Source organism: Nonomuraea solani, assembly GCF_900108335.1.
Taxonomy (GTDB): domain Bacteria; phylum Actinomycetota; class Actinomycetes; order Streptosporangiales; family Streptosporangiaceae; genus Nonomuraea; species Nonomuraea solani.
Genome location: NZ_FNVT01000004.1, coordinates 221,474 through 277,929 on the forward strand (window position 1 = coordinate 221,474; position 56,456 = coordinate 277,929).

56 protein-coding genes and 1 tRNA gene (2 of these 57 running past the window's edge) are annotated in these 56,456 nt (G+C 68.3%); 22 read left to right on the forward strand and 35 right to left on the reverse strand.

Going from position 1 to position 56,456, the window contains the following annotated elements; all coding sequences use genetic code 11:
• The 4 genes from C4V41_RS16600 to serB form a co-directional block, all read left to right on the forward strand.
• On the forward strand, positions 1-577 hold the 3' portion of the coding sequence (locus C4V41_RS16600; protein ID WP_103957323.1) for an SDR family oxidoreductase. 80 nt of this gene lie to the left of the window's left edge; only the last 577 of its 657 coding nucleotides appear in the window; the start codon falls outside the window, past its left edge; its stop codon occupies positions 575-577.
• Positions 574-1,584, forward strand: a complete 1,011-nt coding sequence (locus tag C4V41_RS16605; protein ID WP_103956789.1) for an S-adenosylmethionine:tRNA ribosyltransferase-isomerase — start codon at positions 574-576, stop codon at positions 1,582-1,584. Before C4V41_RS16600 ends, C4V41_RS16605 begins: the two co-directional genes overlap by 4 nt.
• Before the next feature lie 101 nt (positions 1,585-1,685).
• Complete coding sequence (locus C4V41_RS16610; RefSeq protein ID WP_146103679.1) at positions 1,686-2,237, forward strand: DUF11 domain-containing protein; 552 nt, start codon at positions 1,686-1,688, stop codon at positions 2,235-2,237.
• Positions 2,238-2,316: 79 nt separating this feature from the next.
• A complete protein-coding gene (gene serB, locus C4V41_RS16615) occupies positions 2,317-3,534 on the forward strand; it encodes a phosphoserine phosphatase SerB (protein WP_103956791.1) in 1,218 nt (405 codons plus the stop codon).
• 21 nt (positions 3,535-3,555) lie between these two features.
• Here serB and C4V41_RS16620 read toward each other — a convergent pair whose 3' ends face one another.
• The 4 genes from C4V41_RS16620 to C4V41_RS16635 all read right to left on the reverse strand — a co-directional run bounded on the left by C4V41_RS16620 (position 3,556) and on the right by C4V41_RS16635 (position 8,931).
• Positions 3,556-4,023, reverse strand: a complete 468-nt coding sequence (locus C4V41_RS16620; RefSeq protein ID WP_235030167.1) for a SixA phosphatase family protein — start codon at positions 4,021-4,023, stop codon at positions 3,556-3,558.
• A 206-nt stretch (positions 4,024-4,229) separates the two neighbouring features.
• On the reverse strand, positions 4,230-6,551 hold the full coding sequence (locus C4V41_RS16625) for a sodium-translocating pyrophosphatase (RefSeq protein WP_103956793.1): 2,322 nt from the start codon (positions 6,549-6,551) through the stop codon (positions 4,230-4,232).
• Between the two features lie 1,608 nt (positions 6,552-8,159).
• Complete coding sequence (locus C4V41_RS16630) at positions 8,160-8,579, reverse strand: ATP-binding protein (protein ID WP_103956794.1); 420 nt, start codon at positions 8,577-8,579, stop codon at positions 8,160-8,162.
• Between the two features lies 1 nt (position 8,580).
• Entirely contained in the window at positions 8,581-8,931 is a 351-nt protein-coding gene (locus C4V41_RS16635; protein ID WP_043629845.1) for an STAS domain-containing protein, read from the reverse strand.
• A 409-nt stretch (positions 8,932-9,340) separates the two neighbouring features.
• Between C4V41_RS16635 and C4V41_RS16640 the strand changes: the two genes are divergently transcribed.
• Complete coding sequence (locus C4V41_RS16640; protein ID WP_235030168.1) at positions 9,341-11,899, forward strand: DEAD/DEAH box helicase; 2,559 nt, start codon at positions 9,341-9,343, stop codon at positions 11,897-11,899.
• Between the two features lie 159 nt (positions 11,900-12,058).
• On the opposite strand, the gene C4V41_RS60710 is transcribed toward C4V41_RS16640, so the two are convergent.
• From C4V41_RS60710 to C4V41_RS62970, 11 genes are all read right to left on the reverse strand, one after another.
• The gene (locus tag C4V41_RS60710; RefSeq protein ID WP_146103680.1) at positions 12,059-14,221 is read right to left on the reverse strand and encodes a fibronectin type III domain-containing protein; all 2,163 of its coding nucleotides are present in this window, start codon (positions 14,219-14,221) and stop codon (positions 12,059-12,061) included.
• A gap of 1,045 nt (positions 14,222-15,266) precedes the next feature.
• Positions 15,267-15,635: an Rv3654c family TadE-like protein gene (locus C4V41_RS16645; protein WP_160150302.1), complete on the reverse strand. Its 369-nt coding sequence runs from the start codon at positions 15,633-15,635 to the stop codon at positions 15,267-15,269.
• Positions 15,636-15,705: 70 nt separating this feature from the next.
• Positions 15,706-16,086 carry a TadE family type IV pilus minor pilin gene (locus C4V41_RS64215; RefSeq protein WP_103956796.1) on the reverse strand — a complete coding sequence of 127 codons (381 nt, stop codon included), beginning with the start codon at positions 16,084-16,086 and terminating at the stop codon, positions 15,706-15,708.
• Positions 16,083-16,598, reverse strand: a complete 516-nt coding sequence (locus C4V41_RS65850) for a DUF4244 domain-containing protein (protein ID WP_327537457.1) — start codon at positions 16,596-16,598, stop codon at positions 16,083-16,085. The genes C4V41_RS64215 and C4V41_RS65850 overlap by 4 nt, the downstream gene beginning before the upstream one ends.
• Positions 16,599-17,221: 623 nt before the next feature.
• Positions 17,222-17,482, reverse strand: coding sequence for a Mu transposase domain-containing protein (locus tag C4V41_RS62955; RefSeq protein ID WP_407670013.1), 261 nt, complete (start codon positions 17,480-17,482; stop codon positions 17,222-17,224).
• Between the two features lie 54 nt (positions 17,483-17,536).
• Positions 17,537-18,277 carry a phosphotransferase family protein gene (locus C4V41_RS16665; RefSeq protein WP_103956797.1) on the reverse strand — a complete coding sequence of 247 codons (741 nt, stop codon included), beginning with the start codon at positions 18,275-18,277 and terminating at the stop codon, positions 17,537-17,539.
• Positions 18,258-20,657 carry a tyrosine-type recombinase/integrase gene (locus C4V41_RS16670; RefSeq protein ID WP_200824026.1) on the reverse strand — a complete coding sequence of 800 codons (2,400 nt, stop codon included), beginning with the start codon at positions 20,655-20,657 and terminating at the stop codon, positions 18,258-18,260. The genes C4V41_RS16665 and C4V41_RS16670 overlap by 20 nt, the downstream gene beginning before the upstream one ends.
• 119 nt (positions 20,658-20,776) lie before the next feature.
• Positions 20,777-21,997 (reverse strand): tyrosine-type recombinase/integrase, encoded by a 1,221-nt coding sequence (locus tag C4V41_RS16675; RefSeq protein ID WP_103956799.1) that lies wholly within the window; start codon positions 21,995-21,997, stop codon positions 20,777-20,779.
• A gap of 16 nt (positions 21,998-22,013) precedes the next feature.
• Positions 22,014-22,241, reverse strand: coding sequence for a hypothetical protein (locus C4V41_RS62960; RefSeq protein WP_200824027.1), 228 nt, complete (start codon positions 22,239-22,241; stop codon positions 22,014-22,016).
• A gap of 2 nt (positions 22,242-22,243) precedes the next feature.
• Positions 22,244-22,615: a transposase gene (locus tag C4V41_RS62965; RefSeq protein ID WP_200824028.1), complete on the reverse strand. Its 372-nt coding sequence runs from the start codon at positions 22,613-22,615 to the stop codon at positions 22,244-22,246.
• Positions 22,612-23,079, reverse strand: a complete 468-nt coding sequence (locus C4V41_RS62970) for a hypothetical protein (RefSeq protein WP_200824029.1) — start codon at positions 23,077-23,079, stop codon at positions 22,612-22,614. The genes C4V41_RS62965 and C4V41_RS62970 overlap by 4 nt, the downstream gene beginning before the upstream one ends.
• Positions 23,080-23,293: 214 nt before the next feature.
• Between C4V41_RS62970 and C4V41_RS16685 the strand changes: the two genes are divergently transcribed.
• Entirely contained in the window at positions 23,294-24,067 is a 774-nt protein-coding gene (locus tag C4V41_RS16685) for a class I SAM-dependent methyltransferase (protein WP_200824030.1), read from the forward strand.
• A 74-nt stretch (positions 24,068-24,141) separates the two neighbouring features.
• On the opposite strand, the gene C4V41_RS16690 is transcribed toward C4V41_RS16685, so the two are convergent.
• From C4V41_RS16690 to C4V41_RS16715, 6 genes are all read right to left on the reverse strand, one after another.
• Positions 24,142-24,465, reverse strand: coding sequence for a hypothetical protein (locus C4V41_RS16690; protein WP_103956800.1), 324 nt, complete (start codon positions 24,463-24,465; stop codon positions 24,142-24,144).
• 346 nt (positions 24,466-24,811) lie between these two features.
• Positions 24,812-25,690, reverse strand: a complete 879-nt coding sequence (locus C4V41_RS65855) for a type II secretion system F family protein (RefSeq protein ID WP_327537458.1) — start codon at positions 25,688-25,690, stop codon at positions 24,812-24,814.
• A gap of 118 nt (positions 25,691-25,808) precedes the next feature.
• Entirely contained in the window at positions 25,809-26,516 is a 708-nt protein-coding gene (locus tag C4V41_RS16700) for a type II secretion system F family protein (protein ID WP_103956801.1), read from the reverse strand.
• Between the two features lie 235 nt (positions 26,517-26,751).
• On the reverse strand, positions 26,752-27,936 hold the full coding sequence (locus C4V41_RS16705; protein WP_103956802.1) for a TadA family conjugal transfer-associated ATPase: 1,185 nt from the start codon (positions 27,934-27,936) through the stop codon (positions 26,752-26,754).
• Positions 27,933-28,976, reverse strand: a complete 1,044-nt coding sequence (gene ssd / locus C4V41_RS16710; RefSeq protein ID WP_103956803.1) for a septum site-determining protein Ssd — start codon at positions 28,974-28,976, stop codon at positions 27,933-27,935. Before ssd ends, C4V41_RS16705 begins: the two co-directional genes overlap by 4 nt.
• Positions 28,977-30,176: 1,200 nt before the next feature.
• Positions 30,177-31,043 (reverse strand): Fic family protein, encoded by an 867-nt coding sequence (locus C4V41_RS16715; protein WP_103956804.1) that lies wholly within the window; start codon positions 31,041-31,043, stop codon positions 30,177-30,179.
• Between the two features lie 399 nt (positions 31,044-31,442).
• Here C4V41_RS16715 and acs point away from each other — a divergent pair, with 399 nt between their 5' ends.
• The 5 genes from acs (at position 31,443) to C4V41_RS16740 (ending at position 36,555) form a co-directional block, all read left to right on the forward strand.
• Entirely contained in the window at positions 31,443-33,416 is a 1,974-nt protein-coding gene (acs, locus tag C4V41_RS16720; protein ID WP_103956805.1) for an acetate--CoA ligase, read from the forward strand.
• 123 nt (positions 33,417-33,539) lie between these two features.
• Entirely contained in the window at positions 33,540-34,733 is a 1,194-nt protein-coding gene (nhaA, locus tag C4V41_RS16725) for a Na+/H+ antiporter NhaA (RefSeq protein WP_235030169.1), read from the forward strand.
• Between the two features lie 31 nt (positions 34,734-34,764).
• Positions 34,765-35,205, forward strand: coding sequence for a phage holin family protein (locus tag C4V41_RS16730; protein ID WP_103956806.1), 441 nt, complete (start codon positions 34,765-34,767; stop codon positions 35,203-35,205).
• Positions 35,195-36,115: an alpha/beta fold hydrolase gene (locus C4V41_RS16735; RefSeq protein ID WP_103956807.1), complete on the forward strand. Its 921-nt coding sequence runs from the start codon at positions 35,195-35,197 to the stop codon at positions 36,113-36,115. The genes C4V41_RS16730 and C4V41_RS16735 overlap by 11 nt, the downstream gene beginning before the upstream one ends.
• On the forward strand, positions 36,112-36,555 hold the full coding sequence (locus C4V41_RS16740) for a DUF309 domain-containing protein (protein ID WP_103956808.1): 444 nt from the start codon (positions 36,112-36,114) through the stop codon (positions 36,553-36,555). Before C4V41_RS16735 ends, C4V41_RS16740 begins: the two co-directional genes overlap by 4 nt.
• On the opposite strand, the gene C4V41_RS16745 is transcribed toward C4V41_RS16740, so the two are convergent.
• Positions 36,552-37,742, reverse strand: coding sequence for a MarP family serine protease (locus C4V41_RS16745; protein ID WP_103956809.1), 1,191 nt, complete (start codon positions 37,740-37,742; stop codon positions 36,552-36,554). The two genes, C4V41_RS16740 and C4V41_RS16745, sit on opposite strands and share 4 nt — an antisense overlap.
• Positions 37,743-37,812: 70 nt before the next feature.
• Between C4V41_RS16745 and C4V41_RS16750 the strand changes: the two genes are divergently transcribed.
• Positions 37,813-38,337, forward strand: a complete 525-nt coding sequence (locus C4V41_RS16750; RefSeq protein ID WP_235030170.1) for a HEAT repeat domain-containing protein — start codon at positions 37,813-37,815, stop codon at positions 38,335-38,337.
• On the opposite strand, the gene C4V41_RS16755 is transcribed toward C4V41_RS16750, so the two are convergent.
• Both C4V41_RS16755 and nth read right to left on the reverse strand, forming a co-directional pair.
• A complete protein-coding gene (locus C4V41_RS16755; RefSeq protein ID WP_103956810.1) occupies positions 38,334-38,978 on the reverse strand; it encodes an NUDIX hydrolase in 645 nt (214 codons plus the stop codon). The genes C4V41_RS16750 and C4V41_RS16755 overlap by 4 nt on opposite strands.
• Positions 38,979-39,018: 40 nt before the next feature.
• On the reverse strand, positions 39,019-39,768 hold the full coding sequence (gene nth / locus C4V41_RS16760) for an endonuclease III (RefSeq protein ID WP_103956811.1): 750 nt from the start codon (positions 39,766-39,768) through the stop codon (positions 39,019-39,021).
• A gap of 83 nt (positions 39,769-39,851) precedes the next feature.
• Here nth and C4V41_RS16765 point away from each other — a divergent pair, with 83 nt between their 5' ends.
• Together C4V41_RS16765 and C4V41_RS16770 are read left to right on the forward strand one after the other, a co-directional pair.
• On the forward strand, positions 39,852-40,316 hold the full coding sequence (locus C4V41_RS16765) for a hypothetical protein (RefSeq protein ID WP_103956812.1): 465 nt from the start codon (positions 39,852-39,854) through the stop codon (positions 40,314-40,316).
• Positions 40,317-40,468: 152 nt separating this feature from the next.
• On the forward strand, positions 40,469-41,149 hold the full coding sequence (locus C4V41_RS16770) for a Crp/Fnr family transcriptional regulator (protein WP_103956813.1): 681 nt from the start codon (positions 40,469-40,471) through the stop codon (positions 41,147-41,149).
• Here the strand turns inward: C4V41_RS16770 and C4V41_RS16775 are convergent.
• From C4V41_RS16775 to C4V41_RS62980, 4 genes are read right to left on the reverse strand one after another with little or no spacing between them, the layout of a single operon-like run.
• On the reverse strand, positions 41,131-41,922 hold the full coding sequence (locus tag C4V41_RS16775; protein WP_103956814.1) for an MBL fold metallo-hydrolase: 792 nt from the start codon (positions 41,920-41,922) through the stop codon (positions 41,131-41,133). The genes C4V41_RS16770 and C4V41_RS16775 overlap by 19 nt on opposite strands.
• Positions 41,919-42,713: an NUDIX hydrolase gene (locus tag C4V41_RS16780; RefSeq protein WP_103957330.1), complete on the reverse strand. Its 795-nt coding sequence runs from the start codon at positions 42,711-42,713 to the stop codon at positions 41,919-41,921. Before C4V41_RS16780 ends, C4V41_RS16775 begins: the two co-directional genes overlap by 4 nt.
• 54 nt (positions 42,714-42,767) lie before the next feature.
• The gene (locus tag C4V41_RS16785) at positions 42,768-43,226 is read right to left on the reverse strand and encodes a RidA family protein (protein WP_200824032.1); all 459 of its coding nucleotides are present in this window, start codon (positions 43,224-43,226) and stop codon (positions 42,768-42,770) included.
• The gene (locus C4V41_RS62980) at positions 43,223-43,378 is read right to left on the reverse strand and encodes a DUF4177 domain-containing protein (protein WP_148438127.1); all 156 of its coding nucleotides are present in this window, start codon (positions 43,376-43,378) and stop codon (positions 43,223-43,225) included. Before C4V41_RS62980 ends, C4V41_RS16785 begins: the two co-directional genes overlap by 4 nt.
• A 127-nt stretch (positions 43,379-43,505) precedes the next feature.
• Here C4V41_RS62980 and C4V41_RS16790 point away from each other — a divergent pair, with 127 nt between their 5' ends.
• Together C4V41_RS16790 and C4V41_RS16795 are read left to right on the forward strand one after the other, a co-directional pair.
• Positions 43,506-44,498, forward strand: coding sequence for an ArsA-related P-loop ATPase (locus tag C4V41_RS16790; protein WP_103956816.1), 993 nt, complete (start codon positions 43,506-43,508; stop codon positions 44,496-44,498).
• Complete coding sequence (locus tag C4V41_RS16795) at positions 44,495-45,622, forward strand: ArsA family ATPase (protein WP_103956817.1); 1,128 nt, start codon at positions 44,495-44,497, stop codon at positions 45,620-45,622. The genes C4V41_RS16790 and C4V41_RS16795 overlap by 4 nt, the downstream gene beginning before the upstream one ends.
• A gap of 48 nt (positions 45,623-45,670) precedes the next feature.
• Here C4V41_RS16795 and C4V41_RS16800 read toward each other — a convergent pair whose 3' ends face one another.
• Positions 45,671-45,967 carry a WhiB family transcriptional regulator gene (locus C4V41_RS16800; RefSeq protein ID WP_090771382.1) on the reverse strand — a complete coding sequence of 99 codons (297 nt, stop codon included), beginning with the start codon at positions 45,965-45,967 and terminating at the stop codon, positions 45,671-45,673.
• A 243-nt stretch (positions 45,968-46,210) separates the two neighbouring features.
• On the opposite strand from C4V41_RS16800, the gene C4V41_RS16805 reads away from it, so the two are divergent.
• Positions 46,211-48,490: a transglycosylase domain-containing protein gene (locus tag C4V41_RS16805; protein ID WP_235030172.1), complete on the forward strand. Its 2,280-nt coding sequence runs from the start codon at positions 46,211-46,213 to the stop codon at positions 48,488-48,490.
• Between the two features lie 216 nt (positions 48,491-48,706).
• Here the strand turns inward: C4V41_RS16805 and C4V41_RS16810 are convergent, their stop codons facing one another.
• Complete coding sequence (locus tag C4V41_RS16810; protein WP_103956819.1) at positions 48,707-49,162, reverse strand: GatB/YqeY domain-containing protein; 456 nt, start codon at positions 49,160-49,162, stop codon at positions 48,707-48,709.
• Positions 49,163-49,260: 98 nt separating this feature from the next.
• On the opposite strand from C4V41_RS16810, the gene C4V41_RS16815 reads away from it, so the two are divergent.
• Complete coding sequence (locus tag C4V41_RS16815) at positions 49,261-50,124, forward strand: metallophosphoesterase (protein WP_103956820.1); 864 nt, start codon at positions 49,261-49,263, stop codon at positions 50,122-50,124.
• 66 nt (positions 50,125-50,190) lie between these two features.
• Positions 50,191-50,264, forward strand: a tRNA-Pro gene (locus tag C4V41_RS16820).
• Positions 50,265-50,342: 78 nt separating this feature from the next.
• Here C4V41_RS16820 and C4V41_RS16825 read toward each other — a convergent pair.
• Together C4V41_RS16825 and C4V41_RS16830 are read right to left on the reverse strand one after the other, a co-directional pair.
• Positions 50,343-50,708: a hypothetical protein gene (locus C4V41_RS16825; protein WP_103956821.1), complete on the reverse strand. Its 366-nt coding sequence runs from the start codon at positions 50,706-50,708 to the stop codon at positions 50,343-50,345.
• A gap of 174 nt (positions 50,709-50,882) precedes the next feature.
• The gene (locus tag C4V41_RS16830; protein WP_103956822.1) at positions 50,883-51,197 is read right to left on the reverse strand and encodes a hypothetical protein; all 315 of its coding nucleotides are present in this window, start codon (positions 51,195-51,197) and stop codon (positions 50,883-50,885) included.
• Between the two features lie 258 nt (positions 51,198-51,455).
• Here C4V41_RS16830 and C4V41_RS16835 point away from each other — a divergent pair, with 258 nt between their 5' ends.
• Together C4V41_RS16835 and C4V41_RS60720 are read left to right on the forward strand one after the other, a co-directional pair.
• Positions 51,456-51,815 (forward strand): DUF2399 domain-containing protein, encoded by a 360-nt coding sequence (locus C4V41_RS16835; RefSeq protein WP_200824033.1) that lies wholly within the window; start codon positions 51,456-51,458, stop codon positions 51,813-51,815.
• 182 nt (positions 51,816-51,997) lie between these two features.
• Entirely contained in the window at positions 51,998-52,366 is a 369-nt protein-coding gene (locus C4V41_RS60720) for a hypothetical protein (protein ID WP_146103681.1), read from the forward strand.
• Positions 52,367-52,886: 520 nt separating this feature from the next.
• Here the strand turns inward: C4V41_RS60720 and C4V41_RS16845 are convergent.
• Positions 52,887-53,366: a flavin reductase family protein gene (locus C4V41_RS16845; RefSeq protein ID WP_103956825.1), complete on the reverse strand. Its 480-nt coding sequence runs from the start codon at positions 53,364-53,366 to the stop codon at positions 52,887-52,889.
• Between the two features lie 207 nt (positions 53,367-53,573).
• On the opposite strand from C4V41_RS16845, the gene C4V41_RS16850 reads away from it, so the two are divergent.
• The gene (locus tag C4V41_RS16850; RefSeq protein ID WP_200824034.1) at positions 53,574-54,191 is read left to right on the forward strand and encodes a TetR/AcrR family transcriptional regulator; all 618 of its coding nucleotides are present in this window, start codon (positions 53,574-53,576) and stop codon (positions 54,189-54,191) included.
• A gap of 35 nt (positions 54,192-54,226) precedes the next feature.
• Here the strand turns inward: C4V41_RS16850 and C4V41_RS16855 are convergent, their stop codons facing one another.
• Positions 54,227-56,338 carry an ArnT family glycosyltransferase gene (locus C4V41_RS16855; RefSeq protein WP_103956826.1) on the reverse strand — a complete coding sequence of 704 codons (2,112 nt, stop codon included), beginning with the start codon at positions 56,336-56,338 and terminating at the stop codon, positions 54,227-54,229.
• A 26-nt stretch (positions 56,339-56,364) separates the two neighbouring features.
• Positions 56,365-56,456 carry the final stretch of a bifunctional glycosyltransferase family 2/GtrA family protein gene (locus tag C4V41_RS16860; RefSeq protein WP_103956827.1) on the reverse strand. The gene runs 1,171 nt beyond the window's last position, so the window shows 92 of its 1,263 coding nt (coding positions 1,172-1,263); its start codon lies beyond the right edge, outside the window; the stop codon is at positions 56,365-56,367.

Consider the following 56,456-nt stretch of genomic DNA (forward strand, 5'->3'; position numbering starts at 1 on the left):
GAATCTCGTACTCACCGCCCGCGGCGCGGACGACCTGGAGCGGGTCGCCGCCGAGCTGGGCGCCACCGCCATCCCCGGCGACGTGACGGATCGGGAACACCTCCAGCGGCTGGCCAGGGCGGCGCCCGAGCTGGACCTGCTGGTCAACAACGCCAGCGACCTGGGGGTGACCCCGCTGCCGCCGCTGGCGGGCTACCCGCTGGAGGCGTTCAGGGTGCTGCTGGAGACGAACGTGACCGCTCCCCTCGCCCTCATCCAGGCCACGCTGCCCGCGCTGCGCGCCGCCGGCGGCTCGATCGTGAACATCACCTCGGACGCGGCCACGGGGGCGTACGAGGGCTGGGGCGGCTACGGCGCCACCAAGGCCGCACTGGAGCAGCTCTCCAACGTGCTGTCGGCCGAGGAGCCCGGGTTGCGCGTCTGGTGGGTCGATCCGGGCGAGATGAACACCCGCATGCTCGCCGACGCCGTCGGCGCCGATGAGGCCGCGGCCGCCGCCGACCCGGCCAAGGTGGCTACGGCGCTGTACGACCTGGTCGACTCCCGTCCCGCCAGCGGCAAAGTGAGCCTGCAATGACCGCGGCGCTCGACTTCTCGCTGCCGCCCGGCCTGTCGGCCCACGAGCCGCCCGAGGCCAGGGGCATGGCGCGGGACGCGGTCCGTCTCATGGTCTCGCGCGGCGATCTCGATCCCGCGCACCACCACTTCAGCGACCTGCCGAACCTGCTCGACCCCGGTGACCTGATCGTCGTCAACAACTCGGCGACGCTGCCCGCGGCTGTCCGGCTCGACCGGCTCGCCGTGCACTTCTCCACCGTCGCGCGGGACGGCACGTGGCTGGTGGAGCTGCGCCGCCGTACCGCCAAGGGGTCCGAGCCCTATGGCGGGGGCGAGCCGGGCGAGTGGCTGCCGATGCCGGGTCGGGCCACGCTGCGGCTCATCGAGCGGGAGACGCCGCGGTTGTGGCGGGCGGTGCTCGACCGGGACGTGGAGGCGTACCTGCGGGTGCACGGGGCGCCGATCCGCTACTCGTACGTGGAGCGGGACTGGCCGATCGAGGCGTACCAGACGGTGTTCGCGACGGTGCCTGGCAGCGCGGAGATGCCGAGTGCGGCGCGGCCGTTCACCGCCGATCTGGTGACGGCGCTGGTGGCGCGCGGGATCGGGATCGCGCCGATCACCCTGCACACGGGGGTGGCCTCGCCGGAGAAGGACGAGCCGCCCTACGCCGAGCGGTACGAGGTGCCGGCGGCCACGGCCCGGCTGGTGAACCTGGCCAGGCAGAACGGCGGGCGGGTGGTGGCGGCGGGCACCACCGTCGTCCGCGCCCTGGAGACGGCCGTGGGCGCGAACGGGCTGGTCACCGCCGCCCAGGGCTGGACCGGGCACGTCGTCACGCCTGAGAGTGGCGTACGAGCCGTCACGGGCCTGATCACGGGCCTGCACGAGCCGCGTTCGAGCCATCTGCTCATGCTGACCGCCGTCGCGGGCGAACCGGCACTGGCCCGCGCCTACGAAGAGGCGCTACGGAACGGATACCTGTGGCACGAGTTCGGTGACACACACCTGATTCTGCAGAAATAAGCTTTACTTAGATTTTGCGGTTGTGATAGGAAAAGCCGACATTTACGCGGGGGCTAAGTGTGCCGTGCCCCCGCGCCACTTCCTTCCCGGAGACCTCTCTAATGCGCTATTCCCTGCCTAAGGCCGCCTCTCTTGCTTTGCTCGCGGGCGCCCTGCTGCTTCCGGCCGTGCCCGCCTCCGCCACGACCGTGACGAACACCGCGGCCGTCCTGGACGACCCGTTCTCCGTGTTCAAGGTCTCGGTCAAGGCGCCGAAGACGGCCAAGGCCGGCGGCAACCTCACCTACAAGATCTCCGCCGTCAACACCGGCCCGCACTCCGCGGACGCCTGGTTCGTCGGTGGCGAGTTCCCCAAGGGCGTTGATCTGAAGAAGATCCGTTACGCCTCCAGCGTCGCCAAGACCGAGTGCTTCGGCGAGGGTCGTGCGTTCTTCTGCTACGCGCCCAAGGTCCTCGAAAAGGGCGATGGCGTCACCCTGGCCTTCTACACGAAGCTCAAGAAGAACGCCAAGGGCGCGCAGAAGGCGACGCTCGGCATCATCTCTTATGACGTTCAGCAGGGCATGGAGGACATGAGCAAGGAAGAGCTCGACCGCCTCGGCATTCCCGTGAACGGCTACCCGAAGTCGGTCACGACCAAGGTCGTCCGCTAGTCCTGTAGCCACTGCGCCCGGGCCCTAATGCCCAACCTGCTTCGCGAGCACCGGACCGGGCGCAGTACCGTGGCTGGATGTGGACCAGCGCACCCTCCTGATCACTTTGACCGGCCCAGACCGCCCGGGCGTCACTTCGCGCCTTTTCTCCGTCTTGTCGAAGTTCCCGGTGACCGTCTCGGACATCGAGCAGGTCGTCATCCGAGGCCGGCTCACGCTCGGCGTACTCGTCGCCTACGCGGGCGGCCCGTCGACCGGCACCGGCACCACCCTCGGCGCCATGTGGACCGCCATCGAGCGCATCGCCGAGGACCTCGGTTTGGAGGTGGAGCTCTCCACCGGATCCCAGGCCAAGGAGCAGCGCCGCCGCGGCCGTCTGTCGGTCAGCGTCCTGGGCGCCACGCTCCAGCCGGCCGCCATCGCGGGCATCGCCGGCCGCATCGCCGCCGCCGGCGCGAACATCGACCGCATCGAACGCCTCGCCCAGTGGCCCGTCACCTGCATCGAGCTGTCCGTCTCCGGCGCCGACCCCGACGCCCTGCGCGTGGAGCTGGCCGCCGAGGCCGCCGCGCAAGAGGTCGACGTGGCCGTGCAGCGCACCGGCCTGTCGCGGCGGGCCAAGCGGCTCATCGTCATGGACGTCGACTCGACCCTCATCCAGGGCGAGGTCATCGAGCTGCTGGCGGCGCACGCGGGCTGTCTGGAGGAGGTCGCCCGGGTCACCGAGGAGGCCATGCGCGGCGAGCTCGACTTCGCCGAGTCCCTGCGGCGCCGGGTGGCGCTGCTCGAAGGGTTGCCTGCCGCGGTGTTCGACCAGGTGCGCAAGGAGGTCGTGCTCACGCCCGGCGCCCGCACGCTGGTGCGCACCCTCAAGCGGCTCGACTACCGCTTCGCCATCGTCAGCGGCGGGTTCACGCAGATCACCGACGGGCTCGTGGCCGAGCTCGGCATCGACTACTCCGCCGCGAACGTCCTGGAGGTCGTCGACGGGCGGCTCACCGGGCGGGTCGAGGGCGAGATCGTGGACCGGCCCGGCAAGGCGCGCGCGCTGGAGCGGTTCGCCCGCGAGGCGCACCTGCCGATCTCCCAGACGGTGGCCATCGGCGACGGGGCCAACGACCTGGACATGATCGCGGCCGCCGGGCTGGGCATCGCGTTCAACGCCAAGCCGGTGGTGCGGCAGGCGGCCGACACCGCGGTCAACACGCCCTACCTCGACTCCATCCTCTACCTGCTGGGGATCTCGCGTGACGAGGTCGAGGCGGCGGACGCGGAGGACGTACTCGCGATTCAGTGAGCCTTGGGGTTCTAGTGGGGTTCAGTGTGCTTTGGGGTCCCAGTGCGTGACGAGGCGCCCCTGGCCGGGGTGGACGTCCTCCCACGCGGACTCCAGCTCGATCACCGCGAACGCGCCCGGCCTGAACACGTAGTCGCCGCCGGCCAGCCCCAGGGCCAGCTCGTGCACCCCGGGGTTGTGCCCGCAGAGCACGACGGTGCTCAGGCCGGGGTCGGAGCGGCGGACGAGGGCGAGCAGTTCGTCCGGGTACGCCTCGTAGATGTCGCGCTCGTAGCTGATCTCCGTCTCGGGGAAGGCGATCTCCGCGGTGCGCTTGGTCCTGAGCGCCGGCGAGCACAGCACCGCCTCCGGGGCCAGCCCGGCCGCCCTGATCTCGTCGCCCGCGCGTTTCGCGTCGCGCTCACCCCGGTCCGTCAGTGGCCGCTCGCGGTCGGCCAGGCCGGGAACCTGGGCGGCTTTCGCGTGACGCAGCACAATCAGAGTCCGCACCAGATCATCCCCTCGATGCCCAGATGGCCAGCCCTACGATCACGGCCAGGATGGCGAGCATCGCCAGCAGGATGTAACCCAGGGCCTTCCCGCCGCTGGGCCGCTGTTCGTCGTTCACGGGCCCAGTTTCCCATCGTGGGTCGCCGGCACGAAAAGCGGGACGCCCGCCCCCTGTTGCCGGGGGGCGGGCGCCGCGGGTGTCGCTGTCAGGACGCCACGGGCTCCTGCTCGCGGTTGTTGTTGTTACTGGCCGGCTCATTGGTCACCGAGCGCCGCTTCGACACGATGATCGCGCCGACCACCACGCCGACCGCCAGCACGGTGATGCCGATGCGCACGGCCGGGTTGCCCGCGTACATCACCACGGCCGGCGCCACCAGCAGCGCCACCAGGTTCATCACCTTGATCAGCGGGTTGATGGCCGGGCCCGCCGTGTCCTTGAACGGGTCGCCGACCGTGTCGCCGATGACCGTGGCCGCGTGGGCCTCGGAGCCCTTGCCGCCGTAGTGACCGTCCTCGACGAGCTTCTTGGCGTTGTCCCAGGCGCCGCCGGAGTTCGACAGGAAGACGGCCATCAGCGTGCCGCAGGCGATGGCCCCTGCCAGGAACGCGCCCAGCGGGGCGTATCCGAGCGCGAAGCCGACCGCGATCGGCGTCATGACCGCCAGCAGGCCGGGCGTGGCCAGCTCGCGCAGCGAGTCGCGGGTACAGATGTCGACGACGCGGCCGTAGTCGGGCAACTCGGTGCCGTCCATGATGCCGGGCTTGCTGCGGAACTGGTCGCGTACCTCGAAGACCACCCGCATCGCGGCCCGGCCGACCGCCGAGATCGCCAGCCCCGAGAACAGGAACACGACCGCGGCTCCGATGAGGAGCCCGACCAGGACGTTCGGCTGGTCGATGCTGAGGCTGAAAGTGGAGAAGTGGCCGAGCGCGGCCTTGGCCGCCGCGCTGGCCGCCGCGAGCTCGCTCTCCACGGCGGTACGGAAGGCGCCGAACAGCGCCGTGGCCGCCAGCACGGCCGTGGCGATGGCGATGCCCTTGGTGATGGCCTTGGTGGTGTTGCCCACGGCGTCGAGGCTGGTCAGCACCCGGGCGCCCTCGCCCTCGACGTCGCCGGACATCTCGGCGATGCCCTGGGCGTTGTCGGAGACCGGGCCGAAGGTGTCCATGGAGACGATGACGCCGACCGTGGTGAGCAGGCCGGTGCCCGCCAAGGCGACCGCGAACAGCGCGATCGTCACGTTCCCGAACCCGAGCAGGAACGCGCCGTAGACCGCGCCGCCGATGATCAGGGCCGAGTAGACCGCCGACTCCAGACCGACGCTGATGCCGGCCAGGATGACGGTGGCGGGGCCGGTGGCCGAGCTCTCGCCGATCTCGCGTACGGGGCGGCGGTTGGTCTCGGTGAAGTAGCCGGTGAGCAACTGGATGGCGCTGGCCAGCACCAGGCCGATGAGCACCGCGCCGATGGCGATGAGCCTCGGGTCGGCGTCGGAGTTGGTGACGGTGGAGCCGGTCAGGCCGCTGAAGGTGCTCGGCAGGTACCAGAACGCCGCCGCGGCCACCAGGACGGCCGAGATGCCGGCCGAGAGGAAGAAGCTGCGGTTGATCGCGGCCATGCCGTTGCGGTCTTTGTCGCGCATCCCGGTGACGAAGATGCCGATGATCGCCGTGATCACACCGATCATCGGGACGATGAGGGGGAAGATCAGCCCCTCCTCGCCGAAGGCCGCCCGGCCCAGGATCAGGCTGGCTACCAGCATGACCGCGTACGACTCGAAGAGGTCGGCGGCCATGCCCGCGCAGTCGCCGACGTTGTCGCCCACGTTGTCGGCGATGGTGGCGGCGTTGCGCGGGTCGTCCTCGGGAATGCCCTGCTCGACCTTGCCGACCAGGTCGGCGCCCACGTCGGCGGCCTTGGTGAAGATGCCGCCGCCGACTCGCATGAACATCGCCAGCAGCGCCGCCCCGAACCCGAACCCTTCGAGCACGCTGGGCGCGTCACCCTGGTAGATGAAGACGACGACGGCGGCGCCGAGCAGGCCGAGGCCCACCGTGAACATGCCCGCCACGCCACCGGTACGGAACGCGACACGCATGGCGCGCTTCTCGCCCACGTCCTTGGCCGCGGCGGCGACACGGACGTTTCCGCGTACGGCCAGCCACATGCCCATGAATCCGGTCAGCGCGGAGAACACCGCTCCGACCACGAAGAAGATCGAACGTCCGATACGTACGTCGGCTTCTCCTGGTAGCAGGAGCAACAGGAAGGGAATGACGACGACGAAGATCGCCAATGTGCGGAATTGTCGGGTCAGATAGGCGGCGGCGCCTTCCTGTACGGCGCGCGCGATGTTCTGCATTCGTTCGGTGCCCGCGTCGGCGGACAGCACTTCACGCACCAATCCGCCGGCGACGGCTAGCGCGATCAGTGCGACCGCGGCGACCACGATCACAATGGTGAGATTGTTTCCGCTCAGGACCAGATTTGACGCTGGCTCCGCTGCCAGCAAGTGCCTGCTCATCGTTCTCCTCGGCAAGACCGGTCGTCCTGCCCGGGCGGTGCTGCGGCTCTCCTCGGCGGGTGTTGCGGCACCATCCGGGTTGTGGGTGCCGCTTCCGGTTGAATCCGCGTTCCGCCGGATCACCTTGGCCGGTGCCGGGAGTCTACGCAGGCACTCCGCGGATATGAAGGCTCTCGCGGCCGCTAATTATGCGAACGTCCAGTAATCCCCTGCCAGTGACCCGGTTTGTGATCTGACAAGCGAAATTTCCGTTGCTTTACGGCCACAGCAAGCCCCAATAACGGCCCGACCGAAACCAGGGCGGGATGGGATGTCGCAAAAGGTGATCTTGGGATGGGGGCGGAGGGGGCACGATGACGTGGGAGCGCGCCCACACCCCACAAGCGCCCCACTACCGAAAACCCCGCAAAGCCCCGACGCACCTAGCGCCCAAAAGGTACCTTCTCCACCCACCCCCCGACGCCCAATCCCCAAAGAACGCCCGCACCCACGCCGCTGAGCAGGTCCCATTGAACAGGCGCGCTGAGCACACCTCACTGAGCACACCTCACTGAGCGGGTTCTCCTTGAGCGCCCCGCTGAGCGCCCCTCACTGCGCAGGTCCCCCCTGAGCACACCTCACTGCGCAGGTCCCCTGAACACGCCTTGCTGGGCGCATCTTCCTGGGCAGATCCCACTGATCACGCCCGCTGAGCACACGTCACTGATCACGTCCCACGCCAGGCGCCCCACCACCACGCGTCGCTCACCACCACAAGCCCTGCGGCTGCCAGGCCCCACCAACGCATGCCCACCACACAGTCACACGTCCGCACCACCCACCCATGGCCACCCACCCACGGCCGCACGCCCCGCCGCCTCGCCACAGCCCGCACGCCCGCCGTCTCGCCACGGCCCCCGCTGTCTTGTCACGGTCACAGGCACACCTATACGGCCGCCACCACATGCCCGCTGTGTCTCCGCCGCTGGCGCGTCCGCCACATGGCGGTGCTCCTAAGCAGATGCCTATGGCAATGCTCACTCAGGGCCACGACAGGGCACCGTCACCTGCCTGCCACACGTCCACCACCGCGCGCTCGCCCGCCCCAGCGCCACCGGCGCGCCACACCGCCCCCGCGCAGGCGTGCACGCCCCTACACGCCCCTACCTGCCGCACGCCCGCCCACGGCTGCTCTGGACCCGCTGCCTTCCGCATGCCACACGCCCATGGCCGCACCCGCCCGCCGCGTCACCGGCAGCGCGTTCGCCAGCCACCGCAGGCTCACCAGCGCCCGCCACACACCCGCAGCATCGCCGCACACCGGCAACGGACCCCAGCCATGGAACGGCCACTCCTGCCTGGCCATGGCACGCCCACCCATGTCTGACCCATGGCCCCAGAGGCCTCAAGCAGAGGCCTCAAGCAGAGGCCCCCAAGGTGCCGGGCAACGCCCTTACAGCGCGCCTCAGGCCCACGTGTGAGGGAAACCACGGTTGCCGGACGCCGTTACGGCGGCCGGCCACGTGCGGGTCAGAGGGCGTTTTCCTGGAGGCCCTCAGCCATGGTCGGCGGGTGGCGCCCACTCGGCCCGCCGTACAAGAAGGATGTTCTTGTAAAGCACGAGAGCCGTCAGACGCCCACAGCGGCGGGCCAGCTCATGCGAATGTTCGTCCCCTTGGGGCTGGGAAAGACCTGAACGTCATCCGCCAGGCCCTCAATGACCGCAATGCCGAAGTTCGACATGAAGGAGTCAGAGAGCATGCCCAGGTCGAGGGGTTGTTCTTGCTTGATCTCATCGCTGGGGGCCTGATCGCTGACCGTAACTTCGAAGCGCCCGGAATCGTCTCGGAGCTCGATGCGGATCGGCTCGCCCGGACAGTGGGCACGATGTGCCTCGACTGCCCGGGAACACGCCTCGCCCACAGCGAGCCTGACCTCGTCCAGCAAGGACTCCTCCACGCCGGTGCGGCGGGCGATCGCCGTCGCCACCAGCCGTGCGGTCCGCACGTGCGCAGGGAGTGCGCTGAACGTCAGTTCGACGGTAGCCATGCTACTTGTCTTTGCCGTGAGCTTCCTTGGCCTCGTCGACCGAAGCGTAGATCCCGAAGACCTTGGTCAGACCGGTGATCCGGAAGATCTTGAGGATGCGCTCCTGGGTGCAGACCAGCTCGAGCGAGCCGTCGTGCGCGCGAACCCGCTTGAGCCCCCCGACCAGGACGCCGAGGCCCGTGGAGTCGAGGAAGTCGACCTTCTCCATGTTGACGAGAAGGTGGAAGTTGCCCTTGTTCACCAGGTCGATGAGGAGCTCACGCAATCTCGGCGCCGTGTAGACATCGATCTCACCTTCGACCTCCACGATGGTGAGTCGGTCTTCGGTGCGGTGATCCAACTTCAGATCCACAGATCCTCCAGCGCCTCGCCTGCGAAAGTACTCTTGCGGGCCTGGCAATCTGGAGCGTGGCCCCAGACTGTCCGACCCTGACGCGCGGCATTCAACCACGCGCCTGGCTTGTGTCTATACGAAATCACGATTCCCGGCGACTTTGCCCATCGATGCAAGACTGGAAACAGTGACTTCCTCCGCATCCTCCCCACAACAGGCAGGTCCACTCCTCCACCACCTGCTCGGCGTTCCCGCACGTCATGAGCGTGTCACCCATGTGGAGCATGTTCCAGCACGTCAGGCGGGTCAAGTCCAATGGCCCAACTGGACCCCCGACATACTTGTTACGCGCTTGGCGAACCGCGGGGTTACAGGACTCTGGCCTCACCAGTACGAAGCCGCCGACCTGGCATTTCGTGGCCGAAACGTGATCATCTCAACGGGCACCGCGTCCGGGAAGTCGCTGGCGTACCTCACTCCGGCGCTCGCCTCTTGTCTCGACGGCGGCACGATCCTGTACCTGACGCCGACGAAGGCCCTGGCCGCCGACCAGCTCCGGGGGCTGCGCGAGCTGCGCCTCACCCAGGTCCGCGCGGCCTGCTTCGACGGCGACACGCCGTTCGAGGAACGTACGTGGGTACGCAAACATGCCAACTACGTCCTGACAAATCCGGACATGCTCCACCGAGGCATCCTTCCGCGCCACGCCCAGTGGTCGACGTTCTTCCGCCGTCTGCGCATGATCGTCGTGGACGAGTGCCACGGCTATCGCGGCGTCTTCGGCTCACACGTCGCCCAGATCCTGCGCCGCCTGCGCCGCGTCTGCGCCCGCTACGGCTCGGAGCCCACGTTCCTGCTCGCCTCGGCGACGGCCAGCGAGCCGGGGGCGTTCGCCATGAGGCTGACGGGGCTTGAGATGGACGAGGTGACGGTGGACGCCTCTCCGAAGGGTTCGACCACCATCGCGCTGTGGGAGCCGCCCCTGACGGAGTTGCGGGGCGAGGGAGGGGCTCCGGTACGGCGCACGGCGACGGCGGAGGCGGCGGACCTGCTGGCGGACCTGGTGCTGGCGGACGTACGCACACTCGCCTTCGTACGCAGCCGCCGGGGAGCGGAAACGGTCGCCCTGTCCGCCCGCGCCAAACTGGCCGACGTCGCCTTCTCCCTCCCCTTCACCCCCGCCCCCCGCCCCAGCGGCCAGCCGATCAGCCCGGCAGACCCCGCCACCCTTCCCCAGACGGCCACCACCCCCAGCCCTGCCACCGAACCCGAGACCAGCGCGACCACCGACCCCAGCACCGGGCCGAACAACCCGACCCCCGACAACCGGCCAGAGGGCCCCGTCACCACCTCCGGCAACCGGCCGGATAACGCGACCACCGCCACCGGCAACCAGCCGAGCAACGCAACCACCGGCAACCGGCCGGACAGCCCAATCGCCACCTCCGGCTACCTTCCTGGCGGCCCTGCCACCACGTCCGGCAACCTTCCGGACAGCCCAGCACGGCCACACGACGACGCAACCGCCCAGAACCCGACCACCACCACCTCCGGCGACGTTCCGGACAGCCCGACACGACCGGAGGACGGCGCGGCCGCCCGGAGCCCGCTCACCTGGGCGCTCCCGGACGCCCCCGAGCCGGACTGGGCCGACCTCCCCAACAAGATCGCCGCCTACCGAGCCGGCTATCTCGCGGAGGACCGCAGGCTCCTGGAGAAGGCACTCCGCGCAGGCACGATCATGGGCCTGGCCTCCACGAACGCCCTCGAACTCGGCGTCGACGTCTCAGGCCTGGACGCCGTACTGATCGCAGGCTGGCCCGGCACCCGAGCCTCCCTCTGGCAACAGGCGGGCAGGGCGGGCCGCGACGGCCAGGACGCGCTCGCCGTGCTGATCGCCAGAGACGACCCTCTGGACACCTACCTCGTGCACCACCCCCAGGCCCTGTTCGGCCAGCCTGTCGAGGCGATCGTCCTCGACCCCGACAACCCGTACGTCCTGGGCCCTCACCTCTGCGCCGCCGCCGCCGAGATCCCGCTGACCGAGGACGACCTGCCCGTTTTCGGCGCCACCACGTCAGATGTCCTGGCGGATCTCGTCACCCAGGGCCTGCTCAGAAAGCGCCCGGCGGGCTGGTTCTGGACCCGGCGCGAGCGCGCCACCGACCTCGCCGACATCCGGGGCGGCGGAGGCTCCCCCATCCAGGTCGTGGAGTCGTCCACCGGCCGCCTCCTCGGCAGCGTGGACGAGCCCTCCGCCCACACCACCGTCCACACGGGCGCGGTCTACCTCCACCAGGGCGAGACCTTCCTGGTCGAACTCCTCGACCTGGATGCCGGCGTGGCTTTGGTCACCGCCGCCAACCCCGACTACACGACCTTCGCCAGGGACATCACCGACATCTCCATCCTGGCCAGCCAACGCTCCCACCCCCTCGGTCCTGGAACCCTGCACTTCGGCGAGGTAGAGGTCACCCGGCAAGTGGTCTCATACCTCAAAAGACGTCTCCAATCAGGCGAGATGCTCGGCGACGAACCCCTCGAACTGCCGCCCCGCACCCTCCGTACCCGAGCGGTCTGGTGGACCCTGCCAGCGACGGCGGTGGCCCCGCTCGCCGAGGCCGGCATCGACCTCGGCGGTGCCGCCCACGCCGCCGAACACGCCGCCATCGGCCTGCTCCCCCTGTTCGCCACGTGCGACCGCTGGGACATCGGCGGCGTCTCCACGGAACTGCACGCCGACACGGGCCTGCTCACCGTCTTCGTGTTCGACGGCCACGAGGGCGGCGCCGGCTTCGCCGAACGCGGCTACGCCCGCGCCACGGACTGGCTCACGGCGACACGCGAAGCGATCCTGTCCTGCGAATGCGAACGCGGCTGCCCTTCCTGCATCCAATCCCCGAAATGCGGCAACGGCAACGAACCCCTGCACAAAAGAGGCGCCATCCGCCTTCTCAACACTCTCCTGACTCCGCCACCTTCATAAATGACAACCGCGTCTCGGTTCAAAGAGGCAGCGATGCCAGGCCATCCAGCGCTGTACACGTTTCACCGATTCATTTGTGAATCGACATTGAGAAGAATCCGCGCTCAGCTCACGACCTGACAACCCACCAAGCCAGCAATTACCTCTGCTTGACAGAACCTAACTCTCGCTGCCTTGCTGCCGCCGACCGACATAAGCCCGCCCATTTCCCATGGCTTTGTCGTTGCCGCTCGAACCGTTACCGCCAGCCCCACCATCGCCCTCATCATCGGCGGCCCAGAAATCGGCGGCGCCCGGCTGTGGCCGCTCCCAGAATCCGCTGTCCTCCATCGACCGCGGCGACGGCGGTAGATAGTCATCCCAGCGATCCTCAAGCCGTACGTTGATCGGAGCCACGGGAGCCGAAGGCGCGGGGACATCCGTCACTGCCGAACTGGGCAGAGCGATACGTGCGGGCCCCTGCAAAGCGTTTGGAGCCGCCCCCTCCTGAACGACCTCTCGAACATCGTCCTCAAACGCACGAACAGCAGGCACTTCTTTGCGCGGCCGATCGGACAGCCCATACGGCGCCAACCGCTCCGGAGTCTCAACCTTGGCCTTCTCCTCGACCTCGCCGTCGACACGATCAGCCGCTAAGGGCGGCTGAGCCTGAGTCTGCTCAGGCACTCGGGTCTTGGCCACCGCCAAAATCACAGCAGGCCGCCGACGCGCCGTCGCGGCGAGCGCGGCACCGGCATCCCCCTGCCCGGCCTCCACCCCACCCTTGAAGTTCTTCGCCCCATTCCTGCCACCGCCGGCCCCAGTGCCACCCAACACCCCGGCACCACCTACGACCCCACTGCTCAGCATCCCGGGACCACTGCCCGGCATCCCGGCACCACCTGCGGCCCCGCTACCCAGCACCCCGGCACCACCTGCGGCCCCACTGCCACCCAAAACCCCGGCACCACCTACGCCGTCAGCACCACCCGTTGCTCCAACGCCACCCACTGCCCCTGTTCCAGCTTGCACCCCACCGCTGACCTGCGCCCCAGCGCCGACCCGCATCCCCGAATCGGCCCGGAACCCATGGGCGCCCCTGAAATCATGACCGGTCCGCGCTCCACCTCCCGAGGCCCCACCTCCGGGCACCATGGGGGCCGCCGGCGCGGAGCCACCGCCCCCACCCGAAGCAAGCGCACGCCGACGAGCCCAAGCCCCCGCATGGCCGCCAAGCAGCAACAGGAGAATGCCTCCCGCGACGTAGATTCCGTATTGGCCGATGTTCCCCATGGGGGATTCACTCGATTGAGCCTTTACCCCATCGCTCTGCACGGGGGCGGAATCCGTGCCTTCCTTGGCATCAGCCGGAACCAGGCCGCCATTCTCACCCTGCTCCTCAGCACCCGAATCCGCGGTGGGAATCGGCAGGTTGCCACTCGGATCGGTGTCAGGGATGTCCGGCAGTCTGGAAGTCGTCTGCTTACGGTTCGTCGTTGTCGGCCTGCTCGACGGGAGAGTCCGCTTCTTGGCGGGCAGCGTGGGCAACGCATCGACGTTCTTGGTGTCTCTGCTCTTCGGCGTCTGCTGTGTGCCGGCCGTCTTCTTCGGCTGAGCCGTGGGCGGGGCGGGGAAGGCGACGTACGCGGGCGCCGAGTCATTCGACCCGATCGACCCCCCATCACCGTCTCCCCTGAACGCCTTGACCGTGAACCCCACCTTCTGACCTGCCGCCTTACCAGGCACCGAAAGCGCCGCCTCACAAGACGAACCCGCACAAGCGCTATCGGCCGACAACCGCCCGACAATGCCCGACTGGCTGTTGGAAACCTCATACGACTGCAGGTCCGGCTCGGTTCCCTTACTCCAGGTCACAAGCACCTTGTCGGTGCCCTGCCTACTCGCATTCACGTTGCCCGGCGCCTCGGCAGGCCGCCGCAACTTGAACGTCCGACTGTCGTACCGGGTCCCGGTGATCTCCCCCTTGAGCGTCACGGTGAAGGTCCCGTTAGGAGCACTTCCGGCGTCGAACGTCCCGGAAATCGTCTTGTTCGCCCCGCCTCCAGCGACTTTCTGGGTAGGCATGGACGGCCCTTCGACGTACAGCCCCATGCTCAGTTGCATCAGCCCCGTGCGCGCGGAAACCGTAACCGACGAACCCGACACCACTTCACCATCGGAAGGAGACGTGATCTGCCCGGACGAATCACCTTGCCCAAGAGACCTGGCCTGTGTGGAGAAGCCGGCCTGGCCGGTCACCGTGGCTGCCTGAGCGGCCTCGCCAAGCGCGATGGACGCCGCCACCATGATCCCTGCGGCCATCACTCTGCCGACTACCGTCACGACGCTTCCCTCCATCGAGAGCCTCGCGCCGCCTGACCACCCTCGGGCGCTCACGCGACGACCGGAAGTGCAGTCCGCCCGGCCGATACGGTCACCGACCGTCCCCGGACCCGCACCTTAGCGACTTCGTTCCTGCTCTCCCAGGCTTCTGTCGCATACGGCATGAACCGAGGGTAAGCGGAACCTTACGGGACATGTTCGACTCTTGGACACCATGTCCAAGAAGTCGTGACTCGATTGCGACATTGCCTCACAAGCCCCAGCCACCCCACTGGCTGGAGCCTCGATGGCCGCCTACCCGAGTGACCACTCCGGAGGCCGACCGCACTCCTGACCAGGCACCTCAGAAGCGACCGCTACGACCAACCAGGCCATCTTCAGGGCCCACTCTCGTCCCGACCAGGCGCCCTGGAAGCGACCACTACTGCCAGCCAAACACTCTGGGATCGACCACCTCCCCCGACCAGGCACCTCTGAACGACCGCCATCGCCGGGCAAGCACCTTCGGGATCAGTTCCCCTCCCGACCGGGCACCTTCGGAATGAGCCACCGCTACCGCAGCCAGCCTGGCATCTCGGGGATCGGCCGCCCTCCCAACCAAGCACCTCCGGAATCAACCACCGCTACCGCAGCCAACCAGACACCTCCGAAATCGGCCGCCCTCCCAACCAAGCACCTCCGGAATCAACCACCGCTACCGCAGCCAACCAGGCGCCTCGGGGATCAACAGCCCAGTCAACCAAGGCACCTCTGGTGATGAGAGAACCGCTTTCGCACATCGGCGAGCCCACTTGGCCTGTGTCCCGATTGCGGTTCCCCATCACCCATCGCCCCTCGTTCGCCAGCGTCGCCGCCGCTCTCACCGCCCATTGATCACCGCTCGCAAGTCACCGGTCGTCTACTGCGCCGACGCGTCTTGTCTGTTCCCGTCTGTTCCCGCGCCTCGTATGGCACTGTTGCCTCTCGCCTCTGCCTTGACCCTCGATCCCGCCTCTCGTCTCCTCGCTGTTCTTCCTCTTGATCAGTTGCCTGCTCCAGTCGTGCCCTAGCGATCGTTTTCAAGGAGCGTGGGCGCTGGGCCTGCGCGCGATCGTCCCGTTATGGTGCGGCTGCCTAATAACGGCAGCGAGATCGATAACGCCATCCAGACGTCGGCGATATCGTTCGTAATTTTGCACTCGGTCAACTCGACGCCGTTCCGTGCGGCGAGCTTGCCGGCTTTTGCGCAGGCGGCCTCTGGGTCGATCACCGCCGACCTGGCCGCTGCCAGGGCGCTCAGGTCGGCGGCGCTGTTGACGCGATGGCGGGCTATGCGTACGGAGCCCACCGTTGCCACCGTCGTGGCGAGTGCCATGAGGAGGCTCATGAAGGCCACGCCCCAAAGCGTGGCCGAGCCGCGATCTTTAGCGTTCATTTCCATTTCCTGGTCGTCCTTGCAAGGCTCAGATCTATCTGCGGGCTGGGCACCAGGGTCGCGATTGACGTCATGGTTCGGTGTTGGTGATGGCTGCTGCCGATACGCGGACTGCGGGCAAGGATCGGCCCCACGCGGGGCGTACTTCCACTGTGATCTGCACTTTTGTGAACTCTGGGTCTCGGGTTACGTCTACTTCCGCGTCTGGGCGGGTGACTGAGCGGGCGAAGTCTCGTACCTGGTCTAGGGGTTCGCCTCTGGCCGCGGCTCGGGCGGCTGTCCGGGCCGCGTCCACGCATTCGAGTTGGGCGCCTACGGCCTGGATCGCCCACAGAGCGGCTGCCAGAACGACCATGAGCGCGGGCAGCATCGCGGCGGTCTCGGCGGTTACCGAACCTCGCGATGCCGACCGCTTGGCGCTCCTGGAAGTCCGCGGGTGGCGGAGGGTCATTCCTTGGTGGTGTTGAGGGCTCGGTCGATGAGGGCGGTCAGCATTTCCTGGACTTCCGGACTACTTACGATCTTGAAAAGGAGTGCGGCGAAGGCGCAGGCCGCAATGGTTCCTACCGCGTATTCGGCCGTGGACATGCCGCGCTCTCCATTGACCACCGCGTAGTGGAGCCACTTGTTGCATCGCTGCCATGGCTTCTTGGCGGGGCGGCGCGCTGGGCCGGGTGCGGATGACTTGTGGAGTGTGGCGTGAAGGTCTTCCCGCAGGGTGGCATTTGTGCTGCTGTCTGAGGAGTCTTGGTCAGTTTTGGCGGCTGATATCGGGTGAGATGTGCTGCGGCATGGGGTCTGGACGCTTGACGTCTGGGAGTTCGTTACGTGGGCGCTTGACGGGTGGAGGTTCAGAGCGTGGAGGCTCGACGTCTGGGCGCTTGGTGTCTTCAGGTTCGGCGTCTGAGTGCTCAGTGTGGTGAAGTTCGACTCTTCTGGGGCGGCGTTGATGTCGTCGGGCATGGTGGCGGGACTGTGCATCGTGCCTCCAGGTGATCGGAAAGCCGGGGTCTTGCCCGGCGGGAGGTCCAGAGTGACTGAAGCAGGGGCCCGGCCAGCGGGCCGAGCAGCGTTCTGTGGATAAAGGGCGTCGATCGAGGGGTGGTTGTGGATGGACGAGGCGGCACCTGGCAGAGCCGCTGAAACGACGGCCGCTCCCGGTGCTGTAATGGGCGATAACCGCAGCCACAGCTCAACGGCAGAGATGAGGCCAGACCCGAGGGCCAGGTAGAAGGACTGAAGGTCGGGGACGGTAGGGGGAAGGTCGCAGGCCGGAGGCACGCCACAGTCTCAGCGTGTGACTGCAGGCCGGGAGCGCGTCGCAGTGCCAAGGCGGTCGCGCTTCGTGCGGCGTCGCGCTTCGTGCGGCGTCGCGCTTCGTGCGGCGTCGCGCTTCGTGCGGCGTCGCGGATGCGGCGGGCTTCCAGCGCGGCCGCGTCCGCGGTGAGCGCTCCGACCTGGAGCGCGGCGGCCAGGCCGGCGACGACGTGGTCGTGCTGCATGTGCCGATGCAGCAGCAGAACCTCGATCAGAGCGCGGGCGCCGGCGGTGTCGCCGTGGGCGTTGCAGGCGGCTGTCCACCAGGCTTAGTGGATCGGGGTGAACTTGCCCGCGGCCTGGGCCTGTTCGAGGACCGTGGCGCCGGGCAGCGCGCCCGGTTTGCGCAGCAGCGCTTCGAGATAGTGATCGAGCTCAAGCCGTGATCCGCTCTTGGTCAGCAGCCGTTCGTGCTGGGCGATCTCGGTGCGGCCGTCGAACACCACGAGCTCGGAGGCGTGCAGCAAGACCCGGACCTGGCAGCCGATGAACCGGGTCGGGACCGAGTAACGGTTGGTGCGGACGGTGATCTGTTCTCTGAACTTTCAGAGTCAGGGCTTTGGAGTAGCCGAGGGCACTTGGTGTCATCGCAGGGCCGCCGCGAAGACCAGGCGGTTGGTGCTGGTGTAAGCGTGTTCACGTTCGGACCATGCGATGCGGGAGGTGATCTGTTCGGGAGTGGCCGGACAAGTGCCGGGGTCGGTCCGGCGTTCTGCCCACCATCGGGCATTACGGGATTGGCGATCGAGAATCGCGTCGAGGACATCAGCACGGCGCGCGGCAGGGAGTCCGTAGGCGTCGGCGAGTACCCGCACCTGGGCGGCTTGCGCAGTGGCCGGCGGCGCGGTGGTCTTGGAGGAGATGCACCATGTCCAGGCCATGTATCCGATGTCCTCAAGTGGATCGCCCGGGGCAGCGGTGTCGAAGTCGATGAAGGCGACTGGTAGCCCGGCGCGGAACACCGTGTTGTTAGGTCCGGGGTCGTGATGGCAGACGACGGGGTGCTCCCCGGTGAGGCCGCTATTGCGGGTGGCGTCGTGCAGCGAGCGAAGAAGCGCCCCAGCTGAAGCGACTTGAGCGTCGCTCCAGCGCTGGAACCTGTCCGCCACCCAGCCGGGCAGGTAGCTGAAAATATCGCGATCGGCTTCGTCGCGTCCAAGGTAGTGCGGCGCTCCCGTGAACTGACATTGCTCGAGGTGGGTGAGCAGTTGAGCGACGAAGGCGGAGGAGGCCGTGGCGGGCCGTCGAACGGTATCGGCGACACGGACGACGCCTGGGGTGATGCGTCCTCCGGTCAGGGGAACTTCAACGGGGGGGTGCCGCATGGGGGGAGTTGTCCTTTTCAGTGCTTGGAGTGCGTGGGACGGTGTTGAGGCCGGTGATCGTGGGGATGCCGAGGTCGACGACGTGGCGGCTGGAGGGGCGTCGGTCGAGTTGGGCGAGCTTGTCTTGCGCTCCGGCGAGGCTGACCCGGAGCCCTTCGACCTCTCCGAGCCAGCCTTCGCGTTCGGCCTCGGCGATACGGGCCAGTAGGTTGTCGCGGATCTCGACGAGTCGGTCCTGTTGAGCGGGGTCGGGCCAGAGCATGGAGCAGCGAATACAGGCGTGCTCGTGGATGCAGGGCGTGCCGAAGGCGCGGCCGCAGGTGCCAGTGGAGACTTTGCGGCGTTCGAAGTGGCCGAGGAACTCGGCCCACTCCTCGTCGGTGGGGACGCGATATTCCTCACTGGGCCGGAGCGAGCGGCGGCGGGCCAGGAATGCCAGGTGGGCCTGGATGGCCTCATCGGGATAGACGGCCTTGTAGCCCATGGTGACGTTGATGTCGCGGTGACCGGCGATGACCTGGGCGATGTGGGGTGGCAGCCCGTTGAGGACGGCGTCGGTGATGAACAGTCTCCGAAAGTCGTGCGGGGTGAAGTGCAAGGGGCCGCCGGTGGATGGGTCGATCAGACCGGTGCGGGTCAAGGCCTTGTGCAGAAGCGTGGCGACGAGGTTGACGCTGATCTGCTGGATCTCTGGCCCGAGCCGGCGTTGGAACAGCAGCGGAGCGGGCGGCCGCCAGACGAGTTCGTGGCTGTCTCGGGAACGGATGAGCGGGACAGCGCCGGTGTGGTCGCGGATCCGGGAGATGACGGCGCTGAGCACGTCGGCCAGATCGGGGCTGACGATGAGCAACCGTTCGGCGTCCGTCTTGGACGGAGCGATCTGCAACAGCGGCACCAGCTCTCCGGTGCTAGGAAGCCGATATTGCACCAGGCTATGGTGGCTGAGCTCAAGTAGTTCCTCGGCCCGGATGCCAGTGTGGCGGAGCACTTCGATGATCGCCCAAGCCCAGAAGGCGTGCTCCTCTTCTCGGTTCAGCTGACGCCGCTGGCCGGTCACTGGGTCGTGAGCCCAGATGTTGTCCGGGGAGGCGTGTGGCCGAACGGAGCGCACCAGAGTTTGTCCGGCGGCGCTGAACTGCTGTCCGGGCGTGGTGCAGCGAGCGGCGGATAACAGCGCCTGGGCGTCCTTGCGCCACTGATCGGTGGTATTGACCAGGACGGGGAGAACCGGCAGCCGTTCTCGGGTCCGGGCATCCATGCGCGCCTTGCGTCGCCGCTCGAACTTGCGGCGCGACAGGTCATGTGGGGTGATGGGGCAGGGTGCCACCCACGGACCCCACCGGGCTGGATCGTGCAGAGCCCATTCGGCCAGGTCCAGGTAGAAGGCCCGGACGCTGGCGATGGTATCGAGGTAGCTGAGCCGTTCGACTTCCATCGCGACCTTCTCGCCCGTGGGCGTGGTGGTCGTCTTGTTGCGGGTTCTCAGTCGCTGTTTCCAGGCGCTGGCGACCTCACGTGGCAGGTGGAGCGAGTCGATCCCGGCATGGTGCTGTTCGAGGTCCCGCCAAAAGCACCTGACCAGCTGATAGGCCAGGCCCACCAGGGTCGAGTAGTCGATCGCGGGCTGCCGTTCCTTGAGGTAGTCAACCAGCAGGTCGCGAATGGGATGGCAGGCGAGGTGATGCCGGTCAACCAGGTCCTCGACAGTGTGCTGGCCCAGGCTGCGGATCTCACGCAAGGTGGGGACGTCCAGCCCGAAGATGCCCATGTCGCGCAAGGCCTTGAAGGAGGCCTCACCCGACCGGAGCTGGCCGCGCAACTCCAGTTCGGCGTCCAGGACCTCCAAAAGGTCGCCGATGGTGATGTCGGCTAGGGTGCCGCCCTTGGCCGCGACGATCGCCGCGGTGCGGAACAGGATGTTGCCGATGGCGTGCGGGCCGATCCCGGGGTCTTGCTCGCAGTGGCGACGCAACTTCGCGAACCCTTCCGGATCCCGCGCAAGGGTCATGTTCCGGGCGAGTTTGCGCTTCTTGCCACCGGTGAGAAGCCAGCGCAGCGAGGGCCGCACCACGTCGGCGGCGATCAGGACGATCAGCGCGCTGGTCATGGTCTCCAGCCGCGCCGGCGTGTGCTTGTCCTGCTGTTCCAGCCATCGGATCGGGCCCAGCGCCCATGCCTCGCCCGCGTCGTCGGCGCCGCTGGCCAGCCAGCGCTCCTGCCACGTCCGGCCCGGTTGGTCCTCCAGCCAGTCCAACAACCAGATCAGTCCACGACGTCGGAAGTCGCGGTGTCGCGGAGTGTCCGGGTGAATGAAGGCTGCGGTCCACAACTGCTCAACCTGACTGCGGTCTTGGTCGCTCGCCGGCCAGTTGACGGCCACGGGGCGAACCGGCGACTGCGCGAGCGCCGCTCGTGCCATCGTCGACGGCGCAATTCCGTGAGCCGCTCTTCTGAGCGACGATCTGCTCCACGACCGATCGTCGGAGATCACGCTAGTCGTCACGGAGCCTGCCTTCCGAATAGCACATCCAAGGTCTCGGGCCGGTAGCCCGGTGCGGGCGGCGGGATCTTCCGCTCGGCGGCCTGGCGAACCTGCTCGGCATGGTGCGCCAGAACCCGGCGGATCACCTCCTCTTTGCCCGGGGTGAGGTAGATCTGCGTAGTGGTGAGCAGCGCATGCCCAAGCACCAGTTGGACATCGGTGAGCGGCAGATCGGGGTCTTCGGCCATCCGATAGGCCGCGGTATGGCGCAGCGCATGCAATGTCGCCGCACTTCCCGCCGCCTGGCCGGCCCGCTCAAACATGCGGTGCACCGCGTGATAGGTCAGCGGCCGGACCGGACGGCGCAGCGTCCACCACAGCGGCTGCCGCCGGCCGGTGGGGATCAGGCCGTCCATCTCGGCCTGATAGAGCCGTAACCATACGAACGCGTCGCTGGAGGCGGGTAACTCCTGCAACTCGCGGCTGCCTTTCCGGATCACAGTGATGAGCTGGCGACCTGGATCGACCCCACCCTGGGTCACCGACAACAACTCCGAGGCGCGTGCCCCGGTAGAGACATAGAAGGCGACCAGCGCGCGGTCCCGGTTGGAGGAAAGCTTGGCGAAGATCTCGTTGAACTCTGCGTCCGGAACGCTTCGGGGCACTCTGGTGGGAACCCGCGGCCGATACAACCCGGCGCGTTCGTTGCGGTAGGAGTCCATCGGGTTGTGGTGCGCGTGAGCCCGTCCACCTCGCCGCTGCCGGTCCAGCGGGAACGGGTTGATGATCGGGCCTGTCCCCGCTTCCAGGTGAAAGTCATAGAAGGTTCGCAGCACCGTCTCACAATGCGCCCGCACCGACGGCGCGTAGGCCTCGCCCGTCGAGGTGCCTCCGCCTGGCCGGTCAGGCTGGCGCCAGTGCGAACGCGTCGGTTTCCCGGCGATCAGCATCCACCGGCAGAAATCGCGTGCCTCGTTCCTGGTCGCGCGTTGCCACGGCACCTCGATTGCCCACAGAAACCGAAACCAGCGCAGCAGGTCCATCCCGTAGGACCGGCACGTCGACGTCGCTCTGCCTCTGGCCTGCAGGTCGTAGAAGAACACCGTGACTGCCTCGACCGGAGCTCCCTCAGCGTCAACCAGACGGAACGGCTGCCAGGCATTCCCAGTCTCCTCCAGCCCACCCACCAACGGAACCACCAATGAGGCAAGATCCCGCGGTTCCTCCTCGTCGAACATGGCCAGTGACCGTAGCTCAACCTCCGGCCGTATGCCCCCTGAACTGGTGAAATACCCCAGGTAGTTCAGTCAACGAGTGGGAGAACCGGTCGACCCGTGGGGTGAACCAGCGGCCGGTCTCGAACGTCTCGACGGGCAACGGCTTCAACGACGGCCGTTCGACGGCGAACAGCTCGCCGATCGTGCGGGGACGGGTCCCGATCCGCCGGGCCTCGTCGGCCAGATCCCACTCGTCGATCAGCATGTTCAGTGGCGCCAGCGAGTCGATCTCGGGGACGGAACGAAGTGGTTGCGGCGAAACCAGCCGATCTGGCCCTCGACGCCGCCTTTCTCGTGGGCGCCCTCGATTCCCGGCGTGCAGTAGAACGGCTCGATGCCGTAGTGGGACCGAAACGCGGTCCACCGGTCGGTCTCGACCCGGCGCCACGTGAAGCCGAGCACCGACGCGACCGCGGCCTTCAGGTTGTCATACCGGATCTTGCCGAACGGCACGCCGCCCAGCACTCTGAAAGCGTGCTCGTGGCCCTCGAAGAACGCCTCCTGACCGCCGGAGGCGAACACCCGGTGCACCGCCTTCCCGGAGAACGACCACCGCAGGCAGAACAAATGGCACTTCACCAGCTCGCCCGCAAACGGACCGCGACCTCGCCGAAGTCGACCTCGGCTTCGGCGCCGGCCAGGTGCGACTGCTCGATGAACACCTGCGCCGGGCCACGGCCGGCCTCGACCCGAATCTCCGGCTTCCGCTTGGCGACGTAGGCGCGCACGACCTGGTAGGACACGTCGTCCACCGCGTACTCGTCGATCAACCGGCGATAGATCCGGACCACCGTGTGACGCTGCTTCCTCGGCGCATCCAGATCAGCCAGCAGCATCTGATCGATCACCGGCTTGAACGGATCCAGCTTGGAACGGCGAGGCGCGTACGGTTCCCGAGGTTGCGGCCACGCCGAACTCAGCGCCTTCTGAACAGTCCGCCAGCCCACCCGGTACTTGCGCTCCAGCGCCCGGTTCGCCATGCCCTCGCGAGCGTCACGCCGCAGCGCGGCATACAACTCGACCTTCGACTGACCAGGCGGCATCGGCGGTGCTCCTTCACTGAGCACATTCACCTTGCCACCGCAACCCCGCGAGTGACACTACTTCTCACGAACAACTTCCCAGCTAACCAGCCGGTGACATCCACTCAGACGGACAACTGACAACCCACAAACACCGTCAGAGCCATCCCTGCGAAAACCATTGGTGCCCGGCTTGCTCCGCTGATGGACTGACGTCCTACCGTGAGTCTGCCGCGTGACGGAGGTAGTGGTTGTGACAGGCTATGACGTGCTTGCCGAGGTGTACGAATGGCTCATCTCGGATGCAAAGTTGCCTCCAGCCGAGTTCGCCGCGTCGTTCGACGACGTCCTCAATCTCCTGCCGTCGAACGCTCACGTCCTCGACTGTTCGTGCGGAACCGGACAGTTGGCGGTTGGCCTCGCCGGTCGTGGCATGCAGGTTGTCGCAACTGACGCCAGCGAGGCGATGGTTCGTCGGACTGCAGAGTTGTCTGAGGAGTTCGGGGCATCCGTCCGGGCCGTACGGGCGAACTGGGAAGAGTTGCCCGACCATTTCCAGGACAACACGTTCGACATGGTGTTCTGCGTTGGCAACTCGCTTCACCATGCCGCGGGCGCGACAGGCAGGGGCGCTGCTCTGGAGTCGATGTCACGGCTTCTGCGCCCCGGCGGGCGCTTGGTACTCACATCCCGCACTTGGGAACTCGTGAGGGCCAGAGGTTCCCGGCTGGACATCAGTGACCGACTCGTCCGCCGGAACGGTCGCGATGCCGTCGTGGTCTACCGCTGGGAGATTGCGCCGCATTGGGAGGAGGAGCACCACATCGAGATTGCGATCGCGCAAGTTGATGCGACCGGGTTGGTTCTTGTCCGCTCGGAACTGCTGTCCTGCTGGCCCTACCGGTACGAGGAACTCGAAGTCGAGCTGCACCGGGTCGGACTCCAGACGGAACTGAGCACGTTCGATCTTGAGGCCGAGAACTACATGGTGGTCGCGAGCAAGGTATGAACACCGGACTCTCAGTCCCCGGCCGGACCGCGCGGTTGCTCGCAGGACGCTTGCGCCCTCTCATCGGTGCGGGTTCAAGTGGTCAACGCAACGCCTCGGACGAGGAGTGCTCGTCGATCAGACGGCGGTAGAGCCGGGGTGACGGTGTGGCGCTGTTTCCTGGTCGCGTCCAGATCAATGAGCAGGATCTCGTCGATCAGCAGCGTGAACGGATCCAGCTTCGACGGCCGCGCCGAAGCGGTTGTCGTGCGTGGCTGCGGCCAAACCGAGGTCAGGGCCTTGTTGACCGTGCTCCAGGTGACGCCGTACTTGCACTGCAACGCCCGGTTCGACATGCCATCGCGGGAGTCGCGCCGCAGCGCGGCGTACAACTCGACCTTCGACTGGCCAGGCGGCATCGGGGGTGCTCCTTTACTGAGCACGTCCAGCTTGACACCGCAACCCCGATGGTGCCGTCAGAATTCGCGAACATCTTTCTGGGCCATCACCTGGTGCCGTCAGCTTTCACGAACAACTGACGTCACCAACTACCGACAGAACCACACGACCAGGGGACGGGCACGACCAGGGAAGCGGGGGGATGACCCAGGGAGCGAGGCGACCCAGGGGGGCAGCACGATCCCGGGGAGGGGTGATCCCGGGAAAGGGCGAACCCGGAGAGCGGGGCGAACCCGGAGAGCGGGGCGAACCCGGAGAGCGGGGCGAACCCGGAGAGCGGGGCGAACCCGGAGAGCGGGGCGAGGGTTACGGGAGGATGATGGTTGAGGCGAGGCCGGCTATTACCGGGATGATGCCTAGTAGGACGAATGCTGGTAGGAAGCACAGGCCCAAGGGGGCTACGGCTTTTACGCCGACGCTTCTTGCCGTTGCGACCGATGCTGCTCTTGTGGTTTCGCGGGCGTCGTCGGCCAGGCGGGTCAGGACGTCGGCGACGGGGGCACCACTCTGTGCGGCTCGGCTCATCGCTCGGGAAAGCGTGCCTGTGGCTGGGTCTTTGGCGAGGGTGGCCCAGGTGGGTTCTGGGTCGGCGCCGAGACGTAGTTGGCTGCTTACCCATGCCAGACGTTCGCCCAAAGGGCCGCCTATTGCGTTGGCGGCGATTTCGGTTGCGGCGCTCACCGGGCGTCCGGCCAGAAGGCAAGCTGTCATCAAGTCGGCGGCGAATGGCAGGTCAGTGGCTATTTGTTGGCGGTCGTTCTGGGACTGTTGGGGTTCTCTCCTGTGCAGGAACATTGCGATTGCTGGGGTTATGAGGATGCCTGCTATTACCCCTGTGCTGCCGCCGATCAGTAGTGCTGAGGCGAAGCCTGCGCAGGTGGCGGTGAGCGTTGTTTTGCGGGTGGGTCGGCGTGGATGGCTTTGGGTGGGGTTCAGCCAGGTGGGGTGGTGTGGGTCTTTGTCGGGGAGTGGGAGTGGGTGGCTGCTGCTTGGCTTTGACGGATTCTGTTGGTGGTGGATGAGTGAATGGGCGGGGGAAGGAGGTTTGCTTTTCGGGTGATGATTTGTTGCTGGGTGGGGCTTACTTGTTGGGCGTAGTTGGGTCAGGCGGTCTTTTGGTGTTCTTGGGGGGAGCCATAGCCAGGCAGCCATGCCTGCGCACAAGGCGGACAGTAGCTGGAGCATTCGAGGGCCGATCGGTTGTTAGTGGGTGTTGGGAAGGTTGAGGAGGGCGGGCGGTTCGGCGGGTTATGTGGGTCGGCTTTTAGGTTTGAGTGCGGAGGTTGGTTACGGGGGTCGCTGGTCAGGATTGGGCCTTGGTTGCCATGCGGGTGGTCCACCACAGGCCGCAGATGTCGAGGGCTACTCCCGTTGTCAGGCACATGAAGCCGGGCAGGCTGCCGAAGAGGAAGTCCAGAGGATGCATGTTGAGGGCGCCGGCCATGAGGAGGCCCAGGGCTGGGAGGGCGGCGAGCATTCTGGCCGTGGTGCGGGGGCCGGCCAGTTGTGCGGCTACGTCCTGGCGGTGGGCCTGGGCCGTGCGTAACGTGCTTGCCACTCGGTCTACGAGGGTGGTCATGCCGGCACCTACCGTGATGCCGACATCCCAGCAGGCGGCCAGCTGGCGTAGGCCCTCGCCTCCCTGTGGTGGGGCGGAGGCGGTCAGGGCGGCTGCTACGTCGCCGCCGTCTCTTGCTGCGGCGATGACCGGGCGCAGGAGGTGCTGGTCGGGGAAGTCGACTGAGGTGATGGCTTTGGTCAGGGCTTCGCCGGGGGTGCGGCCTGCGGATAGTTCGGCCGAGAGGGATTGGCACAGCTCGATTGAGGCGCGGCGCCAGGTTTCGGCTCGGCGGGTGGGGTTGGGGCGGGTGAGGAGTTTGGTCAGGGACTGCCATTGAAGGTGTTCGCGGGCTGAGGTGAGTTTGCTCAGGCGGATTGTGGCGACGTCGGGGCCTGTCCACAGCCATATCGCGCAGGCTGTGGACAACGCTGCTACTACGGCATAGGTCATTGCGCGGTCTTTCTCGGCTTATCGTCTTTCGTCGGTTCAAGGGCTCGCACGCCCTGAAGGGTCCCGGATGGTGACCTCATCGGTGTTTCCGTTGCTGGTGCCTGTTGCTGGTGCTTGTGGTGATGGGCGTTCGTGGTGGGCTCGTTGGTGGGTGCGGTTGGCGTTCGTGCTCGTGGGTGTTCGTTGTCGTGGGTGTTCGTGGTGGTTGGTGTGGGTGCAGGGTCCACGGGTTTCGTTATGGGTGGGCTCTTTGGGTGAGGGTGGTGTAGCCGGGGCCGGGTTGGGTTTGGCCTGCGGCGTTGAAGGTCAGGGCTGGGACTGACTGCACGAAGCCGGACGAGGTTCTGGAGAGCAGGCAGATCTCGGCTATGCGTCTTCGGCCGTCCGGGCGGTTGCGGGTCAGGTGGATGACCGCGTCCAGGGCGGCGGCCAGTTGGCTGTGTACGGCCTCTCTGCTCAAGCCCGCCGCGCAGCCCAGTGCCTCCAGGCGAGGGGGGACGTCGGCAGCCGTGTTGGCGTGCAGGGTGCCGCAGCCGCCCTCGTGGCCTGTGTTGAGGGCGGCCAGGAGATCCACTACTTCTGGGCCCCTTACCTCGCCGACCACCAAGCGGTCGGGGCGCATGCGGAGTGCTTGGCGTACCAGGTCGCGCAGGCCCACGCCGCCGGCGCCCTCCAGGTTCGCGGGGCGGGTTTCCAAGCGGACCACGTGAGGGTGGAGAGGGCGGAGTTCGGCTGAGTCCTCTACCAGGAGGAGGCGGTCGCCAGGGTCTGCCAGGGACAGGAGGGCGGACAGGAGGGTGGTCTTGCCGGTGCCTGTGCCGCCCGTCACCAGGAAGGCCAGCCTGGCGTTGACCATGGCCGTGAGCACCGGGATCGCGGTGGGGGTGATCGTCCCCGCGGTGACCAGGTCGGCCAGGGTGAAGGTGCGGCGGGGTGGCAGGCGCAGGGAGATGCAGGTGCCGCCGGAGGCCACTGGTGGGAGTACGGCGTGGAGGCGTACGCCGCCAGGGAGCCGGGCGTCCACGTAGGGGGAAGCGTCGTCCAGGCGTCTGCCCGCGGCGGAGGCCAGACGTTGAGCCAGCCTGCGTACGGCTGCGTCGTCGGTGAATGTCACCGAAGTGCGGCGTAGGCCGGTGCCGTTGTCTATCCACACTTCCCGTGGGCCGTTGACCAGGACGTCCGTTACCTCGGGCTGGGCCAGGAGCGGTTCCAGTGGGCCCGCACCTATCAGGTCGGCGCAGAGGGCTCTGGCCACGGCGAGGATCTCCGCGTCGCCGTATACGGATTTCTCCGCTCTCAGCGCTACCGCTACCTGGGCGGCGCTTGGTTCGACGCCTGTACGGGCGAGGCGTACTCGGACGGCCTCCACCAGCTCCGGGGATACGGCCGCAGGGTGAGCGGGCGGGGTGGGAGTGGTCATGTGGCTGGGAGGAGGTCTTGTAGGAGGGTGGTGCACAGGGCGCCCAATACGGTGCGGGGGCCCAGTTTGGGGAGTTCGCCGCGGTTGAGGGTGGCGGTGAGCCTGGGCTGGTCCGGGAGGTTGCCGGCCGAGGGGATGCCCAGTGATGTCACGGCGATGTCGTCGTCCAGGACGCCTGGGCGGAGGATCGCGCGCAGGTCCGAGGTGTGTTTGCGGGCCTCACCCAGTACTTGGACGGCTGAGAGGATGCCTCGGACGTCTGCGGTGGCCACCGTCAAGGTGGTCTTCGCCCTGGTCAGGGCTGCTATGGAGGCTGGGTCCAGGTGGCGGGGGAGGTCGACGACCACCAGGTCGAAGCCGCGCCTGCCTGCTTCGAGTACCGAGCGCATGGCTTGGGCGGGGATGGGGGCCACCTCGCCTCTGTGGAAGGAGAGGACTGCCAGGTCGCCGAACGACGGCAGTGCCTGTTGCAGTGCGCTCGAACTGATCCGGCCTTCTCTGGCCACCAGGTCGCCCCAGCGGGCTCCTGATGCCTCCTCGTGGCCCAGTAGTGCGTCTATGCCTCCGCCCAGTGGGTCTGCGTCCACCAACAGGGTGCGGAGGTGGTCGGCGGAGGCTCTGAGTGCTAGGCAGGCCGACAGGACGCTGGCTCCGGCCCCGCCTCGGCCGCCCATCACGCAGATGATCGATCCTGAGCGTGGCTCGGGCTCCATGGCGTCGGCGAATCGCTCCACGAGGTGGCGTTCGTCGGTGGGGAGGGTCATGACGGCTTGGGCGCCTACCGCTACGCATTTTCGCCAGGTGTCCGGGTCTTCTGGGTCTCGGGTTACGAGGAGGACCTGGTCTCGGGCTGGTGGGGCGGTGGCGGCCACCTCGTCTGCCTGGTCGGCGCCTATCGCGATGAGAGGGGCGAGGTTCCAGAAGGGGCGGGCGTGGGCGGGGACGTGGGCTACGTCGAGTTGTGCTCCTGCGGCGGCGGCTATTCGGACGAGGTCGTCCAGGAGGGCGTGGTCTTCGGTTATGACCAAGGGGCGGTGCATGGTGGCCTCCCTGCGTGGTGGGTTGGGAGGCCACTTTGCTGGGGGCGGGGGTGGGGTGGTGGGGGTGAACGGGATTCTGGGGATTGTGGGGGGTGGGGTGGTGGGGGCTGTGGATAACTCTGTTCGTTCGGCTGGGGCGGGGCTCATGGGGCGGGGCTGGCGCGCGGCGAGGGTGCGATCCCAGGGCGAGTCCCGTCTTCGACGGGCCAGGGCCGGGACCTGGGCCGGAGCCGAGGGCGAGCCAGGAGGTGGCGGCGCAGGGGCTGGTGGCGGGCCGAATCGAGGCGGAGGTCGATGGCAGGGCGGGCCGGGTCTGAAGCTGGAACTGGGGCCGGTGGCAAGGCTGGTGCCGATGGTGGGCCAGAGTTGGCGGGGCCGGGTCGTGGAAGAGGCCGGCGGCTGGATGGGCCAGGGCCGGTGGCGTGACCGGGGCTGGGACCGGGGGCGTAGCCGAGCCTGCGGCGTAGCGGGGGCCGATGGCGTAGCGGGGGCCGATGGCGTAGCCGAGCCTGCGGCGTAGCCGGGGCTGAAGCCCTGCGGCGTAGCGGGGCAGGGTGGGGAAAAGGGGCGACCCCCGCCGGGGGGGAGAGCGGGGGTCGCCTGATCGGTCCGGCTCCGGGGGGGTAGAGCCGGTCCCGTTTCAGAAGAAAGCTTTCATCACTAGACCGGAGCCTGGCAAGGGACTTGCAAAGCAATCCCGTGCAAGGTCGCTCCGGATTCGGGCGATACCACCGTATGCTGCCCGATCGACTCGAGTTTCGTCGAGGAGCAATCTCGCATTTTCGCCAAGTTTTTTCGCCACCCCATAACGATCACATAAAGGCGATCACCCTCCGTAATCATCACAGCTTGGTAACCGAGTAGAGCGAGACCCAGTACCCATACACGCCAGGCACTCCGTCATGGACAGGTAAAGGTCTTGGTCTGAGGGGTTCCCATCAGGGCGGATCCGTCGTAGAAAGGTGACACGGACCACTTGTCCGGGTGCATCAACCGGGCACCCACGCGCGACCAGCCGCGGGAGGCGCGTCGAGACGGGCTTGACCCGCTCCGACGGATAGAGGTGCACGCTTGGTAACCCGGTGTGATGCACCGGCGGACGGCGTCTCTTGATTGAGACGCCGTCAGCTATGTCCGCACCCCTCCAAGCCCTCCGGGCCGCCACTCTGCCGAGTCGGTTCCCTTCAGCGCGTGATCGCGTCAGCCCCTCTGCATGGCTTCACAGATCGCGGTCGTCTCGCGTACGCCGAGGGTTACCGCGGAGGCACAGTGTTGTACCCAGCGGGCGACGCCCTCCGGTGACCCGCTCAGGTACGCCCCCAGGGCTTCGGCGTACGGCAGCTCCAGGTGCCCCACTTCCACCGCCACCAGCGACTTCGGATCCAGGCCGTACTCCACCAGTGTCAGCCGCTCGGCGGAGCGTGCGACGATCCCGTCCGCTGAGCCGAACGGGCGCAGGACGGCCAACTCGGCGTGGACGATGGCGGCCAGGACTATCGCGGGCGCTTTCGTGGGCTGGTCCAGCAGGGTGAGCAGGCCGTCCACACGCGCCGCGGCATCGGCCGCGAGAGGGGCAGGGCCCAGGAGGAGGCTTAGAGGGTCCGAAGCGGGCGCGACGGGAGGGGGCAGGTCCGTACCAGGCGCGCCAGAGGAGGGCAGGTCTGGGCCAGGCGCGTCCGAGGAGGGCAGGTCAGAGAAGCCCCGCGGCCGTCCCAGCCCCTCAGCCGGTGTGAGGCCGGCCGCCGCCACCGCGTGCAGCCGCGCCAGCACCTGCCTGGGCGCCTTCCGCCAGGTCGAGCCCAGCCGCCCCAGCTCCGCCGAAGCCCGCAACGCCCCCTGCACCACCGGATCGTGGATCTCGTCCCGCCGCAGCGCGTCCAGCGACACGTCGACGCCTTCGAGGGCGGCCGACGCCCGAGCGCCCCGCAGGGACGACTCCGTGGACACCGCCGGGCTGGCCCGGCGCAGGACGCGGTGCCGGTAGAGCCTGTCGACGGCCTGCCGGGCCTCCTCCACCGCCTCCGGGACGCCGGGGAACTGGGCGATGACGGCCAATGGGTCACTCACGGAACCTGACCTTACCCGCGGGTAGCGCAAGAACCGAGCATGACAAGAAGTGACAGGAAGTGACCGGCGGATGCGAGAGGCGCGCCGCATGGGGCCCAAGAGCGCAGCGGTACGAGAGGAAAGCGCGGTGACCGGACGCACAGCCCGAGCGTACGAGGCCGAACCGCGCGAGAACCGTACATGGAGAAAGTCTCACCAACACGCACCCCCGAAGGGGGCCCATAAACCCGCGTCGCGTATTCTCCTGATTTCAGGATGACAACATTTCAATAGCATTTGTCATGCGGCCAGATAAACCCGCCAGTCGGTACAGACCTGTCTAGACCTCTTGTGTGCGGAGGCCGTGAGCTGGTGAAGTGGGACACGACCTATCCAACCTGGCCATAGAAGGAGCACGAGGTGGCCCCGGAGACCCCTGGCAACGAGCCCCAGGCGCTGTCCAACCTGCTACAGGAGAACCGCCGGTTCGCGCCGCCGGCCGCCCTGGCCGCGGCCGCGAACGTGACCTCGGCCGCATATGCCGAGGCCGCCGCGGACCGTCTCGCCTTCTGGGAGCACGCCGCCGAGCGGCTGAGCTGGGCCAAGCGATGGGACACCACACTCGAGTGGAACCCTCCCTTCGCCAAGTGGTTCGTCGGCGGCGAGCTCAACGTCGCCTACAACTGCGTCGACCGCCACGTCGAAGAGGGACGCGGTGACAAGGTCGCCTACCACTGGGAGGGCGAGCCGGAGGGCGACACCCGCACCCTGACCTACAGCGACCTGAAGAACGAGGTCGGCAAGGCCGCCAACGCCCTCCAGGAGCTCGGCGTCGGCAAGGGCGACCGCGTGGCGATCTACATGCCGATGATCCCCGAGCTGCCGATCGCGATGCTGGCCTGCGCCCGCATCGGCGCGGTCCACTCGGTGGTGTTCGGCGGGTTCTCGGCCAGCGCGCTGAAGAGCCGCATCGACGACGCCGACGCCAAGCTGGTCATCACCGCCGACGGCGGCTACCGCAGGGGCAAGCCGTCCGCGCTCAAGCCGACCGTGGACGAGGCCGTCGCCGAGTGCCCGCAGGTCGAGCACGTCCTCGTCGTACGGCGTACCGGCCAGGAGGTCGAGACCAACGGCAAGGACGTCTGGTGGCACGACGTGGTCGAGCGCCAGAGCGACCAGCACACCGCCGAGCCGCACGGCGCCGAGGACCCTCTCTACATCCTCTACACCAGCGGCACCACCGGTAAGCCGAAGGGCATCCTGCACACCACAGGCGGCTACCTGACGCAGACGGCGTACACACATCACGCGGTCTTCGACCTCAAGCCCGAGACCGACATCTACTGGTGCACGGCCGACATCGGCTGGGTGACCGGCCACAGCTACATCGTGTACGGCCCCCTCGCCAACGGCGCCACCAGCGTCATCTACGAGGGCACCCCGGACACCCCGCACCGCGGCCGGTTCTGGGAGATCGTGCAGAAGTACAAGATCACGATCCTCTACACGGCCCCCACGGCCATCCGGACGTTCATGAAGTGGGGCGACGACATCCCCGCCAAGTTCGACATGTCCAGCCTGCGCATCCTGGGCTCGGTCGGCGAGCCGATCAACCCGGAGGCGTACGTCTGGTACCGCGAGCACATCGGCGACAACCGCTGCCCCGTCGTCGACACCTGGTGGCAGACGGAGACCGGCGCCATCATGATCAGCCCGCTCCCGGGCGTGACCGAGGGCAAGCCGGGCGCCGCGATGCGGCCGCTGCCGGGCATCGACGCCGACGTGGTCGACGACCAGGGCAACAGCGTGCCGAACGGCGGTGGCGGGTTCCTCGTCGTACGCGAGCCGTGGCCGTCGATGCTCCGCACGATCTGGGGCGACGACCAGCGCTACATCGACACGTACTGGAGCCGTTTCGAGGGAATGTACTTCCCCGGCGACGGCGCCAAGAGGGACGAGGACGGCGACCTGTGGCTGCTCGGCCGCGTGGACGACGTCATGCTGGTCTCCGGCCACAACATCTCCACCACCGAGGTGGAGAGCGCGCTGGTCAGCCACCCGAAGGTGGCCGAGGCGGCCGTCGTGGGCGCGACCGACCCGGTGACCGGCCAGGCCATCGTGTCGTTCGTGATCCTGCGCGGCACGGCCGAGGAGAGCGCCGACATCGGCACCGAGCTGCGTAATCATGTGGCCAAGACGCTCGGCCCGATCGCCAAGCCGCGCCAGATCCTCGTGGTCCCCGAGCTGCCCAAGACCCGCTCGGGCAAGATCATGCGCCGCCTCCTGCGCGACGTGGCGGAGAACCGCAGCGTCGGCGACGTCACCACGCTGGCCGACAGCACGGTGATGGACCTGATCTCGGAGAAGCTCCCCTCCGCGAAGTCGGAGGACTAGAAAACCCCAAAGCGCCCTATGCCCCAATAAATCGGGGCATAGGGCGCTGGGTACGATGAACCTCAGGTGTGCCGGGAAGTCTGGTCGGCGGAACGAAGCAGCACGTCGACCAAGGGAGCCCCGTTGCGCACTGACAAGCCAGGCGGCCGCTACGCCCGCGCGCTCGCCGAAGCCCTGCGCACCGAGACCATCGGCGGCGTCATCATGCTCGTCGCCACCTTCGCCGCCCTGATCTGGGCGAACATCTCCCTCGAGACCTACGACGCGATCCGCGAGACCCGGCTCGGCCCGCTGGAACTGATCGAGTGGGCCCAGAACGGCCTGCTGACGATCTTCTTCTTCGTGGCGGGAGTGGAGGTCAAGGAGGAGTTCGTCCACGGCGAGCTGGCGAACCTCCGCAAGGCCGCCCTCCCGATCATCGCCTCTTTGTCCGGAATGGTGGTGCCCGCCCTCGTCTACCTCGCGGTGAGCCGGGGCGCGCGCGACGCCGCCGCCGGCTGGGCGATCCCGACGGCGACCGACATCGCGTTCGCGCTGGCCGTGCTCGCCGTGACGGCCTCCGCGATGCCCGCCGCCCTGCGCGCGTTCCTGCTGACCTGCGCGGTCGTGGACGACCTCGGCGCCATCACGATCATCGCGGCCTTCTACACCGACCACCTGAACGTGGTGGCGCTGCTGACCGGCGCGGCCCTCATCGGCGCGTACGGCCTGCTGCAGCGCAAGTGTGTCACCACCACGCCATGGCTGCTCGTGCCGCTCGCCGTGGCCGCCTGGTGGGCCGTCGAGCTCAGCGGCGTGCACGCCACCGTGGCGGGCGTGGCGCTCGGCCTGCTGACCAGGGTGCATCCGGCGGGCGGCGAGGAGCGCTCGCCCTCCGAGGCGGCCGACCACTACCTGCGGCCGGTCTCGGCGGGCCTGGCGGTGCCGGTGTTCGCGTTCCTGTCGGCGGGGGTGAAACTCGACGGGCCGAGCCTGGGCGCTATCTTTTCCGATCGGGTAGTTCTGGGAGTGATAGCGGGACTCGTACTTGGGAAGTTCCTCGGCGTGTTCGGTGGTGCCTGGCTGTCTGTACGGCTCGGCCTGGCGAGACTGTCCGAGGAGCTGCACTGGCGTGACATGGCGGCGGTGTCGTTGCTGGCCGGGGTCGGGTTCACGGTGTCACTGCTGATCGGCGACCTGGCGTACGGCGACGACCGGCAGCGGGCCGAAGCCGTCACCACCGGGATCCTCGCGGCCAGCCTCGTCGCGTCGGTCCTGGCGGCGGTGCTGCTTCACATACGGGTACGCAAGCGTCGCATTGCGCTGGATGATGTTTGACACGGCCACCAGGCCTCGATAGGAGACGTTCATGCCGCAGACTCCCGAGGAAGAATCCCTGGGCTCGCTGGTCGCCCAGGCGAGCAGTCACATCTCGTCCCTGGTCCGCTCGGAGATCGAGCTGGCCAAGGCCGAGTTCAGGTTCGACGCCAAGCGGGTCGGCATGGCGGGCGGGTTGTTCGCCGCCGCCGCCTTCATGGCGCACCTGTGCCTGATCCTCGCCTCGTTCACGATCGCGTACGCGCTGGCCCAGTGGCTGCCCAACTGGCTGGCCTTCCTCATCGTGACCGTGTTCTACCTGCTGGTCGCGGGTCTGCTGGTGTTCATCGGGATCCGCCGGCTCAAGGGGCTGGCCGGGATGAAGCGCACCGCCAGGTCGATCAAGGATCTCAAGGAGATCGCCACGCCTGACGACCAGGCGCTGCCCGCGCTCAACCCGGATCGCGAGCCGGTGACCCGCGATGGCACCTGACGAGGCGTACGTCCAGATCGAGGGGCCCTGGACGCACCGCGCGGTGCACGCCGGCGGCACCCGCTTCCACGTCGTGGAGGCGGGCGAGGGACCGCTCGTCCTGCTGCTGCACGGTTTTCCGCAGTTCTGGTGGACCTGGCGGCACCAGCTCGCCTCGCTGCCCGCGGCCGGCTACCGAGCGGTGGCGGTCGACCTGCGCGGCTACGGCGGCAGCGACAAGCCGCCGCGCGGCTACGACCTGCCCACGCTGGCCGCCGACGCGACGGGGCTGATCAGGGCGCTGGGCGAGACCGGGGCGATCGTGGTCGGGCACGACTGGGGCGGGCTGCTGGCCTGGACGATGGCCGTACTCGATCCCAAATGCGTGCGCCGGCTGGTCGCCGTGTCGGCCCCGCATCCCCTGCGGCTGCGCAACGCGCTGCTGACCGACCCGTTCGGGCAGCTCAAGGCCAGCGGCCAGGCGCTGGGGTTCCAGATTCCGCTGCTGCCGGAGCATCGGCTCAGGCGACACGACGCGGCCCTGGTGGGCAGGCTGCTGACCGAGTGGTCCCGGCCCGGCTGGCCGGAGCAGGAGGAGTCGCGGACCTACCGGGAGGCGTTCAGGATCCCGGCCGTGGCGCACTGCGCGCTGGAATATCACCGCTGGTTCGGCCGCTCCCAGCTCCGCCCCGACGGCCGGCGCTTCGCCAGGGCCATGCGCACCGAGGTCGAGGCACCCACACTGCACCTGCACGGCGCGCTCGACCCCAGGGTCCTGCCCCGCACCGCGCAGGGTTCGAGCCGCTACGTGGCGGCTCCCTACCGGTGGCGACTGTTCGAAGGAGCAGGCCACTTCCCCCATGAGGAGATTCCCGACGTGTTCGACACCGAGCTGCTCGGCTGGCTGAACGATCCGGAGCCCGACCGATGAGAGACCGCGACCCCGAGGGCCGCCCGCGCAACGCCAGACCGCGCGACGCGTACGGCCGCCCCCTCCCCTACGGCACCCCCGGCCTGCCGAGGGTGCCCGACGAATACGCCCCCACCACCGAGGAGGCCCTGGCCGACGGCCGCCGCTTCCTTGAGGAGGGCCTGCCGTTCAACGCGCACGAGGTGTTCGAGGGCCGCTGGAAATGCGCGCCCGAGGACGAGCGCGAGCTGTGGCAGGGCCTGGCGCAGATCTGCGTCGGGCTGACCCACCTGCAGCGCGGCAACGGGCGCGGGGCGGTGACCCTCTTCAGCCGGGGAGCGGCCAGGGCGCAGTCGTACGGCGGCGCCTACGACCCGGTCGGCAAGGCCGCCTCCGGCCTGACCCAGGACAGCGACCCCGAGGAGGCCATCGCGCTCATCCTGGACAAACTGCCCGGTTAGTCGCACTCCTGCGTGCTGGCCGGCGAGGTGTCGGTGCGCCCGGCGGAGGCGTCGGGAGCGACCTCATCGGCCGTCAGCACGTAGCCGGTCTGCTCCTCGTTGACCGCCGCGGCGAAGATCACGCCGAAGACGCGGCCGTCCACCGTGAGCAGCGGCCCGCCGGAGTTGCCGGGCAGCACCTGGCCGCGGATCGCGTAGACCTGGCGCCTGACCTGGTTGGCGCGGTAGATGTCGGGGCCCTCGGCGTCGAGCCGGCCGCCGATCCTGGCCGGCTCGGCGGTGAAGCCCTTGCCCTTGGGGAAGCCGGCGATGATCGCGTTGTCGCCGCGCTCGGCCTCGCGGTCGAAGGTCAGCTCCGGCAGGTTGAGCCCCGGCACGTAGAGGATGGCGATGTCGCGGCGCGGGTTGTAGCGCACGACCGTGGCGGCGTGGCGGGTGTTGGTGGAGTCGATGACCTGCAGCTCGCGGGTGACGCCCGCGACCACGTGGGCGTTGGTCATAATCCGGCCGGGGGCGTAGACGAAGCCGGTGCCCTCGATCTGCTTGTTGCAGCTCTCGGCGTTGCCCCGGACCTTGACGATCGCCCGGCGCGCCCGGCTCAGCTTGGCGCCCTGCAGCACGCTCTGGTCGGGCGGCGGCACGTCGATGAGCGTGCCGGTGCCGATGGCGTCGAAGACCGGCGGGAACTCCGAGCGGTCGATGAACTTCTTGAACGGCGCCTGCCAGTTGCGCGCGGCCTGCGGGATGGCGTCGTCGACCGTGGTCAGCAGCGCGGAGTTCTTGACCTGATCGACCAGCGGGGTGAACGCCGTGGACACGATCAGCGAGCCGATCAGCCAGGCGATGACCAGCACCGACAGCGCGCTGGCGAACGTGCCACCGATCGCGTCGGCCACCTTGGCGGGCTCCCACGTGACGTGGCTGCGCACGACGGCGCCGAGCGTCGATGAGGCGAACTGGCCGATGGTGGCCGACAGGAACACGACCACGATGGCGAGCAGGGCCTGCGGCGTGTCGCCGTCGACGACCGCCTTGGAGATCGGGGGCGCGATGAAGACGCCCAGCACGGCACCGCCCACGAACCCCACGAAGCTCATCGCCCCGATGATGAAGCCCTGCCGGTAACCCGAGATGCCGAAGGCGATCACGAGGCCGATCAAGATGAGGTCAAGCAGATCACCGCGCACGCTTCAAAGGTAACCAGCGATACGGTCAAGTGTGCACGTCTTCGATCAGGACGGCGTCACCCTGCTGGCTATGTTGATCGGTATGCCGCCGGTCGAGGGGACAGTGCGCGAGCTCATCCAGGCAGCTCTGCGCGACACGGACGCTGACGGCCCGCTGCGCTGGCACGTGATCTCTCTGCTGCGCCAGCGGGGCGACCTGGAGTCCTTCATCGAGGCACGGCGGCTGTGCGCCGCCGACACCGTCGAGGAGCGTCTGCTGGGCGTGGACATCATGGGCATGCTCCGGCCGTTCGTGGACCGCACCCTGCCCGTGCTGCGCTATCTGGCGGCCAGCGAGGACGACGCCATGGTGCTCTACTCGGTGCTGATCGCGTTCGGGCATCTCGCGGACCCGCGCTCGCTGCCGTCGGTGATCGATCTGGCCCGCCACTACGACGCGAGAGTCCGGTACGGCGCCGCGTACGCCCTCCAGCACGTGCTCGGCGAGCCCCCGGACCGGGCCGGCCTGGAGACGCTGCGCACGCTGGCGGCCGACAGCGACGCCGACGTGGCCGGCTGGGCCTCGCTCGGCGTCTCGCTCAGATCCGCGCTCTAGCGGGCCGCCAGGTTGACCGCGTCGGGTGGCAGATCCTCCATCCGCGCGGGATCCCACGGCCGTTCGAGGCCGCCCTCGCGCAGCACCGTGTCCAGCACCATCGCCGTGAACCCCCACACCAGCATCCCGCGCACCCGGAACGCCGGCCCCGCCGTGCCACGGGGATGCCGCAGCGTGACCCGGTTGGCCGGGTCGACCAGCTCGGCGAGCGGCACCCGCTCGACCGAGTCGACCTCGTCGGGCGAGGCCGCGTGCACCGCCGACGGCTCACGCCACCAGGCGATCACGGGCGTGACCCGGTTGTCGCTGTGGGTCAGGTAGAGCTCCGGCATCGTGCCCAGCACGTGCACCCCGCCGGGGTCGGCCCCGGTCTCCTCCTCGGTCTCCCGCAGGGCGGCCTCGATCGGCCCGTCGTCCTCGGGGTCGACGCCGCCGCCCGGGAAGGCCGGCTGGCCCGCGTGCCTGCGCCCGCGCGTGCTGCGCTGGATGAGCAGCACGTCAGGGCCGCCGGCACCCTCGCCGAACAGCATCAGCACCGCGGCGGCGCGCCCGCGCCCGGCGGGTGGCCGAAGGGCTCGGGGCACTCGGATCCGCTGTGCTCTCGCCGCCAGTCTCTCAAGCCAGTCGGGCACTTGGGTCACGCATCCTCCAACACGCCGGGGCGCGGATGACTTCCCCGGATCAGGAGAAGGGGCCGGATCTGACGAGCTTGGTGGCCTCGGCGGAGGTGGTCGGGCCGGTGCCGTAGGAGGGGCAGAGCGCGGCCAGCGGGCACACGCCGCACGCGGGCCGACGGGCGTGGCAGATGCGGCGGCCGTGCCAGATCACCCGGTGCGAGAAGATCGTCCACTCGCGTTTGGGCAGCAGCTCGGCCACGATGTGCTCGATCTTGACCGGGTCGGTCTCCTCGGTCCAGCCGAAGCGGCGTACGAGCCGCTGGAAGTGGGTGTCGACGGTCAGCCCCGGCACGCCGAAGGCGTTGCCCAGCACCACGTTGGCCGTCTTGCGGCCCACGCCGGGCAGCGTGACCAGGTCTTTCAGCTTGCCGGGCACCTCGCCGCCGAAGCGCTCGCACACCGACTGGGCCATGCCGATGATGCTGTTGGTCTTCGCGCGGAAGAAGCCGGTCGAGCGGATGATCTCTTCCATCTCGGTACGGTCCGCGGCGGCGTAGTCTTCCACGGCCGGATATTTCGCGAAGAGGATGGGGGTCACCATGTTGACCCGCTTGTCCGTGCACTGGGCGGAGAGGATGGTCGCGACCAGCAGCTCAAGTGGGTTGTCGAAGTCGAGCTCGCAGTGGGCGTCCGGGTAGGTCTCCGCGAGGATGCGGTTCATCTTGCGCGCGCGCCGCACCAGCGCGAGCTGGGTCTCCGGCTTGCGCCCCGCCGCGTTCGTCTCGGGCTTGCGCCCCGCCGCGTTCGTCGCCATGCCGCAAGAGTAGAAGCTCTTGGGAACGGTTGAACCCAGGATGGCCCCGCTGCGTACAACCTGGCGCGTGGAAGGGGAGAGCCATGGGCGATCAAGGCGCGAGGCTGGGGGACTTCATCCGCCAGGGAGGGCCGCTGCACGGCCAGGCCCTGCACCGGCTCGCCGTGAGCTGCGTGGCCGCCATGGCCAAGCTGCACGCGCGCGGCACCGCCGGGCTGCGGCTCAGCCACGAGAGCGTGGCGCTCGGCACCCGGGGCCAGGTGCTCATCGGCTGGCAGACCGCCACGACCCAGGGTGCGGGGGCCGCGGCTGAGGACGTGCGAGCCTGGGCCGACCTGGTGGTCTTCGCGGCGACCGGGGCCGAGGACGGCGACGTCCGCGTCCTGCCGCCCGCGCTGCGGATCGCGGTCGAGGAGTGCCGCCGCGCCGACACCGCCGCCCGTCCGAGAGCCGTGGACGTGCTCAGAATTCTGCTCGGCCAGTCCGTGGCCTCGGCGATGGCCTCGGTGGACGATCTGCTGTCCGGAACGGCCCGCAGGGCGGGCTGATCGCGGTGCCGGTCACGGCACGACGCTGAGCGTCCGGTACCTTTCCGACGCACCCCAACGTGCCTGGGCAAGCCCAGAACACTCCGGCATTCCCATAACCTGTGTGTGCCGCCCGGAGTGGGGTGAGTCACAATGGCAGCAGAGGAGGCAGAGTGAACACCGAAGATGTGCTGGGCAAGGCCCCCCTGTTCGCCGCGCTGGACCGCGAGAGCGCAGCGGCGCTGCGTACGAGCATCACCGAGGTCCAGCTGTCCAAGGGGCAGACGCTCTTCCACGAGAATGAGACCGGCGACCGGCTCTACGTGGTGCTGGAGGGCAAGATCAAGCTCTCCCGCACCTCGCCCGACGGGCGCGAAAACCTGCTGAGCGTGCTGGGGCCGAGCGAGATGTTCGGCGAGTTGTCGCTGTTCGATCCGCGGCCGCGCACGGCCACGGCCACGGCGCTGACCGAGGTGCGGCTGGCCGGCCTCGGCCACGACGACCTGCGGCCCTGGCTGACCGGCCGGCCCGAGGTGGCGCTCCACCTGCTGCGCGCGCTCGCGCAGCGCCTGCGCCGCACCAACGACGTGCTGGCCGACCTGGTCTTCACCGACGTGCCTGGGCGCGTGGCCAAGCAGCTCCTCGACCTGGCCGAGCGCTTCGGCGTCCGGATCGAGGACGGCCTGCGGGTGCACCACGACCTGACCCAGGAGGAGCTCGCGCAGCTCGTCGGCGCCTCGCGGGAGACGGTCAACAAGGCGCTGGCCGACTTCGCCCAGCGTGGCTGGCTGCGGATCGAGGCCAAGGCCGTGGTCATCCTCGACATGGACCGGCTCTACAACCGGTCGAGATAGTCGAGCTGGGCGAGCACCGACATCTCGGCGGCCGGCCAGAGTGAGCGGTCGACGTCGGCGTACACGATCTTGACGATCTCGCGCGGCGTGCGCGCGCCCTGCTCGCGCGCCGCCCTGATCTGGTCGAGCCGCTCGCGCCGGTGCGCGATATAGCCGTCGAGCGCGCCGATCGGGTCGGGCAGCACCGGGCCGTGGCCCGGCAGCAGCGCCTGCGCGCGCAGTCCCTCGGCCGCCGCCCTGAGCCGGTCGAGGCTGCGCAGATAGTCGGCCAGTCCGCCGTCGCGGGCGATGATCGTGGTGCCCCTGCCGAGCACCGTGTCGCCGGTCAGCATGGCGCGGTCCTGCGGCAGCCAGAAGCACAGCGAGTCGAACGAGTGGCCCGGCGTGCCGTAGACGTGGATCTCCAGCCCTGCGACGGTCACCACGTCACCGTCGTCCAGCCCCTCGTCTCCGAGCCTGTGGCGCGGGTCCAGGGCCCGTACGGGGGCGTTCACCATCGCGGCGAAGCGCTTGGCGCCGCCGCTGTGGTCGAAATGTCCGTGGGTGAGCAGGATCTGGGTGACGCGGCGCTCTCCGAGGTGATCCCGTACGCGCCGCAGGTGCGACTCGTCCTCGGGGCCCGGGTCGACGACCACCACCTCGTCGCCGGCGCCGATCACCCACGTGTTGGTGCCGTCGAGGGTCATCGCGGACGGGTTGGGTGCGAGCAGGTTCTCGGCGTGCGGCGTACGCGAGCCGTCCGGCGTGCCGATCGGGATGTGCAGGCCGCTCACGTGTTCACCAGCCGCATCTCGCCCTCGATCTCCACGGCCCTCGGCATGATGGTGACGATCTCGCGGTGCGCCGCCAGGACGTCGGGAACGCTGTCGTACGCCGACAACTCGCTCAACGTACGGTACGTCGGCGGCATGAGGAAGATCTCCCCCCGGTGCGCCTGCTCCACCGCCTCGCCCGGCCGCGTCCAGACCACCTGGTCGGCCTCCCCGCCCACGTCACGGGTGCGCTGGCCGTCGGGCAGCACGGCGGCGAAGAACCGGGTGTCGAAGCGCTTCAGCTCGATCTCGGGCGTGATCCAGTGGGCCCACGGCTTGAGCAGGTCGGAGCGGAGCACCAGGCCGCGCCGGGCGAGGAAGTCGGCGAACCCCAGGCTCCGGTCGATCAGCGCCAGCCGGTCGGACTCCCAGTCGTCGCCGGTCGTGTCGGCCACCACCGAGCCGGGTCCTGGGCCCGCCAGGAGCACGCCGGACTCCTCGAACGTCTCGCGCACGGCGGCGCAGACCAGCCCGCGCGCGAGGCGTTCGCCGGCGCCGAAGACCGTGCCCCACTCGGCCGGGGACGGCCCGGCCCAGGCGACGGCCTGGTCGGTGTCGCGCACGTCTACAGACCCGCCGGGGAACACGTACGCGCCCGCCGCGAAGGCCATCGTGGCCTTGCGCCTGAGCAGGTAGACCTCAGGCCCAGGGCGGAGGAGAACGACGGTGGCGGCGTCCCGCGCGGGCACGGGCGCGACCAGTCCGGCGTTGACCTCCCGCGCCCGCGCGGCGAGCTCGGCTGGAAGCGGCAATCCGGTCACATGACCTCCCTAGAACATCACTCGGTCATGGTGACATATGCGCCTTCAGCCGACTTCGGCGATCAGCTCCACTTCCACGGGCGCGTCCAGCGGCAGGGCGGCGACGCCCACGGCGCTGCGCGCGTGCTTGCCCTGGTCACCGAACACCTCGGCGAGCAGGTCGCTGGCGCCGTTGGCCACCTGCGGCTGCTCGATGAAGTCGGGAGCGCTGGCGACGAAGACGACGACCTTGACGATCCGCCGCACCCTCGACAGCTCGCCCAGCTCGGCCTTCAGCGCCGCCAGGGCGTTGAGCACGCAGATGCGCGCCTGCGCCTTGCCCTCGTCGGTGCCCAGGTCGACGCCGAGCTTGCCGGTCTGGTGCAGCTTGCCCTCCAGCATCGGCACCTGGCCCGAGGTGTAGACCAGGTCGCCGGTGCGCACGGTGGGCACATAGGCGGCCAGCGGGGCCACCGGCTGGGGCAGCGTGAACCCCAGCTCCTCGATCCGCTGCTCGGGCGTCACTGCTTCTCCCGCTTGAAGTAGGCGACGAGCTGCTCGGGCGTGGCACCCTGGACGATCTGGACCAGCTCCCAGCCGTCGGCGCCGAAGTTGTCGAGAATCATCTTGGTGTTGTGGATCAGCACAGGGGCCGTGAGGTACTCCCATTTCTTCATGGGCCTCAGCGTAGGCGCTGCGAGCCGCAGCCCGTGGCGCACCGCTGAACGCGGCACGCCAGAGTGTGAGCAATCTCAAAGGACGGTCCTCGGCATACGGCAAGTGACCGTTCGGTAGCCTCGAAACGTGGACTCGGACTGGGCAGACGTAAGGCTGCACGTCGTCACCGGCAAAGGCGGCACCGGCAAGACGACCGTCGCCGCCGCCCTCGCTCTGGCCCTCGCCTCGGGCGGCCGAAAGGTGCTGCTCGTCGAGGTCGAGGGACGGCAGGGCATCGCGCAGATCTTCGACAGGCCGCCGCTCCCCTACGAGGAGCGCAAGATCGCGGTGGCGCCGTCGGGCGGCGACGTCTACGCGCTCGCCATCGATCCCGAGGACGCCATGCTCGAGTACATGGAGATGTTCTACGGGATGCGCAGGGCGGGCCGGGCGCTGACCAAGATGGGCGTCGTCGACTTCGCCACCACGGTGGCCCCCGGCTTTCGCGACGTGCTCGTCACGGGCAAGACCACCGAGGCCGTACGCAGGCGCGGCAAGAACGGCCGCCGGGTCTACGACGCGGTGGTGCTCGACGCGCCGCCCACCGGCCGCATCTCGCGCTTCCTGAACGTCACCAACGAGGTCGCCGGGCTGGCCAGGGTCGGGCCCATCAAGAACCACTCCGAGCTGGTCAGCGGGGTCGTGAAGTCCCCCGAGACCGCGGTGCACTTCGTCACCCTGCTGGAGGAGATGCCGGTCCAGGAGACGCTCGACGGCATCGCCGAATTGCGTTCGGCCGGGCTTCCCGCAGGCGGAATTTTCATCAACATGGTGCGCGAATCACTGCTCCCCCAGGCCGCTCTTGACACGGCTGTCAAGGACCGATTCGATCCGACGGAGCTCATGCTGGGTCTCAAGGCGGCGGGCGTCGCCGACGGCGCGCAGGCCACGACGCTGGCCGAGGCGCTCGCGCGGGAGGTCGTCGAGCACGCCCACCGCACGGAGCTGGAGCGCGCCGAGCGCGAGACGCTGGCCGGCGCCGGACTGACGAGATACGAGCTGCCGCTGCTGGCCGACGGCGTCGACCTGGCCGGCCTGTACGAGCTCGCGGAGAGCATGCGCACCCAGGGAGCAGCGTGAAGAAGCCCGCCAGACTCGACATCGACGCGATCCTCGACGACCGCGGCACCCGGATCATCGTCTGCTGCGGCGCCGGCGGCGTGGGCAAGACCACGACCGCGGCGGCGCTGGGGCTGCGGGCCGCCGAGCGCGGCAGGTGCGCGGTCGTGCTGACCGTCGATCCCGCGCGCCGCCTGGCCCAGTCGATGGGGCTGAGTGAGCTGGACAACACGCCGCGTCTGGTCAGCTCGCCCGAGGGCGACGGCCAGCTCTACGCGATGATGCTCGACATGAAGCGCACGTTCGACGAGATCATCGAGGCGCACGCCGATCCCGAGCGGGCCCGCCAGATCCTGTCGAACCCCTTCTACCAGTCCCTTTCCTCCAGCTTCTCCGGCACTCAGGAGTACATGGCCATGGAGAAACTGGGCCAGCTCCGCCGCTCGGACGAGTGGGACCTGATCATCGTGGACACACCGCCCTCACGCTCGGCGCTCGACTTCCTCGACGCTCCCGAGCGGCTCGGGCGCTTCCTCGACGGCCGGTTCATCCGGATGCTGACGGCGCCCGCCAAGGCGGGAGGGCGCAGCGCGTTCCGGCTGCTCAACGCCGGGTTCGGCCTGATGGCCGGGGCGATGACCAAGCTGCTGGGCGCACAGGTGATCAAGGATCTGCAGACGTTCGTGTCCGCGCTGGACGCCGTGTTCGGCGGGTTCAGGCAGCGGGCCGAGATGACGTACCGGCTGCTGCAGGCGCCTGGCACGGCCTTCGTGGTGGTCGCCGCGCCCGAGCGCGACGCGATGCGGGAGGCCTCCTACTTCGTCGAGCGGCTCGCCGAAGAGCGCATGCCGCTGGCGGGTCTGGTGGTCAACCGGGTGCACGAGTCGCCCGCGCCGGCGCTCTCGGCAGCCCGCAGCGCCGCCGCCGCGGAGGATTTGGAGTCGAGGGGCGAGCACGAGCTCACCGCCGCCGTGCTGCGGCTGCACGCCGGCAGAATGCAACTCGCGGCCCGTGAGAGCCGCGAGCAGGAGCATTTCGTCTCGGCCCACCCCACGGTTCCCGTGGTGCAGGTTCGCGCCATGTCCGAGGACGTTCACGATCTGACAGGTCTGCGGCAGATCGGGGACCTGCTGGCGAGCGCATGAAAGTACGGCCGGCGGCGGCGCCGGCCGTACGCGGTCGCCGGGCTTGGATCAGCCCGCGATCAGCTCATTGGTTCGTTCGTACTCTTCTTTGGCCGACTCGAGCAGGTCACGCCACGAGTCCACGTCAGGTCGCCGTCGAAGCAGCGCACGCCGTTCCCGTTCAGTCATACCGCCCCACACCCCGAACTCGATGCGATTGTCCAGCGCATCAGCGAGGCATTCAGTACGGACCGGGCAACCCCGGCAGATGAGCTTGGCCCTGTTCTGCGCGGCGCCCTGCACGAACAGGGCATCCGGATCCGCACCCTTACAGGCGGCACGGGAGGTCCAATCCGTGATCCACATTGTTCGACCCCACTCCCCTTAGGTGGTCAGTCGTCATTTGGGGCCGACGGGCGCGGGCGCCGAGCCTCCGTATTCAGTTGCCGCAGAGGAGAACGTACGCAACTAGACGTTCGGGCCGACAGACCCCAGAGGACCAATTTCTCGCCGCGCTCTTGACCGGGAATGACTAGTCACCCCCGTCAGTCAAGGCGAAATGGTGTCGTGCTACCGATTAGGTCAGTCTTTCGACGTACTCTTGGTAGCGTGCAAGCCCAGCGCAAAGATCGCTCCAACCCCGTCCTCAACGTCCTGCGCCTCATCATCGCGGGAGCGGCGGCCGGGGTGCTGGCGGCCGCCGTGGCCCTGCCGGCTGTCGGCGGAGCGGGGATGTCCACCAGGAGCGCGGTCGAGGGGCTCAACCTCAAGCCCGAAAACCTGGACGAACCTCCTCTGCCCGAACGCACCGAGCTGTTCGACGCCGACAACAAGCAGATCGCCATGTTCTACTTCGAGAACCGGCAGTCCGTCACCCTTGACCAGGTGGCCCCGATCATGCAGACGGCGCTGATCGCGATCGAGGACTTCCGTTTCTACCAGCACGGGCCGATCGATGTGGAAGGAACGGCCAGAGCGCTCGCCAAGAATCTGACGAGCGGCGGCGTGATGCAGGGTGGATCGTCGATCACCCAGCAGTACGTCAAGCAGGTTCTGGTCAACAAGGCCGAGACGCGGGAGGCGCAGGCGGCGGCCATCGCGCCGACGATCTCCCGCAAGCTGAGCGAGCTGCGCTACGCCATGGCGATCGAGAAGAAGTACAGCAAGAACCAGATTCTTGAGAAATATCTCAACATCGCCTACTTCGGCGCGGGCGCGCACGGCATCCAGGCCGCCTCGAAGCGCTTCTTCAACAAGCCGGCCTCGAAGCTCAACCTTTCCGAGGCCGCCACGCTCGCCGGCGCCGTCCAGAACCCGGCCAGGACCGACCCCAACGTCGGCCCCGAGTCCCGCGCGCGGCTGCTGGAGCGGCGCAACATCGTGCTGGACCGGATGGCCGAGCTGAAGATGATCACGTCGGAAGAGGCCGCCGCGGCCAAGGCGAAGAAACTGGGCTACAAGGACACCAAGGTGCCCGGCGGCTGCGAAGCCAGCAAATATCCGTACTTCTGCCTCTACGTCCAGTACGAGATCCTCAACAACGAGGACTTCGGCAAGAACCAGGACGAGCGCAGGAAGCTGCTCCAGCGCGGCGGCCTGAAGATCAAGACCACGCTCGACACCAAGATGCAGGCGGCCGCCGAAAAGGCGATCAAGAAGTATGTGAGCACCAAGGACAAGCCCGTGGCCTCGCAGGCCATGGTCGTCCCCGGCACCGGCGAGATCAAGGCGATGGCCGCCTCGCGGAAGTTCGGCCAGAGCAAGAAGAAGAACGAGATGAGCTACAACATCGTGGCCGACGCGGCGCACGGTGGCGGTCGCGGGTTCCAGCAGGGCTCGACGGCCAAGGTCTACACGCTGGCCGCGGCACTGGAGGAGGGCCTGAAGTACGGCGACGGCTTCCCCGCCCCCGCCGGCTACACCGCCAGCGGCTACGGCTCGTTCAAGAACTGCAAGAACCAGAACGTCGGCGACCCGTCGCACACCGTGCGCAACTCCAGCGAGGGCGGCGGCGGCTTCAAGACCCTGGAGAGCGGCACCTGGGGCTCGGTGAACACGTTCTTCATCAAGCTGCAGGAGAAGGTCGGGCTCTGCGACACGGTCAAGATGGCCAAGAAGCTCGGCGTCAAGCGGGCCGACGGCGGGAAGCTGTCGGAGGTCGAGACGTTCACGCTCGGGGTCAACGAGGTCGACCCCATCACGATCGCCAGCTCGTACGCGGTCTTCGCCTCGCGCGGCCAATACTGCAAGCCGCTGGCCATCACCGAGATCGAGGACAGGAACGGCAAGGCCAAGCAGTACAAACCGAAGTGCTCCCAGGTGATGGAGGAGGAGGTCGCCGACGCGGTCAGCGGCATCCTGTCCGGTGTGTTCACCAAGGGCACGATGCAGGAGGTCGGCGGCATCGGGCGTGACGCGGCCGGCAAGACGGGCACGACCGACAACTACATGTCGGCGTGGTTCGCCGGCTACACGCCCAACCTGTCCTCGGCGGTCAGCCTGGGCGACCCGCGCGGCACCTCGGCGCACAAGCTGATCGGGGTGAAGATCGGGGGCACCTACTACCCGTACGTGTACGGCGCGTCGATCTCCGGCCGGGTGTGGAAGGACTCCATGCTCCGCGCGCTGAAGGGGATCGAGCCGACGAGCTTCAATCCGGTGGACCGCTCGCGGTTCGGCGGCTGCTCGGACAACTGCGCGCCCAAGCCGCCCAAGAAGAAGGACGACGAGGAGGGGCCGGGGCGCGGTGGCGACGACGGCGACCCGTTCGACATCTTCGAGCCGCCGGACGGCCGGGGCGGTGGCCCCGATGACGGCGGCGACGGTCCCGGCAACGGGCGCGGGCGCGGTGGCGCCGGCGAGATCGGCCCGATCACGCCGGCCGGCTAGGGCCTCCGTCCGTGTGATCGGAGAGGAGGCCCTGTGATCGCCCTCTGGCGCCTCGATGGCCTTCGAGGGCCTTCGATGGCCTTCGAGGGGCGCAGGAGGTCTCAGAGGGCGTCCTAGCGCCCCCTGGCGCGTCCCACGGCCTCACGGCCTCGTCTGGCCGCGCGGTGGCCCTGTCCAGGCGGCCGGCTCGGCGCGTACAGCCTTGAAGCAGGCGGTCTAACCGGCCAGCTTGGCGCGTACGGCCGCGGCGACCCGGCCGCCCTCGGCCCTGCCCGCCACCTTCGGGTTGACGACCTTCATGACCTGCCCCATGGCCTGCGGCCCGGCGGCGCCGGTCTCGGCGATGGCGGCGGCGACCAGCTCGGCCAGCTCCTCGTCGGAGAGCTGCGCGGGCAGGTATTCCTCCAGCACCGCCTGCTCGTCCAGCTCCGCCTGCGCCTGCTCGGCCCGGCCCGCGTTGCCGAACGCCTCCGCCGCCTCGCGCCGCTTCTTGGCCTCCTTGGTCAGGACCTTGATGATCTCGTCATCGCTCAGCTCCCTGGCCTGCTTGCCGGCGACCTCCTCGACGTTCACCGCCGCCAGGGCCATCCGGACGGTACGGAGGCGTACCTCGTCACGGCTCTTCAGCGAGGCCGTCAGATCGGCCTTCAGCTTGTCCTTCAATGCGCTCATGCGGTCCATCTTGCCGCCTGCGCGGACTACCCGGTCGCCTCGCGCCGGATCTCGGGCATCATGAATACGTGAGGAAAGCCGTCGCGGTACCCCTGTCCATGCTCGGTCTCGGCCTTGCCGGGCTGGGTTACGCCTCTGTGGTGGAGCGGAACTGGTTCCGGCTGCGCCGCTTCGACGTCCCCGTACTGGCGCCCCACCAGCGCCCGATCCGCATCCTGCACCTGTCCGACCTGCACCTGACGCCGGGCAGGACGATGCTGATCAACTGGGTCCGCTCGCTGGGCGACCTGGAGCCCGACCTCGTCGTCAACACCGGCGACTCGATCGCGCACCCGGACGCCGTGCCCTCGCTCCTGCACGCCCTGGAGCCCCTGCTCTCCCGGCCCGGCCTGTTCGTCTACGGCTCCAACGACCTCTACGCCCCGAAGCCGAAAAACCCGGCCCGCTACCTGTGGCGCACCTCCAAGAACGATCGCCGCCAGCACATCCCCTCACTGCCGTGGGAGGAGCTGGGCGCGGGCATGGCGGCCGAAGGCTGGCTCGACATGAACAACACCACGGCCCGCATCAAGGTCGGCGACCTCGACGTGGCGGTGGCCGGCATCCACGACTCCCACATCTCCCGCGACCGCTACGACCTGGTGGCGGGCCCGGCCCCGGCGGAGGCCGACCTCCGGCTGGGCGTCATGCACTCGCCGGAGCCCCGCAACATGACCCGCTTCGCCGCCGACGGCTACCAGCTCCTGCTGGCCGGCCACACGCACGGGGGCCAGCTCTGCATCCCGTTCTACGGCGCCCTGGTCACCAACTGCGGCATCGACCGGGCCCGCGTCAAGGGCCTGAGCCGCCACGACGGAGCCTGGCTGCACGTCTCGGCCGGCCTCGGCACCTCTCCCTACGCGCCGGTCCGCTTCGCCTGCTTCCCGGAGGCGACGCTGCTGACCCTGGTTCCCCGGAGATAAAGGCGGTCACAAGCACCTAGGAAGTCCGCTAGACTTTCCAAGCACGCGCACGACGAAGGCGTGCACCGGGGTGTAGCGCAGCTTGGCAGCGCGCTTCGTTCGGGACGAAGAGGCCGTGGGTTCAAATCCCGCCACCCCGACCCAGAAGTATCAGGTAGAAGGCCGCTTCCGAAGATCGGAAGCGGCCTTACTCGTCTCTTGAGTGACCAACTGCGTGACTACACCTTCCGGGGTTGCCTGCCTGTACGACTGCGAGGTCCCAGGGAGTCCCACATCTCCGACTCGCGCGTCATGACCTTCACGGGTGTGCCCAACTCCTCTCGAATGTTGTCCAGCAAGGCGTAGTACGCCTGCCCGTACAGATCCTTCGTCCAGTCGGCGTCGTTCAACGCAGGATCCCCGGACAGCATGTCCTTGTAGGCGGCCTCGTAGAACGACCACAGATCATGGCAGCGGCTCTGCAAGAACAATGAGCCGACCAAGGTGATACGAGCGGCGACCAGTGCAGCCTCGCTGTTGAGACCCCTGATCCTCTCGAACTGAGTGGAAGCTGGCTCGTGACCTTCTCCGGTGTTGCCCGGCAAGGCGTTTCAGCGCAGGAACACCGCTTGATCATCTTGGGCGCCATCGGCCCGACGCGTAGCGGCAGCGAGCGCACACCTCATGTTTTGACCGCGCAGGTTCGCCGGGTTGAGGAGCGGTCGTATCGGACGTCACGGCACATCCAACCACCCCGCCGAATATTCCCTGTTAGAGGACTACTTCCCGTGCAGGCTCTCGATTTCGGCGGCCAGCCCGGCCATGTCACGCACGTGCGTGTAGTACTTGGTCGCGTACTCGTCGTCAATCGCCGGGAGGACCTTCTCGAACACCGACGTCAGCCGCGTCAGGCCTGCGCGGTGCTGTTCGCTGAGCGGGCCTTCGAGGACGCCTGCGGCGTAGCTGTAGGCGTCCGCATCGAGCATCACCATGTCCCGGCCCTCGATGTCCAGGCCGCGGAAGCCGGGTGGGAACGGGTTGGCCATGTGCTCGGCCATCATCCGCGAGAGCGCGTCGAGCTTCTCTTCGAGCATGCGGGAGATCATGCCAGGGCACGCGGGCATCCCCAAGCGCGGTTCGCGTCATTGGATCGGACGTCCCAGCGCCCCAACCTCGCCAAGGACACCGGGATCATGGAGCCGGACAGCGTCAACACGGCTCAGGTCCTATGTGACCTTGGCTGCCCGATGCGGGATCACGTTGACCACATCGGGCAAGCCGGTGCTCGTGCTGCAACAAATCAGGCCGGGCAACGGGTCCAAGTACGTCTATCAGGTGGGGTACGGCGAGGGGTGAGCGTCCCGTCCTGGTGGCCCGCGCCGGCACCGTCGTCACGCTGGCCCGATGACGCCGCCGCGCACGGCATCCCGTTCCGGCTTACCCTCCAGCAGCAGGTCGAGTACGAGATCGTGCCGGACGTCGACTGGACCGGATTGCGTATCCTCGCCTCTGCCCAACTGCGGCACGGCGCGACTCCCTGGCGGATGGGGGCGGCCGACTACTCCTCGGGGCTGGAGCTGGGCGAACCCACCCCACGCTCCGGCAGCCCCGCGGCCAGCCACCGGGACCAGACCCTCGCCGACGCGATGGGCGCCGCCGACCGCGCGGTCATGGAAGAACGCCTCATCCCCGCACTCACGCGAACCAGATGAACGACCACCTATTGCCTCTACGTCCTACCAACTCGGAGGGCGCCTCACTTCTCTTCGCGGCTCCCGCCTCGAGTCTCACCGCCGTGAATCCAGGCTGAGCAGCAGGAACATACCGCGCGTATACCGGCTTCTGCTTTGCTCACCGTGTAGATCGAGTCCAAGATTCTACGAACGGAGATCGCATGCGAAAGCTGGCACCGACACTTGCTTTGGCCACCACGCTCGGCCTTGCAACGGTGGGCTCAATCGCCCTGATCAGCTCCACACCCAGCTCCGCATCAGCGGGCAGCGTTCCGGCGGCCAAGCCCACCTATTCAGTGACATGCAGTGCGAGTGCCGACCGGACCCCAAAGATCGACATCGGCAGAGCAACCTGCAAGAACGTGCACACCTTCCGGGTCGTGATCCGTTGCAAGACCAAGGGGAGCGCCACGACGTCGACAAAGATCAACGGCCCGTGGAAGGAATCCGGAGAGACATCCACGAGGCAGTGCCCTGCCGCGCTGCCATACATTGCCTCGGCGACCTACTCCTACTTGCTGGACACCTGACAATCTTGCTGGACACCTGACAATCGACGAGATCGCCAAGCCGTACGGCCACGCCGGCACAAGCGTGCCGTAGACCTGCTCGGCCATCCACAGCTTGGGCAGCGGCGCGAACCCGCGGGTATGCGGGGCGCGCCGCACCCCCTCTCAGGTGCAGTCTCCGCGCGTCGTCCATTAGCCAAGCCGGCTGCGGCAAGACATTCACGGTGACCGCCAAACTGAGCTCCTCCTCCGCGGAACAGATCCGCTCGTGATCGCTCTTCTGTGAAGCATCGTCTTCGTCGTGCTCGCGGCCGCACCTGCCGAAAACATTCGTCCATGCAGTTCAAGCGGCATGTGACTATTCGTGCGGAGCTCCTCCGATACCGAGTGGAGCGAACGGTGAGCTGAGGCGGAGGGGGCCGCGCTCGGTAGGTGTGACCGGTGATGCGAATTCTGCGTCAAAGGGCAGGGCGAGCCCGGGTCGATGGAAGGTGCGCGCCGCAGGTTCGGATGTGAGACGGTTCGCCACTGGCGCGGTGAATCACGCAATTGCTTCGAGTCGACGGAAACGGCTCCCGTGAAAGACCAGTGGGGCACCGCTCGCCACGGACCTCAGGTCGTGAATCTCCAGCAGTGCGATGGCGTGGTCACCTGCCGGCATCTCCTCATAGAGTGAGCAACTGAACCAGGCGACCGCCCCGGGCAGGAACACCCCGCCTCTCGCATCGTTCTCCCAGCGAAGGCCCTCGAAACGGTCCCCGCTCTTGCGGGACAGTTGGCGGCAGGCCAGATCCTGGTCCTCGGCCAGCACACTGAGCCCCAATCGCGACTGCCGCCGCAGAAGCGGCCAGGTCGTCGAGGATGCCTGAACGCAGACCGAGACCAGGGCCGGATCGAGAGAGACGCCGGTGAAGGTGCTGCAGACCATGCCTACCGGCACTGCATCGACCAGTGTGCAGACCGCCGTCACCCCGCTGGGGAAGCTGGCGAATGCTCGCCTGAGCTGCGTGGAATCCATCATGTGCTGACCACCTTGACATCAGACATGTCGAAGCGAAACTACTTCGTTTCGATAATAGGAGATCTTTTATCGAAACGCAATCGTTTCGATGGGTGGTGCCGGCGCGCTGTGCGCACCCCGGCGCGGGCCCGTCCCGGCCTGGCGCGTTGAGGTGCGGCGAAAGCTGCCCTATGATCGAAACAAACTCGTTTCTGTTCGATGCTGTGGATGGAGTCGATGCACGCCACGGAGAAGGCCCCTGGTGCCCGCCGCACCCGTTTGACCGCCGAACGGGAAGCGGAGCTGTACAGCGCCGTCTTCGCGCTGTTGCGCGAGGTCGGCTACGAGGCGCTCACCATGCCGGCCGTCGCGGCCCGCTCCAGATCCAGCACGGCCACTCTGTACCGGCAGTGGGGCGGCAAGCCGGGCCTGGTCCTGGCTGCGCTCAAGCACCACCAGCCGCCACCCGACGCGTTGAACGTCGACACCGGCACTCTGCGGGGAGATTTGCAGGAGATGGCTCGGCTCGTGATCTCGATCGCGCCGGTCGAGCATGAGCTGATGGCCGGGCTGTCGCATGCCGCGCTGGGCGACCCGCAGCTCGCGCAGTCAATGCGGGAGCAGTTCGCCAAGCCGGCGCAAGAGGCTATGGAACGGGTGCTGCAGCGGGCGGTCGATCGCGGTGAGATCCCGGCCGACTCACCCGCCCGCGCCTACTGCGCGCATCTGCTGATCGCCGTCAGCCTGGTCCATCCGATGCTGGACGGCCGCCCGCTCGACAAGGGCCAGCTGGTGGACTTCGTGGACGCGGTCATGCTCCCCGCGCTGCGCCAGCCCGCCTCCTGAGGACGGCGATTCAGCCCGTACCGTTGTCCTGTGCGTCAGCGCTTCGCGGCGCAGTCGTAGAGGGTGGTAGCGCCTCCCATGATGCCGCCGGTCGTGGGACTGCCTGGCGTGGCGGCCGTGGGGCTTCCCCCGTACACGGTGGCGGGGACTTCGGTGCAGTTCTGTTTCATCCACTGCGAGCGGTGTGCGCTCGTCCCACCCATCATGGCGCTGAAGCCTCCTCCATCGGATCCCAGGACGAAGCGCAGCTGCCCGGAATCCGTCCAGTCCTTCAGCTGCTGGACGGTCGGGGCGTCGTCGATGCCGATGAATCCGCCCATGCCGATGACGGTGGCGTCGCTGTTCAGGATGAATCCTGAGGCGAACATGGAGCCCCCCTCGACGGCGAGCTTGATCCGGGCGGAGCCGGATTTTTGAACGGCATAGTCGAGGATCTTGCGCTGGTCGGGGGTGAGCTCGGCGCCGCCGCCGGGGAAGCCTCCGGAGAGCCCGGGCGGCATACCACCGGTCCCGCCCGGGAATCCTCCGGGGATCTCCATGCCGGGCGGGAGCTGCATGCCGGGCGGGAGCTGCATGCCGGGCGGGAGCTGCGTGCCGGGCGGGAGCTGCGTCCCTCCCGGAGCCGGGCCGCCTCCGCCGTCCCCGCGGCCAAAGGGCAGATTCGGTGGCCCTGCGGTCGGGTTGGCGCCACCCATCGCCGAGGTGGAGCCGGGGACGCTGATCGCCCACGCCGCAGGCGCCGACAGCACCGCCAGGATCGCGATGCCGAGCGCGGCGGGCAGCAGCCGTCGCCGACCGGCGGACAGGAGGAGCAGGACGATCGCCGCTGCTCCAGCCGCTGCCACGGGCCACACCAGCCAGCCGTTCCAGGAGGGGACCCGCACGATCAGGGCGCACGCCCAGGCCGTGGTCGCCGCGACGGACCCGGCTCCCAGCGGGAGCGCCCAGCGCGCCCCCGCGCGGTGGGCGCGGGCCAGCGTCACGGCGAAGCCGGCGACGATGGCAGCGATGGCGGGGGCCAGCTGCGTCGTGTAGTACGGGTGGAAGATTCCCTGCTGCGTGGCGAAGACCAGGCCGCAGACCACCAGCCAGGTCCCCCACAGCACCCATCCGGCCGCGCCAAGCGGCTCACCGGGCATCGTGACCCCGCGCCGTCGCAGTACGGCGCCGGCCAGGGCCAGCGCCAGAGCCACCCCGCACAACGGCAGCAGCCAGCTGATCTGCCCGCCGACCTGGTCGTTGAAGAGCCGTCCAGGACCGGCCGCGCCACCGAAGGGGATGCTGAAGCCGCCCGGAACTCCGGCGCCTCCGCCGAAGATCCGGCCGAGGCCGTTGTAGCCGATGACCAGGTCCCAGGCGCTGCCGTCGGTGCTGCCGCCGATGTACGGGCGCTCTCCCGGCCAGAGCGCGACCAACCCGATCCACCACAAGGAGGACACGACCAGAACGACGCCGCCGGCCAGTAGCCTGGCGAACCGGCCGAGCCAGGGGCCGCTCGCGCCGACCAGCCAGGCCGCCGCGAACGCGGGGATCACCATCCAGGCGGCCAGCATCTTCGTCATGAAGCCGAGGCCGATCAGGAACCCGACGGCGCACAGCCACCGGAGGGCGGCCCGGCCGGACGTGGCCCGCAAGGCCCGGGTCAGCGCGTACGCCGCCGCCACGAGCGCCAGCACCAGCAGCGTGTCCGGGTTGTTGTCCCGGTTGATCGCCACCGTGATCGGGGTCAGCGTCAGGATCAGCGCGGCCAGCAGCCCCGCCGCCTCGCCCGCCCACAGGCGCACGGTGCGGTGCAGGACGAACACCGCGGCGACGCCTTCCAGCACCTGGGGCAGGATCATCGCCCAGCCGTGCAGGCCGAAGATCTTGGTGCTGATCACCTGCGGCCACAGGGCCGCCGGCGGCTTGTCGACGGTGATCACACCCGCGGGGTCATAGGCGCCGAACAGGAAGTTCGTCCAGCTCTGGCCCATCGACTTCACGGCGGCGGAGTAGTAGCCGTTGCCCCAGCCGAGGGAGCCCAGGGCCCAGCCGTACAGGCCGGCGGCCAGGAGCAGGATCGCCGCCAGCGCTGCCGGAGCCGCCCAGCCCGGGAGCGCGCGGCCCACGGCCTGTGGCGTCGCGGGTGGTTCGGTGGTGTCGGTCATCTGAGCTTCGCTCTCTGGAAAGGGAATCAGGGCGTGGTACGGCGGAACACGGCCAGCCGCAGCACCACGAAGCGGACGGCGGTGACCAGCAGGGACGAGGCGGTGAGCACCAGCGTCT

Excerpts from the sequence above, each read along its gene's own strand:
- C4V41_RS16810 (WP_103956819.1), bottom strand. The coding sequence starts at position 49,162 with ATGAGCGCATTGAAGGACAAGCTGAAGGCCGATCTGACGGCCTCGCTG.
- C4V41_RS16690 (WP_103956800.1), bottom strand. The coding sequence starts at position 24,465 with ATGCCGCCTGGCCAGTCGAAGGTCGAGTTGTACGCCGCGCTGCGGCGC.
- C4V41_RS16830 (WP_103956822.1), bottom strand. The coding sequence starts at position 51,197 with ATGCTCGAAGAGAAGCTCGACGCGCTCTCGCGGATGATGGCCGAGCAC.
- C4V41_RS16855 (WP_103956826.1), bottom strand. The coding sequence starts at position 56,338 with ATGACCGACACCACCGAACCACCCGCGACGCCACAGGCCGTGGGCCGC.
- C4V41_RS16845 (WP_103956825.1), bottom strand. The coding sequence starts at position 53,366 with ATGATGGATTCCACGCAGCTCAGGCGAGCATTCGCCAGCTTCCCCAGC.
- C4V41_RS64215 (WP_103956796.1), bottom strand. The coding sequence starts at position 16,086 with ATGACCCTCCGCCACCCGCGGACTTCCAGGAGCGCCAAGCGGTCGGCA.
- C4V41_RS16610 (WP_146103679.1), top strand. The coding sequence starts at position 1,686 with ATGCGCTATTCCCTGCCTAAGGCCGCCTCTCTTGCTTTGCTCGCGGGC.
- C4V41_RS16605 (WP_103956789.1), top strand. The coding sequence starts at position 574 with ATGACCGCGGCGCTCGACTTCTCGCTGCCGCCCGGCCTGTCGGCCCAC.
- C4V41_RS16800 (WP_090771382.1), bottom strand. The coding sequence starts at position 45,967 with ATGTGGATCACGGATTGGACCTCCCGTGCCGCCTGTAAGGGTGCGGAT.
- C4V41_RS16850 (WP_200824034.1), top strand. The coding sequence starts at position 53,574 with ATGGAGTCGATGCACGCCACGGAGAAGGCCCCTGGTGCCCGCCGCACC.
- C4V41_RS16750 (WP_235030170.1), top strand. The coding sequence starts at position 37,813 with ATGTTGATCGGTATGCCGCCGGTCGAGGGGACAGTGCGCGAGCTCATC.
- C4V41_RS62970 (WP_200824029.1), bottom strand. The coding sequence starts at position 23,079 with ATGCCGCCTGGTCAGTCGAAGGTCGAGTTGTATGCCGCGCTGCGGCGT.
- C4V41_RS60720 (WP_146103681.1), top strand. The coding sequence starts at position 51,998 with ATGCGAAAGCTGGCACCGACACTTGCTTTGGCCACCACGCTCGGCCTT.
- C4V41_RS16730 (WP_103956806.1), top strand. The coding sequence starts at position 34,765 with ATGCCGCAGACTCCCGAGGAAGAATCCCTGGGCTCGCTGGTCGCCCAG.
- C4V41_RS65850 (WP_327537457.1), bottom strand. The coding sequence starts at position 16,598 with ATGCCCGACGACATCAACGCCGCCCCAGAAGAGTCGAACTTCACCACA.
- nth (WP_103956811.1), bottom strand. The coding sequence starts at position 39,768 with ATGGCGACGAACGCGGCGGGGCGCAAGCCCGAGACGAACGCGGCGGGG.
- C4V41_RS16765 (WP_103956812.1), top strand. The coding sequence starts at position 39,852 with ATGGGCGATCAAGGCGCGAGGCTGGGGGACTTCATCCGCCAGGGAGGG.
- C4V41_RS16675 (WP_103956799.1), bottom strand. The coding sequence starts at position 21,997 with ATGTTCGACGAGGAGGAACCGCGGGATCTTGCCTCATTGGTGGTTCCG.
- ssd (WP_103956803.1), bottom strand. The coding sequence starts at position 28,976 with ATGCACCGCCCCTTGGTCATAACCGAAGACCACGCCCTCCTGGACGAC.
- C4V41_RS16630 (WP_103956794.1), bottom strand. The coding sequence starts at position 8,579 with ATGGCTACCGTCGAACTGACGTTCAGCGCACTCCCTGCGCACGTGCGG.
- C4V41_RS65855 (WP_327537458.1), bottom strand. The coding sequence starts at position 25,690 with ATGCTCCAGCTACTGTCCGCCTTGTGCGCAGGCATGGCTGCCTGGCTA.
- C4V41_RS62980 (WP_148438127.1), bottom strand. The coding sequence starts at position 43,378 with ATGAAGAAATGGGAGTACCTCACGGCCCCTGTGCTGATCCACAACACC.
- C4V41_RS16700 (WP_103956801.1), bottom strand. The coding sequence starts at position 26,516 with ATGACCTATGCCGTAGTAGCAGCGTTGTCCACAGCCTGCGCGATATGG.
- C4V41_RS16735 (WP_103956807.1), top strand. The coding sequence starts at position 35,195 with ATGGCACCTGACGAGGCGTACGTCCAGATCGAGGGGCCCTGGACGCAC.
- C4V41_RS16815 (WP_103956820.1), top strand. The coding sequence starts at position 49,261 with ATGCTCGGTCTCGGCCTTGCCGGGCTGGGTTACGCCTCTGTGGTGGAG.
- C4V41_RS16645 (WP_160150302.1), bottom strand. The coding sequence starts at position 15,635 with ATGAACGCTAAAGATCGCGGCTCGGCCACGCTTTGGGGCGTGGCCTTC.
- C4V41_RS62960 (WP_200824027.1), bottom strand. The coding sequence starts at position 22,241 with ATGCTGATCGACGAGTGGGATCTGGCCGACGAGGCCCGGCGGATCGGG.
- C4V41_RS16665 (WP_103956797.1), bottom strand. The coding sequence starts at position 18,277 with ATGCGGCACCCCCCCGTTGAAGTTCCCCTGACCGGAGGACGCATCACC.
- C4V41_RS16625 (WP_103956793.1), bottom strand. The coding sequence starts at position 6,551 with ATGAGCAGGCACTTGCTGGCAGCGGAGCCAGCGTCAAATCTGGTCCTG.
- C4V41_RS16740 (WP_103956808.1), top strand. The coding sequence starts at position 36,112 with ATGAGAGACCGCGACCCCGAGGGCCGCCCGCGCAACGCCAGACCGCGC.
- C4V41_RS16705 (WP_103956802.1), bottom strand. The coding sequence starts at position 27,936 with ATGACCACTCCCACCCCGCCCGCTCACCCTGCGGCCGTATCCCCGGAG.